The 57,671-nt window shown below is 52.1% G+C and carries 52 protein-coding genes and 1 pseudogene (1 of these 53 running past the window's edge); 40 read left to right on the plus strand and 13 right to left on the minus strand.

Annotation, left to right across the window (positions count from 1 at the left end):
• Both ACJHYO_RS13250 and mnmC read right to left on the minus strand, forming a co-directional pair.
• Positions 1-130: pseudogene (locus ACJHYO_RS13250) on the minus strand (transposase); the annotation flags it as partial.
• A gap of 134 nt (positions 131-264) precedes the next feature.
• Positions 265-2,271, minus strand: a complete 2,007-nt coding sequence (gene mnmC, locus ACJHYO_RS13255) for a bifunctional tRNA (5-methylaminomethyl-2-thiouridine)(34)-methyltransferase MnmD/FAD-dependent 5-carboxymethylaminomethyl-2-thiouridine(34) oxidoreductase MnmC (RefSeq protein ID WP_033555260.1) — start codon at positions 2,269-2,271, stop codon at positions 265-267.
• 158 nt (positions 2,272-2,429) lie between these two features.
• Between mnmC and fabB the strand changes: the two genes are divergently transcribed.
• Entirely contained in the window at positions 2,430-3,650 is a 1,221-nt protein-coding gene (gene fabB, locus ACJHYO_RS13260; protein WP_000817178.1) for a beta-ketoacyl-ACP synthase I, read from the plus strand.
• Positions 3,651-3,914: 264 nt separating this feature from the next.
• The gene (locus tag ACJHYO_RS13265) at positions 3,915-5,093 is read left to right on the plus strand and encodes an MFS transporter (RefSeq protein ID WP_021516322.1); all 1,179 of its coding nucleotides are present in this window, start codon (positions 3,915-3,917) and stop codon (positions 5,091-5,093) included.
• Here ACJHYO_RS13265 and flk read toward each other — a convergent pair.
• On the minus strand, positions 5,090-6,085 hold the full coding sequence (gene flk, locus ACJHYO_RS13270) for a flagella biosynthesis regulator Flk (RefSeq protein ID WP_000615818.1): 996 nt from the start codon (positions 6,083-6,085) through the stop codon (positions 5,090-5,092). The genes ACJHYO_RS13265 and flk overlap by 4 nt on opposite strands.
• Before the next feature lie 98 nt (positions 6,086-6,183).
• On the opposite strand from flk, the gene pdxB reads away from it, so the two are divergent.
• The 16 genes from pdxB (at position 6,184) to rpnB (ending at position 21,658) form a co-directional block, all read left to right on the plus strand.
• A complete protein-coding gene (gene pdxB / locus ACJHYO_RS13275) occupies positions 6,184-7,320 on the plus strand; it encodes a 4-phosphoerythronate dehydrogenase PdxB (RefSeq protein ID WP_000699136.1) in 1,137 nt (378 codons plus the stop codon).
• Positions 7,321-7,385: 65 nt separating this feature from the next.
• Entirely contained in the window at positions 7,386-8,399 is a 1,014-nt protein-coding gene (locus ACJHYO_RS13280; RefSeq protein WP_001289180.1) for an aspartate-semialdehyde dehydrogenase, read from the plus strand.
• Positions 8,399-9,211 carry a tRNA pseudouridine(38-40) synthase TruA gene (gene truA / locus ACJHYO_RS13285; RefSeq protein WP_001283598.1) on the plus strand — a complete coding sequence of 271 codons (813 nt, stop codon included), beginning with the start codon at positions 8,399-8,401 and terminating at the stop codon, positions 9,209-9,211. The genes ACJHYO_RS13280 and truA overlap by 1 nt, the downstream gene beginning before the upstream one ends.
• Before the next feature lie 82 nt (positions 9,212-9,293).
• Positions 9,294-9,953, plus strand: coding sequence for a DedA family protein (locus ACJHYO_RS13290; protein WP_000364337.1), 660 nt, complete (start codon positions 9,294-9,296; stop codon positions 9,951-9,953).
• A gap of 155 nt (positions 9,954-10,108) precedes the next feature.
• Positions 10,109-11,023, plus strand: coding sequence for an acetyl-CoA carboxylase, carboxyltransferase subunit beta (gene accD / locus ACJHYO_RS13295; protein ID WP_000118404.1), 915 nt, complete (start codon positions 10,109-10,111; stop codon positions 11,021-11,023).
• A gap of 69 nt (positions 11,024-11,092) precedes the next feature.
• Positions 11,093-12,361 carry a bifunctional tetrahydrofolate synthase/dihydrofolate synthase gene (folC, locus tag ACJHYO_RS13300; RefSeq protein ID WP_000584582.1) on the plus strand — a complete coding sequence of 423 codons (1,269 nt, stop codon included), beginning with the start codon at positions 11,093-11,095 and terminating at the stop codon, positions 12,359-12,361.
• Positions 12,351-13,001 (plus strand): cell division protein DedD, encoded by a 651-nt coding sequence (gene dedD, locus ACJHYO_RS13305; protein WP_000157006.1) that lies wholly within the window; start codon positions 12,351-12,353, stop codon positions 12,999-13,001. Before folC ends, dedD begins: the two co-directional genes overlap by 11 nt.
• 531 nt (positions 13,002-13,532) lie before the next feature.
• Complete coding sequence (gene cvpA / locus ACJHYO_RS13310; RefSeq protein ID WP_000262113.1) at positions 13,533-14,021, plus strand: colicin V production protein; 489 nt, start codon at positions 13,533-13,535, stop codon at positions 14,019-14,021.
• A 36-nt stretch (positions 14,022-14,057) separates the two neighbouring features.
• Positions 14,058-15,575 carry an amidophosphoribosyltransferase gene (purF, locus tag ACJHYO_RS13315; RefSeq protein WP_000334221.1) on the plus strand — a complete coding sequence of 506 codons (1,518 nt, stop codon included), beginning with the start codon at positions 14,058-14,060 and terminating at the stop codon, positions 15,573-15,575.
• Between the two features lie 94 nt (positions 15,576-15,669).
• Positions 15,670-16,239 carry a flavin prenyltransferase UbiX gene (ubiX, locus tag ACJHYO_RS13320; protein WP_000825700.1) on the plus strand — a complete coding sequence of 190 codons (570 nt, stop codon included), beginning with the start codon at positions 15,670-15,672 and terminating at the stop codon, positions 16,237-16,239.
• Between the two features lie 265 nt (positions 16,240-16,504).
• A complete protein-coding gene (gene argT, locus ACJHYO_RS13325) occupies positions 16,505-17,287 on the plus strand; it encodes a lysine/arginine/ornithine ABC transporter substrate-binding protein ArgT (RefSeq protein WP_000748258.1) in 783 nt (260 codons plus the stop codon).
• 220 nt (positions 17,288-17,507) lie between these two features.
• Positions 17,508-18,290: a histidine ABC transporter substrate-binding protein HisJ gene (hisJ, locus tag ACJHYO_RS13330; RefSeq protein WP_000737618.1), complete on the plus strand. Its 783-nt coding sequence runs from the start codon at positions 17,508-17,510 to the stop codon at positions 18,288-18,290.
• Positions 18,291-18,379: 89 nt separating this feature from the next.
• Entirely contained in the window at positions 18,380-19,066 is a 687-nt protein-coding gene (gene hisQ / locus ACJHYO_RS13335) for a histidine ABC transporter permease HisQ (protein WP_024225221.1), read from the plus strand.
• Complete coding sequence (locus tag ACJHYO_RS13340) at positions 19,063-19,779, plus strand: ABC transporter permease (RefSeq protein ID WP_000569958.1); 717 nt, start codon at positions 19,063-19,065, stop codon at positions 19,777-19,779. The genes hisQ and ACJHYO_RS13340 overlap by 4 nt, the downstream gene beginning before the upstream one ends.
• A gap of 7 nt (positions 19,780-19,786) precedes the next feature.
• Complete coding sequence (gene hisP / locus ACJHYO_RS13345; RefSeq protein WP_001293612.1) at positions 19,787-20,560, plus strand: histidine ABC transporter ATP-binding protein HisP; 774 nt, start codon at positions 19,787-19,789, stop codon at positions 20,558-20,560.
• Positions 20,561-20,755: 195 nt separating this feature from the next.
• A complete protein-coding gene (gene rpnB, locus ACJHYO_RS13350) occupies positions 20,756-21,658 on the plus strand; it encodes a recombination-promoting nuclease RpnB (protein WP_085455455.1) in 903 nt (300 codons plus the stop codon).
• Positions 21,659-21,705: 47 nt separating this feature from the next.
• On the opposite strand, the gene ACJHYO_RS13355 is transcribed toward rpnB, so the two are convergent.
• Genes ACJHYO_RS13355 through yfcG form a run of 3 tightly spaced genes read right to left on the minus strand, consistent with a single transcriptional unit; the run spans position 21,706 to position 23,686 of the window.
• A complete protein-coding gene (locus ACJHYO_RS13355; protein ID WP_085455454.1) occupies positions 21,706-22,599 on the minus strand; it encodes a TIGR01777 family oxidoreductase in 894 nt (297 codons plus the stop codon).
• Between the two features lie 20 nt (positions 22,600-22,619).
• Entirely contained in the window at positions 22,620-22,982 is a 363-nt protein-coding gene (gene folX, locus ACJHYO_RS13360) for a dihydroneopterin triphosphate 2'-epimerase (RefSeq protein WP_000068457.1), read from the minus strand.
• A gap of 56 nt (positions 22,983-23,038) precedes the next feature.
• Positions 23,039-23,686, minus strand: a complete 648-nt coding sequence (gene yfcG, locus ACJHYO_RS13365; protein ID WP_021541166.1) for a GSH-dependent disulfide bond oxidoreductase — start codon at positions 23,684-23,686, stop codon at positions 23,039-23,041.
• 135 nt (positions 23,687-23,821) lie between these two features.
• Here yfcG and yfcF point away from each other — a divergent pair, with 135 nt between their 5' ends.
• From yfcF to yfcD, 3 genes are read left to right on the plus strand one after another with little or no spacing between them, the layout of a single operon-like run.
• Complete coding sequence (gene yfcF, locus ACJHYO_RS13370; protein WP_000042440.1) at positions 23,822-24,466, plus strand: glutathione transferase; 645 nt, start codon at positions 23,822-23,824, stop codon at positions 24,464-24,466.
• Between the two features lie 55 nt (positions 24,467-24,521).
• A complete protein-coding gene (gene yfcE, locus ACJHYO_RS13375; protein WP_001314009.1) occupies positions 24,522-25,073 on the plus strand; it encodes a phosphodiesterase in 552 nt (183 codons plus the stop codon).
• A gap of 57 nt (positions 25,074-25,130) precedes the next feature.
• Positions 25,131-25,673, plus strand: coding sequence for an NUDIX hydrolase YfcD (gene yfcD, locus ACJHYO_RS13380; protein WP_000437935.1), 543 nt, complete (start codon positions 25,131-25,133; stop codon positions 25,671-25,673).
• 33 nt (positions 25,674-25,706) lie between these two features.
• Here yfcD and yfcC read toward each other — a convergent pair whose 3' ends face one another.
• The 3 genes from yfcC to ackA form a co-directional block, all read right to left on the minus strand.
• The gene (gene yfcC / locus ACJHYO_RS13385) at positions 25,707-27,227 is read right to left on the minus strand and encodes a putative basic amino acid antiporter YfcC (RefSeq protein WP_044720746.1); all 1,521 of its coding nucleotides are present in this window, start codon (positions 27,225-27,227) and stop codon (positions 25,707-25,709) included.
• 189 nt (positions 27,228-27,416) lie between these two features.
• Positions 27,417-29,561: a phosphate acetyltransferase gene (gene pta / locus ACJHYO_RS13390; RefSeq protein ID WP_000086709.1), complete on the minus strand. Its 2,145-nt coding sequence runs from the start codon at positions 29,559-29,561 to the stop codon at positions 27,417-27,419.
• 74 nt (positions 29,562-29,635) lie between these two features.
• Positions 29,636-30,838 (minus strand): acetate kinase, encoded by a 1,203-nt coding sequence (gene ackA / locus ACJHYO_RS13395; RefSeq protein WP_000095707.1) that lies wholly within the window; start codon positions 30,836-30,838, stop codon positions 29,636-29,638.
• Between the two features lie 337 nt (positions 30,839-31,175).
• Here ackA and yfbV point away from each other — a divergent pair, with 337 nt between their 5' ends.
• From yfbV to ACJHYO_RS13415, 4 genes are all read left to right on the plus strand, one after another.
• Entirely contained in the window at positions 31,176-31,631 is a 456-nt protein-coding gene (gene yfbV, locus ACJHYO_RS13400; protein WP_000106620.1) for a terminus macrodomain insulation protein YfbV, read from the plus strand.
• Between the two features lie 82 nt (positions 31,632-31,713).
• Entirely contained in the window at positions 31,714-32,208 is a 495-nt protein-coding gene (locus ACJHYO_RS13405) for a YfbU family protein (protein ID WP_000426124.1), read from the plus strand.
• 10 nt (positions 32,209-32,218) lie between these two features.
• Entirely contained in the window at positions 32,219-32,869 is a 651-nt protein-coding gene (gene hxpA, locus ACJHYO_RS13410) for a hexitol phosphatase HxpA (protein ID WP_001203415.1), read from the plus strand.
• An 86-nt stretch (positions 32,870-32,955) separates the two neighbouring features.
• Positions 32,956-34,788, plus strand: a complete 1,833-nt coding sequence (locus tag ACJHYO_RS13415) for an SLC13 family permease (protein ID WP_001012895.1) — start codon at positions 32,956-32,958, stop codon at positions 34,786-34,788.
• Between the two features lie 58 nt (positions 34,789-34,846).
• On the opposite strand, the gene yfbR is transcribed toward ACJHYO_RS13415, so the two are convergent.
• Together yfbR and alaA are read right to left on the minus strand one after the other, a co-directional pair.
• Positions 34,847-35,446 carry a 5'-deoxynucleotidase gene (yfbR, locus tag ACJHYO_RS13420; protein ID WP_000813854.1) on the minus strand — a complete coding sequence of 200 codons (600 nt, stop codon included), beginning with the start codon at positions 35,444-35,446 and terminating at the stop codon, positions 34,847-34,849.
• 83 nt (positions 35,447-35,529) lie between these two features.
• Positions 35,530-36,747 (minus strand): alanine transaminase AlaA, encoded by a 1,218-nt coding sequence (alaA, locus tag ACJHYO_RS13425; RefSeq protein ID WP_000074527.1) that lies wholly within the window; start codon positions 36,745-36,747, stop codon positions 35,530-35,532.
• A gap of 919 nt (positions 36,748-37,666) precedes the next feature.
• Here alaA and lrhA point away from each other — a divergent pair.
• The 14 genes from lrhA to nuoN all read left to right on the plus strand — a co-directional run bounded on the left by lrhA (position 37,667) and on the right by nuoN (position 54,259).
• Positions 37,667-38,605, plus strand: a complete 939-nt coding sequence (gene lrhA, locus ACJHYO_RS13430; protein WP_000622290.1) for a transcriptional regulator LrhA — start codon at positions 37,667-37,669, stop codon at positions 38,603-38,605.
• Positions 38,606-39,234: 629 nt separating this feature from the next.
• Positions 39,235-39,678: an NADH-quinone oxidoreductase subunit NuoA gene (gene nuoA / locus ACJHYO_RS13435; protein ID WP_000062997.1), complete on the plus strand. Its 444-nt coding sequence runs from the start codon at positions 39,235-39,237 to the stop codon at positions 39,676-39,678.
• 15 nt (positions 39,679-39,693) lie between these two features.
• On the plus strand, positions 39,694-40,356 hold the full coding sequence (gene nuoB, locus ACJHYO_RS13440) for an NADH-quinone oxidoreductase subunit NuoB (protein WP_000386733.1): 663 nt from the start codon (positions 39,694-39,696) through the stop codon (positions 40,354-40,356).
• Between the two features lie 93 nt (positions 40,357-40,449).
• Positions 40,450-42,252 carry an NADH-quinone oxidoreductase subunit C/D gene (gene nuoC, locus ACJHYO_RS13445; protein WP_000247881.1) on the plus strand — a complete coding sequence of 601 codons (1,803 nt, stop codon included), beginning with the start codon at positions 40,450-40,452 and terminating at the stop codon, positions 42,250-42,252.
• Between the two features lie 2 nt (positions 42,253-42,254).
• Positions 42,255-42,755, plus strand: a complete 501-nt coding sequence (nuoE, locus tag ACJHYO_RS13450) for an NADH-quinone oxidoreductase subunit NuoE (RefSeq protein WP_000545042.1) — start codon at positions 42,255-42,257, stop codon at positions 42,753-42,755.
• Complete coding sequence (nuoF, locus tag ACJHYO_RS13455) at positions 42,752-44,089, plus strand: NADH-quinone oxidoreductase subunit NuoF (protein ID WP_000789507.1); 1,338 nt, start codon at positions 42,752-42,754, stop codon at positions 44,087-44,089. Before nuoE ends, nuoF begins: the two co-directional genes overlap by 4 nt.
• Before the next feature lie 52 nt (positions 44,090-44,141).
• Positions 44,142-46,868 carry an NADH-quinone oxidoreductase subunit NuoG gene (gene nuoG / locus ACJHYO_RS13460; RefSeq protein ID WP_001442004.1) on the plus strand — a complete coding sequence of 909 codons (2,727 nt, stop codon included), beginning with the start codon at positions 44,142-44,144 and terminating at the stop codon, positions 46,866-46,868.
• A complete protein-coding gene (gene nuoH, locus ACJHYO_RS13465; RefSeq protein ID WP_000118512.1) occupies positions 46,865-47,842 on the plus strand; it encodes an NADH-quinone oxidoreductase subunit NuoH in 978 nt (325 codons plus the stop codon). Before nuoG ends, nuoH begins: the two co-directional genes overlap by 4 nt.
• A gap of 14 nt (positions 47,843-47,856) precedes the next feature.
• Positions 47,857-48,399 carry an NADH-quinone oxidoreductase subunit NuoI gene (nuoI, locus tag ACJHYO_RS13470; protein WP_000172749.1) on the plus strand — a complete coding sequence of 181 codons (543 nt, stop codon included), beginning with the start codon at positions 47,857-47,859 and terminating at the stop codon, positions 48,397-48,399.
• Between the two features lie 11 nt (positions 48,400-48,410).
• Positions 48,411-48,965: an NADH-quinone oxidoreductase subunit J gene (nuoJ, locus tag ACJHYO_RS13475; protein ID WP_000393511.1), complete on the plus strand. Its 555-nt coding sequence runs from the start codon at positions 48,411-48,413 to the stop codon at positions 48,963-48,965.
• Positions 48,962-49,264, plus strand: a complete 303-nt coding sequence (gene nuoK, locus ACJHYO_RS13480; RefSeq protein ID WP_000612644.1) for an NADH-quinone oxidoreductase subunit NuoK — start codon at positions 48,962-48,964, stop codon at positions 49,262-49,264. The genes nuoJ and nuoK overlap by 4 nt, the downstream gene beginning before the upstream one ends.
• Positions 49,261-51,102, plus strand: a complete 1,842-nt coding sequence (gene nuoL / locus ACJHYO_RS13485) for an NADH-quinone oxidoreductase subunit L (RefSeq protein ID WP_410232487.1) — start codon at positions 49,261-49,263, stop codon at positions 51,100-51,102. Before nuoK ends, nuoL begins: the two co-directional genes overlap by 4 nt.
• A gap of 163 nt (positions 51,103-51,265) precedes the next feature.
• On the plus strand, positions 51,266-52,795 hold the full coding sequence (gene nuoM, locus ACJHYO_RS13490; RefSeq protein WP_000926460.1) for an NADH-quinone oxidoreductase subunit M: 1,530 nt from the start codon (positions 51,266-51,268) through the stop codon (positions 52,793-52,795).
• 6 nt (positions 52,796-52,801) lie between these two features.
• On the plus strand, positions 52,802-54,259 hold the full coding sequence (gene nuoN, locus ACJHYO_RS13495; RefSeq protein ID WP_000156712.1) for an NADH-quinone oxidoreductase subunit NuoN: 1,458 nt from the start codon (positions 52,802-52,804) through the stop codon (positions 54,257-54,259).
• 66 nt (positions 54,260-54,325) lie between these two features.
• Here nuoN and ACJHYO_RS13500 read toward each other — a convergent pair whose 3' ends face one another.
• Both ACJHYO_RS13500 and ACJHYO_RS13505 read right to left on the minus strand, forming a co-directional pair.
• A complete protein-coding gene (locus ACJHYO_RS13500) occupies positions 54,326-54,829 on the minus strand; it encodes a YfbM family protein (RefSeq protein WP_000525373.1) in 504 nt (167 codons plus the stop codon).
• A gap of 102 nt (positions 54,830-54,931) precedes the next feature.
• On the minus strand, positions 54,932-55,894 hold the full coding sequence (locus ACJHYO_RS13505) for a M28 family metallopeptidase (RefSeq protein ID WP_032147670.1): 963 nt from the start codon (positions 55,892-55,894) through the stop codon (positions 54,932-54,934).
• A gap of 147 nt (positions 55,895-56,041) precedes the next feature.
• On the opposite strand from ACJHYO_RS13505, the gene ACJHYO_RS13510 reads away from it, so the two are divergent.
• Positions 56,042-57,671 carry the 5' portion of a vWA domain-containing protein gene (locus tag ACJHYO_RS13510; RefSeq protein ID WP_085455453.1) on the plus strand. 116 nt of this gene lie beyond the right edge of the window, so the window shows 1,630 of its 1,746 coding nt (coding positions 1-1,630); its start codon is at positions 56,042-56,044; the stop codon falls past the right edge of the window.

The raw sequence follows: 57,671 nt of genomic DNA on the forward strand, positions 1-57,671 counted from the left end.
GAAAAAGATTAATCCAGTGTGAGAGGCTGGTGTGAGAAAGTTGAAAGAGTTTTGCCGTAGAAATGATGCCTGCATGACCAGCCAGGTAATGATTTACAGCGGCAAGTTTTATTTCAAATGAATGTTTCATAAACTGCACCTTCAGATGTCAGATTATGTCCAACATTTGGGGTGCAGTTCATATCGCGTCTTATCAGGCCTACAGGTAACGCGTAGGTCGGATAAGGCGTTTACGCCGCATCCGACAAACAATGCCAGAGCAGATTACCCCGCCTTAACCGCTTTACCCTTCAACAACTTCCGCACCCATAACCGATTCGGGTTTAACGCCGCCAGCGTGCTGACATCCATCGGAATCGGTTCTTCACTCATCTGTGCCGCCAGAATCTCGGCACACAGCGGGGCAGAACACAAACCGCGCGAACCTAAAGCAGCAAACATAAAGAGATCGTCATAAACCGGCGCGCTTACCGCTTCATCTTTCTTCTCCGCCAGCGACGCATATTCCACGAGTGTAGCGTCATAATCAGGCACGTTGCCTACCATTGGCAGATGATCGCGAGTGGCACAACGCACACCGCAGCGCGCCTCTTTACCACTGACATCAACCTCTTTTGCCCATTGCGCGTGTGGGAAACAATCAATCAACCGCTGGCGATTCTGCTGCTGATCTTCATCACTGTACGCCGTCTCTTCGCTGCCGCGATGATAACTGGCACCAATACAATGGTGCTGATTCGCCGGATTTTGTGGCGTGAGATAACCGTCATAGCACAGCACCTGCTTCAGCTCCGCCAGTTCCGGCGTTGTCGGAATATGGCTGACTTGACCGGCCACCGAATATACTGGCAGAGATGACGTTTGGCTGAAACGGCTGATTTGATGCCCGTTCGCCAGTACCACTACACTGTGTGTTGCTTGCTGATCTCCTGCAAAATTCAACAACCAACCGTCATCCTTACGGGATAAATCCTGTAACTGATGTTGATAACGAATCTGCAAACCTTTCTGTTCCGCCAGTTCCAGCACATTACGGGTCAGTTCTGCCGGACACAGCCAGCCACCTTGCGGATAAGTAATGCCGCTGCAATTTGTTGCAACGCCCGTAATTTGTTCAACCGCATTTGCCTCAACGGCTACAGCCAGTTCTGCGGGTAAATCCATCGACAACATCTGTGCGATTTTATGCTGGCTTTTCTCATCCCAGCCTAACTGCGTGACGCCGCACCAGTCATGATCAAATTTAACGGGCAATAAATCGTAAAACCGACGAGCAAAAGTAAACGCATTAGAGAAAAAACGGTTTAGCGCTTCATCGTGTTTACTTAAAAGCGGATACAGCGCCCCCTGGCGATTGCCGGAAGCACCCAGTGCGGGAGCCTCATCCGCGCAATAAAGCGTTACCTGCCAGCCGCGACGCAATAGCGCCAGTGACAACAACGCGCTGGCAATACCGCCTCCAATAATTGCCGCTTCCTGTTTGTTGCTGCCCGTACGGTTAAACCACGGCGTGGAGCAGGGGAGGGGTAATGTCTGTTCCATCACCCCACAAAGCATTTCCCGTTTGCGCCCAAAGCCCTTACGTTTTTGCATAGTGAATCCGGCTTCCTGCAAACCGCGGCGGACAAAACCGGCAGACGTAAAGGTCGCCAGCGTGCTGCCCGGACGCGCCAGTCGGGCCATGGCGTTAAACAGATTTTGCGTCCACATATCCGGGTTTTTCGCTGGCGCAAAGCCGTCCAGAAACCAGGCATCTACTTTTTGATTTAGCGAATCGTCCAGTTTGCTGGTCAGTTCATTAATATCGCCAAACCATAAATCCAGCGTCACGCGGCCTTCATCGAGCAATAAACGATGGCAACCGGGCAAGGGCAAAGGCCATTGCGCCTGAAGCTGTTCCGCCCACGGGGCCAGCTCCGGCCAGTGTTGATGCGCCAGCGCTAAATCCGCACGGGTGAGGGGAAATTTCTCAAAACTAATGAAATGTAAGCGTTGTAATTGCGCTTGCGGATGTGCTTCGCGAAACTGATCAAATGCCTGCCATAGCGTCAGGAAGTTTAATCCGGTGCCGAAGCCGCTCTCTGCTACCACAAACAGAGGATGTGGATGTTCAGGAAAACGTGCCTCTAGATGGTTACCCCCGAGAAAAACATAACGCGTCTCTTCCAGTCCGTTATCGTTGGAAAAATAGACATCGTCAAAATCTCGGGAAACAGGTGTACCCTCAGCATTAAATTCGAGGTTGGCAGGTTGTATGGAGTAGTGTTTCACGTAAGTTACTCGTCTTACAGGCGGTGGCTCGATCTTAGCGATGTGTGTCAGGCTGCGCAAATTTCTCTATTAATTGGCTGATCGGACTTGTTCGGCGTACAAGTGTACGCTATTGTGCATTCGAAACTTACTCTATGTGCGACTTACAGAGGTATTGAATGAAACGTGCAGTGATTACTGGCCTGGGCATTGTTTCCAGCATCGGTAATAACCAGCAGGAAGTCCTGGCATCTCTGCGTGAAGGACGTTCAGGGATCACTTTCTCTCAGGAGCTGAAGGATTCCGGCATGCGTAGCCACGTCTGGGGCAACGTAAAACTGGATACCACTGGCCTCATTGACCGCAAAGTTGTGCGCTTTATGAGCGACGCATCCATTTATGCATTCCTTTCTATGGAGCAGGCAATTGCAGATGCTGGCCTCTCCCCGGAAGCTTACCAGAATAACCCGCGCGTTGGCCTGATTGCAGGTTCCGGCGGCGGCTCCCCGCGTTTCCAGGTTTTCGGCGCTGACGCAATGCGCGGCCCGCGCGGCCTGAAAGCGGTTGGCCCGTATGTGGTCACCAAAGCGATGGCATCCGGCGTTTCTGCCTGCCTCGCCACGCCGTTTAAAATTCACGGCGTTAACTACTCCATCAGCTCCGCGTGTGCGACTTCCGCACACTGTATCGGTAACGCAGTAGAGCAGATCCAACTGGGCAAACAGGACATCGTGTTTGCTGGCGGCGGCGAAGAGCTGTGCTGGGAAATGGCTTGCGAATTCGACGCGATGGGTGCGCTGTCTACTAAATACAACGACACCCCGGAAAAAGCCTCCCGTACTTACGACGCTCACCGTGACGGTTTCGTTATCGCTGGCGGTGGCGGTATGGTAGTGGTTGAAGAGCTGGAACACGCGCTGGCGCGTGGTGCTCACATCTATGCTGAAATCGTTGGCTACGGCGCAACCTCTGATGGCGCAGACATGGTTGCTCCGTCTGGCGAAGGTGCAGTGCGCTGCATGAAGATGGCGATGCACGGTGTTGATACCCCAATCGACTACCTGAACTCTCATGGTACTTCGACTCCGGTTGGCGACGTGAAAGAACTGGCAGCTATCCGTGAAGTGTTCGGCGATAAGAGCCCGGCGATTTCTGCAACCAAAGCAATGACCGGTCACTCACTGGGCGCTGCTGGCGTACAGGAAGCTATCTACTCTCTGCTGATGCTGGAACACGGTTTTATCGCCCCGAGCATCAACATTGAAGAGCTGGACGAGCAGGCTGCGGGTCTGAACATCGTGACCGAAACGACCGATCGCGAACTGACCACAGTTATGTCTAACAGCTTCGGCTTCGGCGGCACTAACGCCACGCTGGTAATGCGCAAGCTGAAAGATTAATTCGGAGTAGGTCGGATAAGACGCGCCAGCGCCGCATCCGACGTTACGCGCCAATGCGGCCTCCGGCACTAACGCAAAAGGGAACCCGATGGTTCCCTTTTTCACATCATTGACAATCGCCGCCAGTTCCAGGCAAACTTCCCGCTTTGTCGATTTCCTTCAGAAAAGACGTACGCGTTAAATCCTGCCAACGCACCGTAACCCTGAAACCAGAGAGATGAGACGGGGATACTCCTCGCCTTGCGCTGCATTCTGGAGTAATGCATGACTGCTGTAAGCCAAACCGAAACACGATCTTCTGCCAATTTTTCGCTCTTCCGCATCGCTTTTGCGGTTTTTCTCACCTACATGACCGTAGGTTTACCGTTGCCGGTTATCCCGCTGTTTGTTCATCATGAACTGGGCTATGGCAACACTATGGTCGGCATTGCCGTCGGGATTCAGTTTCTGGCTACGGTGCTGACGCGTGGTTACGCCGGGCGACTGGCCGATCAATATGGCGCAAAACGTTCGGCGCTTCAGGGGATGTTAGCTTGTGGTCTGGCGGGGGGCGCGTTACTGCTGGCGGCGATTTTGCCCGTCCCCGCACCGTTCAAATTTGCTCTGTTGGTCGTCGGGCGTTTGATTCTTGGCTTTGGTGAAAGCCAGTTACTGACGGGCGCTCTGACTTGGGGATTAGGCATCGTTGGGCCAAAACATTCCGGCAAAGTGATGTCATGGAACGGAATGGCTATTTACGGTGCCCTCGCTGTTGGTGCGCCGCTTGGCCTGTTGATTCATAGCCATTACGGTTTTGCCGCATTGGCGCTCACCACAATGGCATTACCCTTATTGGCGTGGGCCTGTAACGGCACAGTGCGCAAAGTACCGGCCCTGGCGGGGGAACGTCCATCGCTGTGGAGCGTTGTCGGGCTTATCTGGAAACCAGGGTTAGGTCTGGCACTACAAGGCGTTGGTTTTGCGGTTATCGGGACTTTCGTTTCGCTCTACTTTGCCAGCAAAGGATGGGCGATGGCGGGCTTTACTCTTACCGCGTTTGGCGGCGCATTTGTCGTGATGCGCGTCATGTTTGGCTGGATGCCGGACCGTTTTGGCGGCGTGAAAGTGGCGATCGTCTCTCTGCTTGTAGAAACCGTGGGCTTGTTGCTGCTCTGGCAAGCACCAGGGGCGTGGGTCGCATTAGCGGGCGCGGCGTTAACTGGAGCCGGATGTTCGCTTATCTTTCCTGCGCTGGGCGTGGAGGTGGTTAAACGCGTCCCCTCACAAGTTCGCGGCACCGCACTGGGTGGTTACGCCGCGTTTCAGGATATCGCCCTCGGCGTCTCCGGGCCGCTTGCGGGAATGCTGGCGACCACGTTTGGTTACTCTTCGGTATTTCTTGCCGGGGCGATCTCTGCGGTGCTGGGAATTATTGTCACGATACTGTCGTTTCGTCGGGGTTAACGAACCAGCCAGACCAGCATCAGGATAATCGCGACTAACAGTATCCACAGCGCGGGACGCGTTGCCATATTTTGCAACGTGTCCATCATCGGTGGAAAAGGATTAAGCAGCGGTTGCATATCACGCGGTTCAATCCCTTTAACCCGCCGTTGATAAAGCTGGTTAAGAATATCCTCGGCCTGGGAAGAAGAAAGCGATGATTGCGCAGAAAGGCCATATTTTTGTTGGATATATGTCGATAACGCCGCCAGTTCACTGGCATCTAAAGGTTGTTTTAGCGCCATCTGTAGTGATTCCAGTGTCGGCGTATTTTGCTGGCTTAGCGTCTGACGCGCCTGTAGCCAGGTCACCAGATGGTTAAACAGTTTCGCTGGAATTAACTCGCCATCTTTCACCCCGGAAAGTTCCAGCATCGATTGCCAGATCTGTTTGCTGGGTTCCCCCGTTGCTGCCGCAAGTTTGGTCACCAGCTGTTTGAGCGCATTGTGCTCCGCCGGTAATAAAGGACGGTCGGTCGCCTCGCGCTGCTGTGGTTGCGGAATAACCATCTTCCCTTCCTGCAACAGGGTGAGAATGGTTTTTAATTGCTCCGGTGAGAGCTGATTCAGCGGCGTCTGACCAAAGTTATGACGGATATAATCCGTGACCGCCTGACGATTATTCCCCAGACGTAAATACTCCCCTAATTGCGCTAAAAGCTGGCGGGCAGAATGGCTTTTCTGCGCGGCCAACAGACGTTGCGCCAGATTATGCTCAGCGGCAGGGAAGTGACGCGAAAGCAGCGGTGAATCTCCCGACAGACCAATATCGTGCCTGATACCCGCCCACAGTTCTGCTCTTTGTTGTTGCGTCAGTGAGGTCACTTTCGTCATTAAGCTTTCCAGCGAAGTACGTTGCTGACTGGATAAAGGCTGATTGCCCGCGCCAGACGGCAGGTTATCTCCCTGACCTGGTGGTTGCCCAGGAGGAGGGCCGGAAATAGGTTGTATCATTACGTATCCTTATACCTGAAATCTTCGCAAGTATGCCTGGCCGCGAGATTATGGCACACTTGTCTGGTTAACTCTCGTCTCATACAGGTAACACAAACGTGAAAATCCTTGTTGATGAAAATATGCCTTATGCCCGCGACTTATTTAGCCGTTTGGGTGAGGTGACCGCGGTTCCCGGGCGTCCAATTCCCGTCGCTCAACTGGCAGACGCGGATGCGCTTATGGTGCGTTCGGTCACGAAAGTGAATGAATCTTTGCTGGCAGGAAAACCCATTAAATTTGTTGGCACTGCCACCGCGGGGACCGACCATGTCGATGAAGCATGGTTAAAGCAGGCGGGAATTGGTTTTTCCGCTGCACCTGGCTGTAATGCGATTGCGGTAGTGGAATATGTTTTCTCCTCCCTGCTGATGCTTGCCGAACGCGATGGATTTTCACTGCACGAGCGTACCGTGGGGATCGTTGGCGTTGGTAACGTTGGTCGTCGTTTACAGGCGCGACTGGAAGCTTTAGGGATCAAAACCTTACTTTGCGATCCGCCCCGCGCCGACCGTGGGGATGAGGGTGATTTCCGCTCGCTGGATGAGTTAGTCCAGCATGCGGATATTCTGACTTTCCATACGCCACTCTTTAAAGATGGTCCGTACAAAACGCTGCATCTGGCGGATGAAAAACTGATCCGCAGCCTGAAACCGGGAGCGATCCTGATTAACGCCTGCCGTGGCGCAGTCGTCGATAATACCGCCCTGCTGACCTGCCTGAGCGAAGGCCAGAAGTTAAGCGTAGTGCTGGATGTCTGGGAAGGCGAACCGGAACTTAACGTGGAATTGCTGAAAAAAGTGGATATCGGCACGCCGCATATCGCAGGCTATACCCTGGAAGGTAAAGCACGCGGTACTACGCAAGTGTTTGAAGCTTATAGCAAGTTTATTGGGCATGAACAGCACGTTGCGCTGGATACATTACTGCCCGCGCCAGAGTTTGGTCGCATTACGCTGCATGGCCCGCTCGATCAACCGACGCTGAAAAGGCTGGTGCATTTGGTGTATGATGTGCGCCGCGATGACGCACCGCTGCGTAAAGTCGCCGGGATACCGGGTGAGTTCGATAAACTGCGCAAAAACTATCTTGAGCGCCGTGAATGGTCATCTCTGTATGTGATTTGTGATGACGCCAGTGCGGCATCATTGCTGTGTAAACTGGGTTTTAACGCCGTTCATCATCCGGCACGTTAATCTCTTCTTCATGCTCTCTGCTGTAACATTGGCAGGGAGCTTTGCTATTTCTGGAGTAAACCACCATGTCTGAAGGCTGGAACATTGCCGTCCTGGGCGCAACTGGCGCTGTGGGCGAAGCCCTGCTTGAAACGCTGGCTGAACGTCAGTTCCCGGTTGGGGAAATTTATGCACTGGCACGTAACGAAAGCGCAGGAGAACAACTGCGCTTTGGTGGTAAGACAATCACCGTGCAGGATGCCGCTGAATTCGACTGGACGCAGGCGCAGCTGGCGTTTTTTGTCGCAGGCAAAGAAGCTACCGCTACCTGGGTTGAAGAAGCAACCAACTCAGGTTGTCTGGTGATCGACAGCAGCGGATTGTTTGCTCTCGAACCCGACGTACCGCTGGTGGTGCCGGAAGTAAACCCGTTTGTACTGACCGATTACCGCAACCGGAATGTCATCGCCGTACCAGACAGTCTGACCAGCCAGCTGCTGGCGGCACTGAAACCGCTAATTGATCAGGGCGGTTTATCACGTATCAGCGTTACCAGCCTGATTTCAGCCTCCGCCCAGGGTAAAAAAGCGGTCGATGCGTTAGCGGGGCAGAGTGCTAAATTACTCAATGGCATTCCGATTGACGAAGAAGATTTCTTCGGGCGTCAGCTGGCGTTCAACATGCTGCCGTTACTGCCGGATAGCGAAGGTAGCGTGCGTGAAGAACGTCGTATCGTTGACGAAGTACGCAAAATCCTGCAGGACGAAGGGCTGATGATTTCGGCAAGCGTCGTCCAGGCACCGGTATTCTACGGTCATGCCCAGATGGTCAACTTTGAAGCACTGCGTCCGCTGGCGGCAGAAGAAGCGCGTGATGCGTTTGCTCAGGGCGAAGATATTGTGCTCTCTGAAGAGAACGAATTCCCGACTCAGGTAGGGGATGCTTCTGGTACGCCGCATCTTTCTGTTGGCTGCGTACGTAATGACTACGGTATGCCGGAGCAAGTCCAGTTCTGGTCGGTGGCCGATAACGTTCGCTTTGGCGGCGCGCTGATGGCAGTAAAAATCGCCGAGAAACTGGTGCAGGAGTATCTGTACTAATGTCCGACCAGCAACAACCGCCAGTTTATAAAATTGCGCTGGGCATTGAGTACGACGGCAGTAGGTATTACGGCTGGCAACGGCAGAATGAAGTACGCAGTGTGCAGGAGAAGCTGGAAAAGGCGCTCTCCCAGGTGGCGAACGAACCCATCACCGTCTTCTGCGCCGGGCGTACTGACGCCGGTGTACACGGTACCGGGCAGGTGGTGCATTTCGAAACGACCGCGCAGCGCAAAGACGCTGCGTGGACGTTAGGCGTAAATGCGAATTTACCTGGTGACATCGCTGTGCGTTGGGTTAAAGCTGTACCTGATGATTTTCATGCCCGATTTAGCGCCACGGCTCGCCGTTATCGCTACATCATCTACAATCATCGGCTGCGCCCGGCGGTATTGAGTAAAGGGGTAACCCATTTTTACGAACCGCTGGACGCTGAACGGATGCATCGGGCTGCGCAATGCTTGCTGGGCGAGAATGATTTCACCTCGTTCCGTGCGGTGCAGTGCCAGTCCCGGACCCCGTGGCGCAACGTTATGCATATTAATGTCACGCGTCACGGTCCTTATGTGGTGGTAGATATCAAAGCGAATGCCTTTGTACATCATATGGTCAGGAATATTGTCGGCAGCCTGATGGAAGTCGGTGCCCACAACCAGCCGGAGAGCTGGATAGCAGAGTTGCTGGCGGCAAAGGACAGAACGCTGGCGGCAGCAACGGCAAAAGCGGAAGGGCTATATCTGGTCGCGGTGGATTACCCTGACCGATATGATCTTCCAAAACCGCCAATGGGCCCGCTATTTCTGGCGGACTAACGAGAATAATGCTCGGAACATTTCAGGCTGTAGCCAACGTAGTTACAGCCTGATAGATGACGAGTACAAGGCATAGGCAAATATGGACCTGATTTATTTCCTCATCGATTTTATCCTGCACATTGACGTGCATCTGGCAGAGCTGGTCGCGGAGTACGGCGTCTGGGTTTATGCCATTTTGTTCTTAATTTTGTTCTGTGAAACCGGTCTGGTGGTAACGCCGTTTTTACCGGGTGATTCATTGCTGTTTGTTGCCGGAGCGTTGGCATCACTGGAGACCAACGATCTCAACGTCCATATGATGGTGGTGCTGATGCTGATCGCCGCGATTGTGGGTGACGCGGTCAATTACACTATCGGGCGGTTGTTCGGTGAAAAGTTATTCAGTAATCCCAATTCGAAAATTTTCCGTCGCAGTTATCTCGACAAAACCCATCAGTTTTATGAGAAACATGGCGGCAAAACGATTATTCTCGCCCGTTTTGTGCCGATCGTCAGAACGTTCGCCCCGTTTGTTGCGGGAATGGGCCACATGTCGTACCGTCATTTCGCCGCTTATAACGTGATTGGCGCACTGTTGTGGGTACTGCTTTTTACCTACGCAGGCTATTTCTTCGGCACGCTCCCCTTCATTCAGAGCAACCTTAAACTGATGATTGTTGGCATTATTTTTGTTTCAATATTGCCAGGTGTTTTCGAATTTATTCGCCACAAACGCGCAGCGGCACGCGCCGCAAAATAAAAAGTAACTCTGCGGTTCGACCACTTTTTTATCCAAAGTTTCGGGCTGTTATGTTTTAATGTGCAACATTCATGGTCTGTTGGGGGCAAAAATGGCATTATGCGTCCCCAAAGATAAAACTGGCATCGAACCAGGTTCAGACAGAAAGGTCCCTAATGAGCTGGATTGAACGAATTAAAAGCAACATTACTCCCACCCGCAAGGCGAGCATTCCTGAAGGGGTGTGGACTAAGTGTGATAGCTGCGGTCAGGTTTTATACCGCGCTGAGCTGGAACGTAATCTTGAGGTCTGTCCGAAGTGTGACCATCACATGCGTATGACAGCGCGTAATCGCCTGCATAGCCTGTTAGATGAAGGAAGCCTTGTGGAGCTGGGTAGCGAGCTTGAGCCGAAAGATGTGCTGAAGTTTCGTGACTCCAAGAAGTATAAAGACCGTCTGGCATCTGCGCAGAAAGAAACCGGCGAAAAAGATGCGCTGGTGGTGATGAAAGGCACTCTGTATGGAATGCCGGTTGTCGCTGCGGCATTCGAGTTCGCCTTTATGGGCGGTTCCATGGGATCTGTGGTAGGTGCGCGTTTCGTGCGTGCCGTTGAGCAGGCGCTGGAAGATAACTGCCCACTGATCTGCTTCTCCGCCTCTGGTGGCGCACGTATGCAGGAAGCACTGATGTCGCTGATGCAGATGGCGAAAACCTCTGCGGCACTGGCAAAAATGCAGGAGCGCGGCTTGCCGTACATCTCCGTGCTGACCGACCCGACCATGGGCGGTGTTTCTGCAAGTTTCGCCATGCTGGGCGATCTCAACATCGCTGAACCGAAAGCGTTAATTGGCTTTGCCGGTCCGCGAGTTATCGAACAGACCGTTCGCGAAAAACTGCCGCCAGGATTCCAGCGCAGTGAATTCCTGATCGAGAAGGGCGCGATCGACATGATCGTCCGTCGTCCGGAAATGCGCCTGAAACTGGCGAGCATTCTGGCGAAGTTGATGAATCTGCCAGCGCCGAATCCTGAAGCGCCGCGTGAAGGCGTAGTGGTGCCACCGGTACCGGATCAGGAACCTGAGGCCTGATAACTGATAAGGGCAGGGCCACTGGCTCTGCCCTTTTGCTATTCTCACCGTAACGAATCAGCGGATACCATGATTATCAAACGCACTCCTCAAGCCGCGTCGCCTCTGGCTTCGTGGCTTTCTTATCTGGAAAACCTGCACAGTAAAACTATCGATCTCGGCCTTGAGCGCGTGAGCCAGGTCGCGGCGCGTCTTGGCGTTCTGAAACCAGCGCCATTTGTGTTTACCGTTGCGGGTACTAATGGCAAAGGCACCACCTGCCGTACGCTGGAGTCGATTCTGATGGCGGCAGGGTACAAAGTGGGCGTCTACAGTTCGCCGCATCTGGTGCGTTATACCGAGCGCGTACGTGTGCAGGGTCAGGAATTGCCGGAATCGGCCCACACCGCTTCTTTTGCGGAGATTGAATCGGCACGCGGTGATATTTCCCTGACCTATTTCGAGTACGGTACGCTCTCGGCGTTGTGGCTGTTCAAGCAGGCACAACTTGACGTAGTGATTCTGGAAGTAGGGCTGGGCGGTCGTCTGGACGCAACCAATATTGTCGATGCCGATGTCGCGGTAGTAACCAGTATTGCGCTGGATCATACCGACTGGCTGGGGCCAGATCGTGAAAGCATTGGTCGCGAGAAAGCAGGTATCTTTCGCAGCGAAAAACCGGCAATTGTCGGTGAGCCGGAGATGCCTTCTACCATTGCTGATGTGGCGCAGGAAAAAGGTGCACTGCTACAACGTCGGGGCGTTGAGTGGAACTATTCCGTCACCGATCATGACTGGACGTTTAGCGATGCTCACGGCACGCTGGAAAATCTGCCGTTGCCGCTTGTCCCGCAACCGAATGCCGCAACGGCGCTGGCGGCACTGCGTGCCAGCGGGCTGGAGGTCAGTGAAAATGCCATTCGCGACGGGATTGCCAGCGCAATTTTGCCGGGACGTTTCCAGATTGTGAGCGAGTCGCCACGCGTTATTTTTGATGTCGCGCATAATCCACATGCGGCGGAATATCTCACCGGGCGTATGAAAGCGCTACCGAAAAACGGGCGCGTGCTGGCGGTTATCGGTATGCTACATGATAAAGATATTGCCGGAACTCTGGCCTGGTTGAAAAGCGTGGTTGATGACTGGTATTGTGCGCCACTGGAAGGGCCGCGCGGTGCCACGGCAGAACAACTGCTTGAGCATTTGGGTAACGGCAAATCATTTGATAGCGTTGCGCAGGCATGGGATGCCGCAATGGCGGACGCTAAAGCGGAAGACACCGTGCTGGTGTGTGGTTCGTTCCACACGGTCGCACATGTCATGGAAGTGATTGACGCGAGGAGAAGCGGTGGCAAGTAAGTTTCAGAATCGGTTAGTGGGCACGATCGTGCTGGTAGCGCTGGGGGTGATTGTACTTCCAGGGCTGCTGGACGGGCAGAAAAAACATTATCAGGATGAGTTCGCGGCTATCCCGCTGGTGCCAAAAGCGGGCGATCGCGATGAACCTGATATGATGCCAGCCGCCACCCAGGCGTTGCCGACGCAGCCGCCGGAAGGCGCAGCGGAAGAGGTGCGGGCAGGTGATGCCGCAGCACCGTCGCTCGATCCGGCCACTATTGCAGCCAATAACACCGAGTTTGAACCGGAACCTGCACCGGTCGTCCCACCGAAGCCGAAACCAGTGGAGCCGCCTAAGCCGAAGGTTGAAGCACCACCTGCGCCGAAGCCGGTCGTGGAAGAAAAAGCAGCGCCAACGGGTAAAGCCTATGTTGTGCAACTGGGCGCGCTGAAAAATGCCGATAAAGTGAATGAGATTGTCGGTAAGCTGCGCGGTGCCGGTTATCGGGTTTATACGTCGCCATCCACGCCAGTGCAGGGTAAAATTACCCGTATTCTGGTTGGGCCGGATGCTTCCAAAGAGAAGCTGAAAGGATCGCTGGGTGAGCTCAAGCAGCTTTCTGGCTTAAGTGGCGTGGTAATGGGCTATACACCGAATTAATACGGTCTTGCCTGATGCGACGCTGGCGCATCTTATCAGGCCTGTGCAGGGGTAGAACCGTAGGTCGGATAAGGCGTTCACGCCGCATCCGACAGCCGTTGCCTGATGCGACGCCAGCGCGTCTTATCAGGCCTACGCAGGGGTAGAACAGTAGGTCGGATAAGGCGTTCACGCCGCATCCGACAGCCGTTGCCTGATGCGACGCCAGCGCGTCTTATCAGGCCTACGCAGGAGTAGAACAGTAGGTCGGATAAGGCGTTCACGCTGCATCCGACAGCCGTTGCCTGATGTGACGCCAGCGCGTCTTATCAGGCCTGTGCTGGAGCAGAACTGTAGGTCGGATAAGGCGTTCATGCGGCATCCGACACGCATTGCCCGATGCCGCAAAGGCATAAAAAGTCGATGGCGTTGAATATTTTTTCAGCGCCATTTTTATTGATGCGCGGGAAGGAAATCCCTACGCAAACGTTTTCTTTTTCTGTTAGAATGCGCCCCGAACAGGATGACAGGGCGTAAAATCGTGGGACACATATGGTCTGGATTGATTACGCCATAATCGCGGTGATTGCTTTTTCCTCTCTGGTTAGCCTGATCCGCGGCTTTGTTCGTGAAGCGTTATCGCTGGTGACATGGGGTTGTGCTTTCTTTGTTGCCAGTCATTACTACACTTACCTGTCAGTCTGGTTTACGGGCTTTGAAGACGAACTGGTTCGAAATGGGATTGCCATCGCGGTACTGTTTATCGCTACCCTGATCGTTGGTGCTATCGTGAACTTCGTGATAGGCCAGTTGGTGGAGAAAACGGGGTTGTCAGGCACCGATCGGGTGTTGGGCGTCTGTTTCGGTGCGTTGCGCGGTGTGTTGATTGTTGCTGCCATTCTCTTCTTTCTCGACTCCTTTACCGGGGTGTCGAAAAGCGAAGACTGGAGCAAATCACAGCTGATCCCGCAGTTCAGTTTTATCATCAGATGGTTTTTTGATTATCTGCAAAGCTCGTCAAGTTTCTTGCCCAGAGCGTAAGTGCTCTGAGATGTGGCTTAACGAGGAAAAAGACGTATGTGCGGTATTGTCGGTATCGCCGGTGTTATGCCGGTTAACCAGTCGATTTATGATGCCTTAACGGTGCTTCAGCATCGCGGTCAGGATGCCGCCGGCATCATCACCATAGATGCCAATAACTGCTTCCGTTTGCGTAAAGCGAACGGGCTGGTGAGCGATGTATTTGAAGCTCGCCATATGCAGCGTTTGCAGGGCAATATGGGCATTGGTCATGTGCGTTACCCTACGGCTGGCAGCTCCAGCGCCTCTGAAGCGCAGCCGTTTTACGTTAACTCTCCGTATGGCATTACGCTTGCCCACAACGGCAATCTGACCAACGCTCACGAGTTGCGTAAAAAACTGTTTGAAGAAAAACGCCGCCACATCAACACCACTTCCGACTCGGAAATTCTGCTTAATATCTTTGCCAGCGAACTGGACAACTTCCGCCACTACCCGCTGGAAGCCGACAACATTTTCGCCGCCATCGCTGCTACAAACCGCTTAATCCGCGGCGCGTATGCCTGTGTGGCGATGATTATCGGCCACGGTATGGTTGCTTTCCGCGATCCAAACGGGATTCGTCCGCTGGTACTGGGGAAACGTGATATTGACGAGAACCGTACAGAATATATGGTCGCTTCCGAAAGCGTTGCGCTCGATACGCTGGGCTTTGATTTCCTGCGTGACGTCGCGCCGGGCGAAGCGATTTACATCACTGAAGAAGGGCAGTTGTTTACCCGTCAATGTGCTGACAATCCGGTCAGCAATCCCTGCCTGTTTGAGTATGTATACTTTGCTCGCCCGGACTCGTTCATCGACAAAATTTCCGTTTACAGCGCGCGTGTGAATATGGGCACGAAACTGGGCGAGAAAATTGCCCGCGAATGGGAAGATCTGGATATCGACGTGGTGATCCCGATCCCGGAAACCTCGTGTGATATCGCGCTGGAAATTGCGCGTATTCTGGGCAAACCGTACCGCCAGGGCTTCGTTAAAAACCGCTATGTTGGCCGCACCTTCATCATGCCGGGCCAGCAACTGCGTCGTAAGTCCGTGCGCCGTAAACTGAACGCCAACCGCGCCGAGTTCCGCGATAAAAACGTCCTGCTGGTCGACGACTCCATCGTCCGTGGCACCACTTCTGAGCAGATTATCGAGATGGCACGCGAAGCCGGCGCGAAGAAAGTGTACCTCGCCTCGGCGGCACCGGAAATTCGCTTCCCGAACGTTTACGGTATCGATATGCCGAGCGCTACGGAACTGATCGCTCACGGTCGCGAAGTAGATGAAATTCGCCAGATCATCGGTGCTGACGGGTTGATTTTCCAGGATCTGAACGATCTGATCGAAGCCGTTCGCGCTGAAAACCCGGATATCCAGCAGTTTGAATGCTCGGTGTTCAACGGCGTCTACGTCACCAAAGATGTTGATCAGGGCTACCTCGATTTCCTCGATACTTTACGTAATGACGACGCCAAAGCAGTGCAACGTCAGAACGAAGTGGAAAATCTCGAAATGCATAACGAAGGATGATGCCTTCGCTCAGGGTGCCGGTCTGGCACCCTGACTTGCAACTCCCGCCGAAATCCTGCAAAGTCTGCCTGCAAGTCTGACAGGGCAACTATTTATGAAACGACTTATTGTGGGCATCAGCGGTGCCAGCGGCGCGATTTATGGCGTGCGCTTATTACAGGTTCTGCGCGATGTCACAGATATCGAAACGCATCTGGTAATGAGCCAGGCGGCGCGCCAGACCTTATCCCTCGAAACGGATTTTTCCCTGCGCGAAGTGCAGGCGTTAGCCGATGTCACGCACGATGCGCGCGATATTGCCGCCAGCATCTCTTCCGGTTCTTTCCAGACGCTGGGGATGGTGATTTTACCCTGTTCAATCAAAACCCTTTCCGGCATTGTCCATAGCTATACTGATGGCTTACTGACCCGTGCGGCAGATGTTGTGCTGAAAGAGCGTCGCCCGTTGGTGCTCTGCGTGCGTGAAACACCATTGCACTTAGGCCATCTGCGTTTAATGACTCAGGCGGCAGAAATCGGTGCGGTGATTATGCCTCCCGTTCCGGCGTTTTATCATCGCCCACAATCCCTTGATGATGTGATAAATCAGACGGTTAATCGTGTTCTTGACCAGTTTGCGATAACCCTTCCTGAAGATCTCTTTGCCCGCTGGCAGGGCGCATAACTCCGCTGTTGCCCTGTTTCAGGGCAATTTTGCAACCGCGATCAAATCCTCGACATTTTGTTTCTGCCATTCAATCGAAACGCTGCGATTCAACCGCTATACCTGCTATCTTCAACTTCAGGACAATAATGCAACGTCTTATTAACATATTTAACGTTGAATGTTACTGTTGTCGTCAAGATGGCATAAGACCTGCATGAAAGAGCCTGCAAACACACAACACAATACACAACATAAAAAAGCCATTTTCACTTGAGGGTTATGTATGAAGAAGTCGATTCTCGCTCTGTCTTTGTTAGTCGGTCTCTCCGCAGCGGCTTCCAGCTATGCGGCGCTACCGGAGACGGTACGTATCGGAACCGATACCACCTACGCACCGTTCTCATCGAAAGATGCCAAAGGTGACTTTGTTGGCTTTGATATCGATCTCGGTAACGAGATGTGCAAACGGATGCAGGTGAAATGTACCTGGGTTGCCAGTGACTTTGACGCGCTGATCCCCTCACTGAAAGCGAAAAAAATCGACGCCATTATTTCGTCGCTCTCCATTACCGATAAACGTCAGCAGGAGATAGCCTTCTCTGACAAGCTGTACGCCGCAGATTCTCGTTTGATTGCCGCCAAAGGTTCACCGATTCAGCCTACGCTGGATTCACTGAAAGGTAAACATGTTGGTGTGCTGCAGGGATCAACCCAGGAAGCATACGCTAACGAGACCTGGCGTAGCAAAGGCGTGGATGTGGTGGCCTATGCCAACCAGGATTTAGTCTATTCCGATCTGGCTGCAGGACGTCTGGATGCTGCGTTACAAGATGAAGTTGCTGCCAGCGAAGGTTTCCTTAAGCAACCTGCCGGTAAAGATTTCGCCTTTGCAGGCCCATCAGTGAAAGACAAAAAATACTTCGGTGACGGCACCGGTGTAGGGCTGCGTAAAGATGATGCTGAACTGACGGCTGCGTTTAATAAGGCGCTTGGCGAGCTGCGTCAGGACGGTACCTACGACAAGATGGCGAAAAAGTATTTCGACTTTAATGTCTACGGTGACTGATACGTCGCAGGGAAGCTGTACCTGATGGAATGATCATCATGGTGCACGCCAGGTTTGTTGCACTATCGTGGTGCATTGAAATGCATACTTAAGCATTTTTAATGAAAAATAATACGTCTAGCGGGGCGGGATATTTTGCCTTGATGGTCAATTTTATGGCACGATAAGTGTAACAAACCTGTAAATATTCCCGATAAAAAGACTGTCAGTTGAGGACATTATGAAAAAACTGGTGCTATCGCTCTCTCTGGTTCTGGCCTTCTCCAGCGCAACTGCGGCATTTGCTGCGATTCCGCAAAACATCCGCATCGGTACCGATCCGACCTATGCGCCATTTGAATCAAAAAATTCACAAGGTGAACTGGTTGGCTTCGATATCGATCTGGCGAAGGAGTTGTGCAAACGCATCAATACGCAATGTACGTTTGTCGAAAACCCACTGGATGCGTTAATCCCGTCCTTAAAAGCGAAGAAGATTGACGCCATCATGTCATCGCTTTCCATTACGGAAAAACGTCAGCAAGAAATAGCCTTCACCGACAAACTGTACGCTGCCGATTCTCGTTTGGTGGTGGCGAAAAATTCCGACATTCAGCCGACAGTCGAATCGCTGAAAGGCAAACGGATAGGCGTATTGCAGGGCACCACCCAGGAGACGTTCGGTAACGAACACTGGGCACCAAAAGGCATTGAAATCGTTTCTTATCAGGGGCAGGACAATATTTATTCTGACCTGACTGCCGGACGTATTGATGCCGCGTTCCAGGATGAGGTCGCAGCCAGCGAAGGTTTCCTCAAACAACCCGTCGGTAAAGATTACAAATTCGGTGGCCCGTCTGTTAAAGATGAAAAACTGTTTGGCGTAGGGACCGGCATGGGCCTGCGTAAAGAAGATAACGAACTGCGCGAGGCACTGAACAAAGCCTTTGCCGAAATGCGCGCTGACGGTACTTACGAGAAATTAGCGAAAAAGTACTTCGATTTTGATGTTTATGGTGGTTAATCGCCATCGGTGAAAGAAAGCCCGCTCCCTTCGGGTATCCGGAGGGAGACAAGAGGCGGTAATTCACCACACACGACAGGACAGGCAGCATGTTGTATGGGTTTTCAGGTGTTATTTTACAGGGTGCGCTCGTCACGCTGGAGCTGGCTATCAGCTCTGTAGTGCTCGCTGTAATCATCGGTTTAATTGGCGCTGGCGGTAAGCTCTCACAAAATCGGCTTTCGGGCCTTATTTTCGAAGGGTACACCACGCTGATTCGAGGCGTGCCGGATTTAGTATTGATGCTGCTGATTTTCTACGGTTTGCAGATTGCGCTAAACACGGTGACGGAGGCGATGGGCGTCGGGCAGATTGATATTGATCCGATGGTCGCAGGTATTATCACTCTCGGTTTTATCTACGGTGCTTATTTTACCGAAACGTTTCGTGGCGCGTTTATGGCAGTGCCGAAAGGACATATAGAGGCGGCGACGGCGTTCGGTTTTACTCGTGGGCAAGTGTTTCGGCGGATCATGTTTCCGGCGATGATGCGTTACGCCCTGCCAGGCATTGGCAACAACTGGCAGGTGATCCTCAAATCTACCGCACTGGTTTCGTTACTCGGCCTGGAAGATGTGGTCAAAGCCACGCAGCTGGCAGGCAAAAGTACCTGGGAACCGTTCTATTTCGCTATCGTCTGCGGCGTGATTTATCTTGTTTTCACCACCGTTTCCAATGGTGTGCTGCTGTTCCTTGAGCGCCGCTACTCCGTGGGTGTGAAGAGGGCTGAGCTGTGATCGAAATCTTACATGAATACTGGAAACCACTGCTGTGGACTGACGGTTATCGCTTTACTGGCGTGGCGATCACCCTGTGGCTGCTGATTTTGTCGGTAGTGATAGGCGGAGTTCTGGCGCTGTTTCTGGCGATTGGTCGCGTCTCAAGTAATAAATACATCCAGTTTCCAATCTGGTTATTTACCTATATTTTTCGCGGTACGCCGCTGTATGTTCAGTTGCTGGTGTTCTATTCCGGCATGTACACGCTGGAGATTGTTAAGGGAACCGAGTTCCTTAACGCCTTTTTTCGCAGTGGTCTGAACTGTACCGTGCTGGCGCTGACGCTTAACACCTGCGCTTACACTACCGAGATTTTTGCCGGGGCAATCCGTTCAGTGCCGCATGGGGAAATTGAAGCCGCCAGAGCCTATGGCTTCTCGACCTTTAAAATGTATCGCTGCATTATTTTGCCTTCTGCGCTGCGTATTGCGTTACCGGCGTACAGCAACGAAGTGATCCTGATGCTGCACTCTACTGCGCTGGCATTTACTGCCACGGTGCCGGATCTGCTGAAAATTGCCCGCGATATTAACGCCGCCACATATCAACCTTTTACCGCTTTCGGCATTGCCGCGGTGCTCTATTTAATCATCTCTTATGTCCTGATCAGCCTCTTTCGTAGAGCTGAAAAACGCTGGTTGCAGCATGTGAAACCTTCTTCAACGCACTGAGAATACGATGTCCGAGAATAAATTAAACGTTATCGATTTGCACAAACGCTACGGCGAACACGAAGTGCTGAAAGGGGTCTCATTGCAAGCGAATGCCGGAGATGTCATAAGCATCATCGGATCGTCGGGATCGGGTAAAAGTACCTTTCTGCGCTGCATTAACTTCCTCGAAAAACCGAGCGAAGGATCGATCGTGGTCAATGGCCAGACGATCAATCTGGTGCGCGATAAAGACGGTCAACTCAAAGTCGCCGATAAAAATCAGCTGCGCTTATTGCGCACACGCCTGACGATGGTATTCCAGCACTTCAATCTCTGGAGCCATATGACGGTGCTGGAAAACGTCATGGAAGCGCCGATTCAGGTGTTGGGCCTGAGCAAGCAGGAAGCGCGCGAGCGGGCGGTGAAATATCTGGCAAAAGTCGGGATAGACGAACGTGCGCAGGGGAAATACCCGGTACACCTGTCCGGTGGTCAGCAACAGCGTGTTTCTATCGCGCGGGCGCTAGCGATGGAACCGGAAGTTTTACTGTTTGATGAACCTACTTCAGCGCTCGATCCTGAACTGGTAGGCGAAGTGTTGCGTATTATGCAGCAACTGGCAGAAGAGGGGAAAACCATGGTGGTAGTGACTCACGAAATGGGCTTTGCTCGTCATGTTTCTACTCACGTCATTTTCCTCCATCAGGGGAAAATAGAAGAAGAAGGGGCGCCGGAGCAGTTATTCGGTAACCCGCAAAGCCCTCGTCTGCAACAGTTCCTTAAAGGTTCGCTGAAATAATTTCCTCTCCGGTGGTTAACGCTGCCGGAGTATTTCATGGGGAATTTGCGAGTCCGCTTCCGCTGAAATGTAAAAGTTGCAGTCCGCTAAAAATAGTTCTGAATTCGCTGTCCAAAGATAAAAACTGCCTGCTGCATTGGGTGTAAATCGTGGTTATTGTCGCGTCATCTTAAATTTGAGGGGTGACGGAACGCCATGACAATATCGACAACTTCCACGCCGCATGATGCGGTATTTAAATCTTTTTTACGCCATCCAGACACCGCGCGGGATTTTATTGATATTCATCTTCCCGCGCCGCTGCGCAAACTGTGTGATTTAACAACGCTTAAACTGGAACCAAACAGTTTTATTGATGAAGACCTGCGGCAATATTATTCCGACCTCTTGTGGTCTGTGAAAACGCAGGAGGGAGCGGGTTATATTTATGTAGTGATAGAGCACCAAAGTAAGCCGGAAGAATTAATGGCTTTTCGCATGATGCGCTATTCCATTGCGGCGATGCAAAACCATCTTGATGCAGGCTATAAAGAGCTTCCATTGGTGATCCCGATGCTGTTTTATCATGGTTGCAGAAGTCCTTATCCTTATTCACTTTGCTGGCTTGATGAATTTGCCGAGCCTGCTATAGCCCGTAAAATTTATTCATCGGCTTTTCCGCTTGTGGATATTACCGTGGTGCCGGATGACGAGATTATGCAACATCGCAAAATGGCGCTGTTGGAGTTAATTCAGAAACATATTCGTCAGCGCGATCTGTTGGGATTAGTCGACCAAATTGTTTCGCTGCTAGTTACAGGAAACACTAATGACAGGCAGCTAAAAGCCCTGTTTAATTATGTATTACAAACGGGAGATGCCCAGCGTTTCCGTGCATTTATTGGTGAGATAGCGGAACGCGCACCACAAGAAAAGGAGAAACTGATGACTATTGCTGACAGATTACGTGAAGAAGGGCTGAATGATGGATTAATTCTGGGCAAACGCGAAGAAGCCCTGCGTATTGCTCAGGAGATGCTGGAGAGAGGTTTAGACCGAGAGTTAGTTCTGATGGTGACCCGACTTTCGCCAGACGATCTTATCGCGCAAAACCACTAATCCTGTAACACCGGGAATTAACTGGCGGATGTTTGCAGTAGACCACATCAGCGAACAACATCCGCCAGCGCCTCTTCTAAATCGTACCAGCGAAACGCAAAACCCGCTTCTTCCAGCCGTTTAGGCAAGGCGCGTTGACCGCCTAATACCAGTACTGAAGATTCGCCCATTAACAGCCGAATGGCGGTTGCAGGGACGCGCAAAATAGCCGGGCGATGCAGCGCATGACCGAGCGCATGGGCAAATTGTTCATTGCGTACCGGGTAGGGCGAAACCATATTAAATGGCCCGCGCAGCTCGTTATCCAGCAGCCAGAGAATACCGTTGACCATATCATCAATATGAATCCAGGCCAGATACTGCCGACCAGAGCCAATCGGCCCGCCCAGGCCAAAACGAAATGGCGGCAGCATTTTACCGAGGATACCACCGTCTGGTGCCAGCACTACGCCGGTACGCAGCAGGCACACTCGCGTTTTGTCACTTTGCGCCCGACAGGCAATCTCTTCCCAGCGGGCGCAGAGTTTATGGGTAAATTCGTTATGCGGCGGTTCCTCTTCGGTAACCACCACTTCACCTAAGTCGCCATAATAGCCCGTTGCCGAGCCGGAAATGAGTACCGACGGTGGCGTGTCGCTGGCATTAATCAAATCGACCAGTTTTTGCGTGATATTCCAGCGGCTTTGGCAGAGACGCTCTTTTTGCTCGTGAGTCCAGCGTTTATCAGCAATCGGTTCTCCGGCCAGGTTGATTACCGCATCAACGCCGTTGAGGTTGCTTTGTTCGGCAAGCCCTTGCCATAGTGTCACCCGAGGGCCGAGAACGGAACTGGCTTTCTGCGGGTTACGCGTCACTACCGTGATTTGATGGCCCAGGTCCAGCAAACGTGGAATCAAATGGCGACCAATTAATCCCGTCCCTCCGGTGATCACTATGTTCATGCAGCCTCCCGATATGGCGGTTAACGCTGCCAGCTTAAGGTCATGGATACCGAATCGGCGTAGCGCAGCGCGTGCAGTTTATCGATCTCCACTTCAGCATACGTCACCCAGTGATGTTCACGTGCGATATCGAGCACATCCTGAGTTAATTTTTCCAGCAAAGAGAAACGGTTATTCTCTACATGCTGAATAATGTTTTTCGTTACGGTGCGATAATTCAGCGCATCGTTGATATCTTCGCTAGTGCGCGCTTTATCGGCGGGGTAGTGGATCGTCACATTGATAACAATATCCTGACGGTTGTTAATTTCTTCTTCCTTAATTCCGATAAACGTACGTAAACGAAGGTTCTTTATACGAATAATAGCGGCAGGTTGTGCCATTGCAGGTTCTCCGTTGTTTTACTTAGAATGAAATAATACACGAGAACCTGTTTCTGTTAACTATCCGAGCGCTCATCACCGTGTTGTGCTTTTAGCAGTGCCTGCCCGGTGGCAGGGCGCGAACGGATCCGCTCATGCCAGTTCTTGACTGCCGGATACATTGCGAGGTCAATTCGCTGGCGAGTCCAGGCATTAACCCACGGCCAGCAGGCAATATCCGCAATGCTGTAGTTCCCGCCTCCCAGCCAGGGCGAATTTTCCAGCCGCTTGTTCAGTACATGGTACAGACGCTGAGTTTCAACCTGATAACGTTCAATAGCGTAAGGAATGGTTTGGGGGGCTGCGTGATTAAAATGATGATTTTGCCCAAGCATCGGCCCCAGTCCGCCTACCTGCCAGAATAACCACTGTAATGTGACGGCGCGTTCACGCGTTTCATGACTCAAAAAGAGTCCCGTTTTCTCAGCCAGATACAACAAAATGGCACCAGACTCAAAGAGGCTTAGCGGTTCGCCGCCATCGGCTGGAGAATGATCAACAATTGCCGGAATTTTGTTGTTAGGCAAAATGCGCAAAAATTCCGGGCGAAACTGACCTCCTTTCCCCAGGTCTACCTTTATCAAGCGATAATCCAGCCCTGCTTCTTCGAGAAACAGCGTAATTTTGTGACCATTGGGTGTCGGGGCGAAATAGAGATCGATCATTGCAGCTCCGGTTGTCTAATCATCTGAACACCACAAGTATAGAAAGCGCGGCGACTTGCGTGAGTATTCGTCACGTGACAGTGACAAAAAGGCTCTATAGTTTGATAGCAAGCCCCCTTTATTGCCGAGGACATAATGAGTAAACCCGCTATCACGCTTTGGTCAGATGCCCATTTTTTCTCCCCTTATGTGTTATCCGCCTGGGTGGCGTTGCAGGAGAAAGGCCTGTCGTTTCATATCAAGACCATCGACCTCGACAGCGGTGAACATTTGCAGCCGACGTGGCAAGGTTACGGTCAGACACGCCGTGTGCCGTTATTACAAATCGATGATTTTGAGTTGAGTGAATCTTCTGCCATTGCGGAGTATCTGGAAGATCGATTTGCGCCACCGACCTGGGAACGTATTTATCCGCTTGATTTAGAAAATCGTGCGCGAGCACGACAGATTCAGGCCTGGCTGCGCAGCGATCTGATGCCCATTCGCGAAGAACGCCCGACGGATGTTGTCTTTGCGGGGGCGAAAAAAGCGCCACTAACGGCCGAGGGAAAAGCCAGTGCAGAGAAACTGTTCGCGATGGCAGAACATTTGTTAGCACTGGGTCAGCCGAATTTATTTGGTGAATGGTGCATTGCTGATACTGATCTGGCGCTAATGATTAACCGCCTGGTACTACATGGCGATGAGGTGCCGGAACGCCTGGTGGATTATGCGACATTCCAGTGGCAGCGAGCGTCTGTCCAGCGTTTTATTGCACTTTCGGCGAAGCAATCTGGCTGATAGCAACGACAGAATCCAGTATCATAGCTTACGTTTTTTCGACGAGGAGTGAGTGATGAAACTGATGTTTGCATCGGACATTCATGGGTCGTTACCGGCGACGGAACGTGTTCTGGAGTTGTTTGTCCAAAGCGGTGCCCAGTGGCTGGTGATCCTTGGCGACGTGTTGAATCATGGCCCGCGTAATGCTTTACCGGAGGGTTACGCGCCAGCCAAAGTCGCTGAACGGCTTAATGAAGTGGCACATAAGGTTATCGCTGTGCGCGGCAACTGCGACAGCGAAGTGGATCAAATGCTGCTGCATTTCCCGATAACCGCGCCGTGGCAACAGGTATTACTGGAAAAACAACGTCTGTTTTTGACGCATGGTCATCTTTTTGGCCCGGAAAATCTACCTGCTTTAAACCAGAACGATGTGCTGGTGTACGGTCATACCCATCTGCCAGTGGCAGAACAGCGGGGGGAGATTTTCCACTTCAACCCCGGCTCGGTGAGTATTCCGAAAGGCGGTAATCCGGCGAGTTATGGCATGCTGGATAATGACGTACTTAGTGTAATCGCACTCAATGATCAAAGTATCATTGCGCAGGTCGCGATTAATCCGTAATTTACCCACAACTCAAAATGCGCCGTAAGAGCGCCAGAAAAAGAAGGTTTCCTGATAATGGAACAGCGTCGTTTGGCAAGTACTGAATGGGTGGATATTGTCAATGAAGAGAACGAAGTCATTGCACAAGCCAGCCGGGAACAAATGCGGGCACAGTGTCTGCGTCATCGTGCAACTTATATCGTCGTGCATGATGGCATGGGCAAAATTCTGGTCCAGCGTCGTACCGAGACAAAAGACTTTTTACCCGGCATGTTAGATGCGACCGCAGGCGGTGTAGTCCAGGCCGATGAGCAGCTGCTGGAATCCGCGCGTCGCGAAGCGGAAGAAGAGTTGGGCATTGCCGGTGTCCCCTTTGCCGAGCACGGGCAGTTCTATTTCGAAGATAAAAATTGCCGTGTCTGGGGCGCGTTGTTCAGCTGCGTCTCTCACGGTCCCTTCGCTCTACAGGAAGATGAAGTCAGTGAAGTTTGCTGGCTGACGCCGGAAGAAATCACCGCACGCTGCGATGAGTTCACTCCAGACTCGCTGAAAGCGCTGGCGTTGTGGATGAAGCGCAATGCCAAAAATGAAGCCGTAGAGACTGAAACGGCAGAATGAAAAAAAGAGCCGCAATTGCGGCTCTTAACATTTTTAGTGGTAGCCCATCAACTGAGCGCCGATCACCACGACGCTGGACATAATAAACAGCAGTCCAAGCAGGGTCGCACCCACCTTCAGCCAGTTACGGAAGTCCACCCGGCAAACACCGAGCGTTGCCATTAACGAAGCTGAGGTTGGGTAAATGATGTGGCTGAAGCCATCGCCAAACTGGAAAGCCAGCACGGTAACCTGACGGTTAACACTGACCAGATCGCCAAGCGGTGCCAGTAACGGCATGGTTAACGCCGCCTGACCAGAACCGGACGTCACGAAGAAATTAAATACCGCCTGGAAGAGCAACATAAACCAGGCCGCGACTGCGTTATCCAGACCGCTAATGGCATTGGCAATGCTGTTGAGGATGGTATTTAACACGCTGGCATCACCCGCTTCACCATTACCGACCAGCAGCAAAATCCCTTTGGCGAAACCCACCAGCAGGGCAGGGGCGATCATCATTCGCGCCCCTTCGGTAAAGGATGAAGCCATGGTATTAACCGTCATGCCGTTAAGGCGGAAAACAACGCCGATGATGCCAATCACCAGACCCATGGTGAAGAACTGGCTGGCAATTTCAGGAATAAACCAGGCATTAACGATCACGCCCCAAATAACCCAGACCATTACGGCGGTCAGGACAATCAATACCAGCCAGTCACCAAAGGTAAACGGACGTTGTTCAACATCAGCCTGCTTTTCACGAAAGAAGCGGTCGGACTCATGCACGCGTGACAGAAGAGGATTCTTTTTCACTCGTGAGGCGTACACCATGGTAAAGATCAGGCCAATCAGAGTGGCGATAACCCACACCACGATGCGCAACCCGGAGCCAGAAAGCACCGGAACGCCGGCAATACCCTGAGCAACAACCACACAAAACGGGTTCATCCACGAACTGGCAAAACCGATTTGCGTGGCAATATAGGTCACAAGGACGGTGGTAATACTGTCATAGCCCAGCCGGACCATTAGCGGTGCGATGATAATGGCAAAGGCGACGGCCTCTTCTCCCATACCAAATATTGCGCCGCCAAGTGAAAACAGAATAAACAGCGCAGGAATAAAGAGAATTTCATTTCCGCGGGTATGGCGAATAAGCGCCAGGATACCGTTATCAATGGTTCCTGTACGCATCACAATGCCAAACGCGCCGCCAATCACCAGCATAAACATGATGATGCCAACGGCTGTCCCGTATTTCGATCCTGAGGTTAACCCTTCAAACGGGAAGTTCATCAGACCCGGGCGTTCATCGCCCGTCGTGAACAGCTGTACGCGGTGATACTCAGGTTCGCCTGCTTCGTTAGTCAGAATGCGAAATGAGTGTGGATCTACGACTTTGCGTGTTTTTGTTTGACCATCAACCTGATACTGCACTTCCTGACTGTCAAACATGCCCACCGGAACTACCCAGGTGGCAAGGCTGGTTAAAATGGCAACAAAAAAGATAATCACCAACGTATCGGGCATTGCCCATCTTCTTGTTGGTTTAGATTCAGTGATTGCGGACATAGCGCAAATATTCCCTTGCACAAAACAAAGTGGTAAGTATGCAAAGTGAGATGGCGCAATTCATTGATGCAGCGCAGTTAAGCAAGATAATCAGAAAGGATTAATGCAAATTAAGAGAATAAAAAACCGGAAATAGTGACTATTTCCGGTTCAGATATCCGCAGCGCAAAGCTGCGGATGATGACGAGATTACTGCTGCTGTGCAGACTGAATCGCAGTCAGCGCGATGGTGTAGACGATATCATCAACCAGTGCGCCACGGGACAGGTCGTTAACCGGCTTGCGCATACCCTGCAGCATCGGTCCGATAGAGATCAGGTCAGCAGAACGCTGTACCGCTTTGTAGGTGGTGTTACCGGTGTTCAGATCCGGGAAGATGAACACGGTAGCGCGACCTGCAACCGGAGAGTTCGGTGCTTTGGATTTCGCAACGTCAGCCATTACCGCAGCGTCGTACTGCAGCGGACCGTCGATCATCAGATCAGGACGTTTTTCCTGCGCCAGACGAGTTGCTTCGCGAACTTTTTCTACGTCGCTACCAGCACCAGAAGTACCGGTGGAGTAGGAGAGCATAGCAACGCGCGGTTCGATACCGAAGGCCGCAGCGGAATCAGCGGACTGAATCGCGATTTCTGCCAGCTGTTCTGCGGTCGGATCCGGGTTGATCGCACAGTCACCGTAAACGTAAACCTGTTCCGGCAACAGCATGAAGAACACGGAAGATACCAAGGAGCTGCCCGGTGCAGTTTTGATCAGCTGCAGCGGCGGACGGATGGTGTTTGCGGTGGTGTGAACAGCACCGGAAACCAGACCATCAACTTCATCTTGTTCCAGCATCAGCGTACCGAGAACCACGTTGTCTTCCAGCTGTTCGCGGGCAACGGTTTCGGTCATGCCTTTGTTCTTACGCAGTTCGACCAGACGACCAACATAGTTTTCGCGAACCACTTCTGGATCAACGATTTCAATGCCTGCACCCAGTTCTACACCCTGAGAGGCTGCAACACGGTTGATCTCTGCCGGATTACCCAGCAGTACGCAAGTTGCGATACCACGTTCAGCACAGATAGCGGCTGCTTTAACGGTACGCGGTTCGTCACCTTCCGGCAGAACGATACGTTTGCCCGCTTTGCGCGCAAGTTCAGTCAGCTGATAACGGAACGCTGGCGGAGACAGACGACGGCTGCGCTCAGAAGTGGCAGTCAGAGAATCGATCCAGTCAGCGTTGATGTAGTTAGCCACGTATTCCTGAACTTTCTCGATACGCTCGTGATCGTCAACCGGAACTTCCAGGTTGAAGCTCTGCAGGCTCAGAGAAGTCTGCCAGGTGTTGGTGTTCACCATAAATACCGGCAGGCCGGTAGCGAAAGCACGTTCGCACAGTTTAGAAATGCGCGCGTCCATTTCGTAGCCGCCAGTCAGCAGCAGGGCACCGATTTCTACGCCGTTCATGGCAGCCAGGCAAGCGGCAACCAGCACGTCAGGGCGGTCTGCGGAAGTCACCAGCAGAGAACCGGCACGGAAGTGCTCCAGCATGTGCGGAATGCTGCGTGCGCAGAAAGTGACGGATTTAACGCGGCGAGTATTGATGTCGCCTTCGTTGATGATGGTCGCATTCAGGTGGCGAGCCATATCGATCGCACGAGTCGCGATCAGGTCAAAGCTCCACGGCACAGCGCCGAGAACCGGCAGAGGGCTGGATTCTTGCAGCTTCGCCGGATCAACGTTGTTCACTTTTGCTTTGGTGGAGTCGTCAAAAATCTCGGACAGATCCGGGCGAGTACGACCCTGTTCATCAACCGGAGCGTTCAGTTTGTTAACGATAACGCCGGTAATATTGGTGTTTTTTGCACCGCCGAAGCTGTTGCGGGTCAGTTCGATACGCTCTTTCAGCTGTTCCGGGGTGTCAGTGCCCTGAGACATAACGAAGACGATTTCCGCATTCAGCGTTTTAGCGATTTCGTAGTTCAGAGACTGGGCAAACTGGTGTTTACGTGTCGGGACCAGACCTTCCACCAGAACGACTTCAGCGTCTTTGGTGTTAGCGTGGTAGTTCGCGATGATCTCTTCCATCAGCACATCTTTCTGATTGCTGGAAAGCAGACCTTCAACGTAGCTCATTTTCAGCGGTTCAGCGGCCGTCGTGGTGGAAGAGTTCGCACGCACGATAGTCGTAGTCTGATCGGGCGCATCGCCACCGGTACGCGGCTGAGCGATAGGTTTGAAAACGCTCAGACGAACGCCTTTGCGTTCCATTGCACGGATCACGCCAAGGCTGACGCTGGTCAGACCGACGCTGGTTCCGGTAGGGATCAGCATAATAATACGGGACACGGTTTATCCTCTTTCGTTACCGCCGATTTGGCGGGTTACAAAACAGCACCGCCAGCTGAGCTGGCGGTGTGAAATCAGGCAGTCAGGCGGCTCGCGTCTTGCGCGATAACCAGTTCTTCGTTGGTTGGGATAACCACCGCAGGACGGGTACCTTCTTTGTTGATGAAACCAGATTTGCCGAAACGTGCAGCCAGGTTGCGTTCATGATCAACTTCAAAGCCCAGCACGCCCAGTTTGCCCAGAGACAGTTCACGAACCATCGCGGCATTTTCACCGATACCACCGGTGAATACAACAGCGTCCAGACGACCATCCATCAGCGCAGTGTAGGCACCGATGTATTTGGCCAGGCGGTGGCAGTAAACGTCCATTGCGCGCTTCGCGTCTTCTTTCGTCGCGTAGTTGTCTTCAACATAGCGGCAGTCGCTGGTCACTTCGGTCAGACCCAGCAGGCCAGACTCTTTGGTTAGCAGTTTGTTGATTGCGTCAACGCTCATGCCCAGGGTGTCGTGCAGGTGGAAGATGATCGCCGGATCGATATCACCAGAACGGGTACCCATGACCAGACCTTCCAGCGGGGTCAGGCCCATAGAGGTGTCAACGCATTTACCGTTGCGGATAGCAGAAACGGAACCACCGTTGCCCAGGTGGCAGGTGATGATGTTCAGTTCTTCTACCGGTTTGTTCAGCATTTTTGCCGCTTCCTGGGTTACATAGAAGTGGCTGGTGCCGTGCGCGCCGTAACGACGGATGCCGTGCTCTTTGTACAGGTTGTACGGCAGGGCGTAGAGGTAAGACTCTTCCGGCATAGTCTGGTGGAACGCGGTGTCAAATACAGCAACGTTTTTGTCTTTCAGCTGTGGGAAAGATTTCAGAGCTTCTTCGATACCGATCAGGTGAGCCGGGTTGTGCAGCGGTGCAAAAGAAGCTGCATCTTTGATACCCTGAATAACAGACTCATCGATCACTACGGAGCTGGTATACTTTTCGCCGCCGTGTACGATACGGTGACCGATAGCAGTCAGCTGCGCAGACAGTTCTGGTTTTTGTGCCAGAATAGTATTAACGATAAAGTTGAGCGCTTCGCTGTGAGCGGCGCCTGCACCTAAAGCCGCTTCCTGTTTATTGCCGTCCATTTTCCATTTGATACGTGCTTCGGGCAGGTGGAAACATTCGGCTAAACCAGAAAGGTACTCTTCACCATTTACTGCATCGATGATGGCAAATTTCAGTGAAGAACTACCGCAGTTCAGAACCAGTACTAACTTACTCGACATGGAAGTACCTATAATTGATACGTGGCTAAAAAAACGTCAGGGAGCCATAGAGCGTAGCGCATGATGACACCGACATTTATGATTAACATCATGCACTGCAAATTTTTTTTGCATGATGGAAGAAATATCTTGAGTCTATGCCATTTTGCGTAATTTTCAGCCAATGGCATAATGTATATGAATTTGACGACTCAATGAATATGTACTACTTAGGCCTTCAGGCTGCTAAAGGATACCTGATAGTGGGTATGGAAGACAAAATGTTTTGAACGTTGTCCCGCTGAGTTGTGAATTTGCACAAATTTTTGAATCTTTATATGTGAAGTTGAGGTGAAGCATGTCAACGCCGGATAATCGTTCTGTTAATTTTTTTAGCTTGTTTCGCCGGGGACAGCATTACTCAAAGACGTGGCCGCTGGAAAAACGCCTTGCCCCAGTCTTTGTCGAAAATCGCGTTATCAAGATGACGTGTTATGCGATCCGTTTTATGCCGCCGATCGCCGTATTTACTCTCTGCTGGCAGATTGCCCTGGGCGGTCAGCTTGGGCCGGCAGTTGCCACTGCGCTGTTCGCCTTAAGTTTACCCATGCAGGGATTGTGGTGGCTGGGCAAGCGTTCTGTAACGCCATTACCTCCTGCAATCCTCAACTGGTTTTATGACGTTCGCGGTAAATTGCAGGAGTCTGGACAGGTGTTGGCACCCGTTGAAGGCAAGCCTGATTACCAGGCATTAGCTGACACGCTTAAGCGTGCCTTCAAACAACTGGATAAAACTTTCCTTGATGATTTGTAATTGACCCCTGATTACGCATATAAAAGAAGGCATACTCAGCCTTCTTTTTTTTCACCGTAGTAGAGTGATACAGGAGTCAATAATGGAAATGACCAACGCGCAACGTCTTATTTTGTCTAACCAGTACAAGATGATGACTATGCTCGATCCGGCAAATGCTGAACGTTACCGTCGCCTGCAAACAATCATTGAGCGTGGTTATGGATTACAGATGCGTGAACTGGATCGCGAGTTTGGCGAGCTGAAAGAAGAAACCTGCCGCACTATCATCGACATTATGGAGATGTATCATGCGTTGCATGTTTCCTGGTCTAATTTGCAGGACCAGCAATCCATCGATGAACGTCGTGTCACCTTCCTCGGCTTTGACGCCGCCACTGAAGCACGTTACCTCGGTTATGTCCGCTTTATGGTTAATGTGGAAGGGCGCTATACCCATTTTGACGCTGGAACTCACGGTTTTAACGCCCAAACGCCAATGTGGGAAAAATATCAGCGCATGCTTAATGTGTGGCATGCCTGCCCGCGTCAGTACCATTTGAGCGCCAACGAAATTAATCAAATTATTAACGCCTGAGGAGGCCCGCGTGCGGTGCAAAGGTTTTCTGTTTGATCTTGATGGAACGCTGGTGGATTCCCTGCCTGCGGTAGAACGGGCGTGGAGCAACTGGGCCAGACGTCATGGGTTATCGCCGGAAGAGGTGCTGGCTTTCATTCACGGTAAACAGGCGATCACCTCTCTGCGCCATTTTATGGCGGGCAAATCCGAGGCAGACATTGCCGCCGAGTTTACGCGTCTGGAGCACATCGAGGCCACGGAAACCGAAGGTATTACCGCGCTTCCGGGGGCAATCGCCTTACTCAATCATTTGAATAAAGCAGGTATTCCGTGGGCTATTGTGACTTCTGGCTCCATGCCGGTAGCGCGAGCGCGTCATAAAATAGCGGGGCTTCCCGCGCCAGAGGTGTTTGTAACCGCTGAGCGGGTGAAGCGCGGAAAACCAGAACCTGATGCGTATCTGTTAGGCGCGCAGCTGCTGGGGCTTGCGCCGCAGGAGTGTGTTGTGGTGGAAGATGCTCCCGCTGGCGTGCTTTCAGGTCTGGCGGCGGGTTGCCATGTTATTGCGGTTAATGCCCCGGCAGATACCCCGCGCCTGAATGAAGTCGATTTAGTCCTCCACAGTCTGGAGCAAATTACTGTGACCAAACAGCCAAATGGCGATGTTATTATTCAGTGAAACACCTGATCATGATTTAGCCCCGTCTCGTCGGGGCTTTTTTATGGCAGAATCAAGTTATCCCCCTCAATTAACAAGGATAAGTTGTGAACGGTGAATTGATTTGGGTTCTTTCATTACTGGCCGTTGCCATCGTCTTGTTTGCGACGGGCAGAGTGCGTATGGATGCGGTCGCTTTGTTTGTTATTGTCGCGTTTGCATTAAGCGGAACGCTGACGGTCCCCGAAGTATTTTCCGGCTTTTCCGATCCTAACGTTGTCCTGATTGCCGCCTTGTTTATTATTGGCGATGGTTTGGTCCGTACCGGTGTTGCCACTGTAATGGGGACATGGCTGGTCAAAGTGGCGGGCAACAGTGAAATCAAAATGTTGGTTTTGTTGATGCTGACCGTCGCGGGGCTTGGCGCGTTTATGAGTTCAACCGGCGTTGTCGCTATCTTTATTCCCGTGGTGTTAAGCGTTGCCATGCGTATGCAAACGTCGCCGTCGCGCCTGATGATGCCGTTAAGTTTTGCCGGGCTGATAAGCGGCATGATGACGCTGGTGGCGACGCCGCCGAACCTGGTAGTCAACAGTGAATTGCTGCGTGAAGGCTATCATGGTTTTAGTTTCTTTAGCGTAACACCTATTGGCCTGGTCGTGCTGGTGCTGGGTATTTTGTATATGTTAGTGATGCGTTTCATGCTGAAAGGGGATACCCAGACCCCGCAGCGCGAAGGCTGGACGCGCCGAACCTTTCGCGATCTTATCCGTGAATATCGACTGACCGGGCGTGCGCGACGTCTGGCTATTCGCCCCGGATCGCCAATGATTGGTCAACGGCTGGACGATCTCAAATTACGTGAACGTTATGGTGCTAACGTCATCGGTGTTGAACGCTGGCGGCGTTTTCGTCGCGTTATCGTGAACGTTAATGGGGTTTCTGAATTTCGCGCGCGTGACGTTTTGCTTATTGATATGTCTGCGGCTGATGTCGATCTCCGGCAATTTTGTAGTGAGCAATTGCTGGAGCCGATGGTACTGCGCGGCGAGTATTTTTCTGACCAGGCCCTTGATGTGGGCATGGCAGAGATTTCATTAATTCCTGAGTCAGAACTTATTGGTAAATCGGTGCGCGAAATTGGTTTTCGTACCCGCTACGGATTGAATGTAGTGGGGCTAAAGCGCAATGGCGTGGCGCTGGAAGGTTCGCTGGCGGATGAGCCTCTGCTGCTGGGCGATATCATCCTGGTTGTGGGTAACTGGAAACTGATCGGTATGCTGGCCAAACAGGGCCGCGACTTCGTAGCGCTGAACTTACCGGAAGAGGTGAGTGAAGCATCGCCCGCGCACAGCCAGGCACCCCATGCGATTTTCTGTCTGGTGCTAATGGTGGCGTTAATGCTGACCGATGAAATTCCTAATCCTGTTGCCGCTATTATCGCCTGCCTGCTGATGGGGAAATTCCGCTGTATAGATGCTGAAAGCGCCTATAAATCCATTCACTGGCCGAGCATTATTTTGATCGTTGGGATGATGCCATTTGCTGTGGCATTACAGAAAACGGGAGGTGTCGCGCTGGCGGTGAAAGGGCTGATGGACATTGGCGGCGGTTACGGGCCACATATGATGCTGGGTTGTTTGTTTGTCTTGTCGGCGGTTATTGGGCTATTTATTTCTAATACCGCGACGGCGGTGTTGATGGCTCCGATTGCGCTGGCTGCTGCCAAAACGATGGGGGTGTCGCCTTATCCATTTGCGATGGTCGTGGCGATGGCAGCATCCGCCGCCTTTATGACACCGATATCTTCACCTGTTAACACACTGGTTTTAGGTCCGGGGAATTACAGCTTCAGTGACTTTGTTAAGTTGGGGGTACCGTTCACCATTATCGTGATGGCGGTTTGTGTGGTGATGATCCCGATGCTGTTTCCGTTTTGACAAGAGCCTGATGTCGCATCCGGTGCTTATTGCCTGATGCGACGCAGACTCCGGCTGCTTACAGCGGTGAATCCTGGCTAATCTCATCGAGCGAAAGATGGAAGCTGGGAACAAATACTTCCATGAAGTAGTCCATCTCCTGGCTGCGGCGCGCTTCAAGCGTCGCTTCCAGTCGCGTTTTTGCCAGCAAGAATTCATTATTTCCGGCCGCAAGTTCTTCCAGGCATTTCAGATATGCACACAGTGCATCTGCCTGTTTCACCAGCGATTTTTCTTCATCGCTATATGCATGCTCGTCAATTAACGGCGCAAAGATATCCTGCAGCTCTTCCGGAACCATATCGACCAGTTTTTGCTGAGCGATTTTTTCAATAGCCTTGTATTCCTGAGCGATTTGCGAATTGAAGTATTTCACCGGAGTAGGGAGATCTCCGGTGAGCACTTCTGAAGCATCGTGGTACATCGCCAGTAAAGCGATACGTTCGGCGTTGACATTACCGCCAAATTTACGATTTTTGATAGCTGCCAGCGCATGGGCGACCATCGCTACCTGCAAACTGTGTTCGGACACATTTTCCGTCCGCACGTTGCGCATTAGCGGCCAGCGGTTAATGAGTTTCAGGCGGGAGAGATGGGCAAAAAAATGGCTCTGTTTCATAGTGACCTTACGTATGATGACATCATCAGGTCATTGTGGCGGGATAACACTGCCGGATGCAATCTCCGGCAGTGAAATTAAGATTACAGCTGATGATAACCAGAAAGGAAACGCGCGAACTTGCTCAAAGACAGCTCGATATCATCGACACGCGGTAGCGTGACAATGCGGAAGTGATCCGGCCACGGCCAGTTGAATGCCGTCCCTTGCACCAACAGGACTTTTTCCTGCAACAGGAAATCCAGCACCATTTTCTGATCGTCGTGAATGTTAAAGCGTTTGGCGTCGATTTTCGGGAACATATACAGCGCACCACGAGGTTTCACGCAGGAAACGCCCGGAATATCATTGATCAATTCCCACGCGCGGTTACGCTGCTCATAAAGACGACCGCCAGGGGTAATAAATTCACTGATGCTCTGATAACCACCCAGTGCGGTCTGAATGGCGTGTTGCGCAGGAACGTTAGCACACAGGCGCATTGAAGCCAGCATTTCCAGACCTTCGATGTAACCTTTGGCGTGTTTTTTCGGCCCGTTCAACACCATCCACCCCTGACGGAAGCCTGCAACGCGGTACGTTTTCGACAGTCCGTTAAAGGTAATGGTCAGCAGGTCAGGTGCCAGCGGCGCAATGGAGTGATGCTCAGCGTCGTCGTAGAGAATTTTGTCATAAATTTCATCGGCGAAGATAATGAGATTATGCTGACGTGCAATCTCCACAATCTCCATTAAAAGCTCTTTGGAATATACCGCGCCGGTTGGGTTATTTGGGTTGATAATAACGATCCCACGCGTACGAGGCGTAATTTTAGCGCGAATATCATCGAGGTCTGGGAACCAGTCAGAGGATTCATCGCAAAGATAATGCACCGCTTTACCGCTGGAGAGCGAAACCGCTGCGGTCCATAGTGGGTAATCAGGTGCAGGAACCAACATTTCGTCCCCGCTGTTCAGCAATGCCTGCATTGCCTGAACGATAAGCTCCGATACACCATTGCCGATGTAAATATCTTCCACGGTAACATCACGCATGCCACGAGCCTGGTAGTGCTGCATGATGGCTTTACGCGCGGAGTAAAGACCTTTGGAATCGCAATACCCTTGAGCGGTAGGCAGGTTGCGTATCACGTCAACGAGAATTTCATCTGGCGCGTCAAAACCGAACGGGGCAGGGTTGCCGATGTTCAGTTTCAGTACCTTGTTACCTTCTTCTTCCAGGCGTTTTGCTTCTTTCAGCACCGGACCACGGATGTCATAACAGACATTCTCTAATTTGCTGGATTTTTCAATGGGGGACATGAATCTTGACCTTTTTTGCTGTTATCGCCACTCCCTGCCGTGGAAGTCAGCTTAGAACAATGTACTCCCCCAGGACGGTGTTTTGAAGGTCTGCAGAATAAGATTTTGCCAGAGGGGAAGGCTCGATTGTGCTGTTAATAACTTAATAATGGCAAAATAATGAGGTGCATATGCTTAATAAGTAATGTTATGTAGTGAATTGTTCTGATTCTTAATTGTAAGTGTGGTTTTTTTATCTGTAAGATAATTGTGTGAAAATGCCTCGTTTAAGAATTCACTACTGAATCGCGATGATGATATTTCCGCATTACGGAGAGTTTAACAGCGTGATGATTTCCGAGGTGTCACAATGGGGGCAAGGCGTGAAACTATTGTTAAGCGGAATTAATGAATGGGGATGATGCTAATTAATTATTATTTAATATTCAAAAAGGTTTTGTTGTGCTTATTAATAATAGAAGATTACTTTGCCTAACATAACATAACTTTGCATCAGATAATTCGCAATGACCCTTATAAATAAAAGGTTTTTGGGGTAAAATGCTTGCATAAATGACGGATCCCTGCTCTTGATGCCGCCTCACCATTGCTGTTTGTACGTGTTCGCGTATGACCAGCGATGCTGTACGAGAGTGGAACAAGGACTCACATTTACATTTATACAAACACGCGCATGTCATAAATAGAAAAGAGTGAGTAACTTAATAGATATGCGATCCCTGAAGATATATTCTGTGATCTACTTCAGGCATTATAACGGAACAATGTGAGTCACTTTTTTAGTGCAACTCATATGCATTTTTACTTTCGTCCGGGTTCCGGATGAAACTGCCAGGGAGGCACATTACAAATGGAATTGCTTGTTTGTGTGTGCACAGCATTAACCAGCTCAGTATGAGCCGCCAGTAAGTGATAATATATGATAAGTGCAAATCGTCCGATAATTAACCTCGACCTCGATCTGCTGAGAACATTTGTTGCTGTTGCCGATCTGAACACTTTTGCTGCCGCAGCTGCCGCTGTGTGTCGTACTCAGTCCGCCGTAAGTCAGCAAATGCAGCGTCTGGAACAACTCGTTGGGAAAGAACTGTTCGCTCGTCACGGTCGCAACAAACTGTTAACTGAACATGGCATTCAACTTCTTGGTTACGCCAGGAAAATCCTGCGTTTTAATGATGAGGCCTGCTCATCATTAATGTTCAGTAATCTTCAGGGCGTGTTAACTATCGGTGCTTCAGATGAATCTGCCGATACGATCTTACCTTTCCTGTTAAATCGCGTGAGTTCGGTTTATCCGAAACTAGCGCTGGATGTCCGCGTTAAACGTAATGCCTACATGGCAGAAATGCTGGAATCCCAGGAAGTGGATTTGATGGTAACCACCCATCGTCCTTCTACCTTTAAGGCATTGAACCTGCGTACCTCGCCAACACACTGGTACTGCGCAGCGGAATACGTATTGCAAAAAGGTGAGCCGATCCCTCTTGTGTTGCTGGATGATCCAAGTCCGTTTCGCGATATGGTGCTGGCGACGCTTAATAAAGCAGATATTCCCTGGCGACTGGCTTATGTCGCATCGACGCTTCCGGCCGTTCGTGCGGCAGTGAAAGCCGGTCTTGGCGTGACGGCAAGGCCGGTCGAGATGATGAGTCCGGACCTGCGTGTGCTGAGTGGAGTAGATGGCTTACCGCCGCTACCTGATACCGAATATTTGCTGTGTTATGACCCGTCCAGTAATAATGAGCTGGCCCAGGTGATCTATCAGGCGATGGAGAGCTACCATAATCCGTGGCAATACAGCCCAATGTCTGCTCCGGAAGGAGATGACTCATTGTTGATTGAAAGGGATATCGAGTAATCGACGGACGATAGATAATTCCTGAGACAATAGTGTAAAAACGAACCGCTGGGTTTATTTTAAACCCCAGCGGCTTTTTTTTAGTAAAAAGCCTTCCTCGTATCGTGCAGAACGTACAAAACTGTTCATTTTTCAATCACCAGAGATACACGCCCCGTACGCACAAATAATCACCTGAAAAAAATCTCCTGCTACAATAATGTTAAAAAATACGTGAATTTGTTGCTGCATTTTTGTTATAGAATGACAAAAGCGTGTCACAGATCAAGAAAATACTCTCTTTTGGGGGGAGGAATCGACACAAATTCCTGTCAAAATAGACCCGTATTTTTTCCATTGCTTCACAACGGACACGATTCAACAACATCTAATTTTCCTGGAGTCGTCAATGATCTGGGGAGAAAGGGCGCCAAATGCAAATGTTGTTGTCATTGTGTAAATCAGTGTGAAGAAACCTTTGTTAAAGTTGACAAAAGGTTATAGAAAGGAGTAAAAGACCACATCAATTAGCTGTATAAAATAGTTTCTGCAGTTATTGTAAGGTTTTTTTTATTCCTCCCCATGAATCGATGTGGCGTCCATCTGCCGTAAAGAGCAGAGAATCAGGCGCTACTTTTGATGAGTAAGCAATGAGTATGTCAACATCCACTGAAGTCATCGCTCATCACTGGGCATTCGCTATCTTTCTTATCGTTGCCATTGGCCTGTGTTGCCTGATGCTGGTAGGCGGTTGGTTTTTAGGCGGTCGCGCACGCGCGAGGTCAAAAAACGTTCCGTTTGAATCCGGTATCGACTCGGTCGGCTCCGCCCGCTTACGCCTGTCCGCCAAGTTTTATCTGGTGGCCATGTTCTTCGTTATCTTCGACGTTGAAGCGCTGTATCTGTTCGCATGGTCAACCTCTATCCGCGAAAGCGGCTGGGTAGGCTTTGTGGAAGCTGCAATTTTTATTTTTGTGTTACTGGCAGGTCTGGTTTATCTGGTGCGTATTGGCGCGCTGGACTGGACGCCCGCGCGTTCACGCCGCGAGCGTATGAACCCGGAAACGAACAGTATCGCTAATCGTCAACGCTAACCGCGAGGCATTAAGATGGATTATACGCTCACCCGCATAGATCCCAACGGTGAGAATGACCGTTACCCCCTGCAAAAGCAGGAGATCGTAACCGACCCTCTGGAGCAAGAAGTTAACAAAAACGTGTTTATGGGCAAGCTCAATGACATGGTTAACTGGGGTCGTAAAAACTCAATTTGGCCGTATAACTTCGGTCTTTCCTGCTGTTACGTTGAGATGGTGACTTCGTTTACCGCGGTGCATGACGTGGCGCGTTTTGGCGCTGAAGTATTGCGTGCTTCGCCGCGTCAGGCTGACCTGATGGTGGTTGCAGGAACCTGCTTTACCAAAATGGCACCGGTTATTCAGCGTTTGTATGACCAGATGCTGGAACCAAAATGGGTTATCTCAATGGGTGCCTGTGCCAACTCCGGCGGTATGTACGATATTTATTCCGTTGTGCAGGGCGTTGATAAATTCATCCCGGTTGATGTGTATATCCCGGGCTGTCCGCCGCGTCCTGAAGCGTACATGCAGGCACTGATGCTGTTGCAGGAATCTATCGGTAAAGAACGTCGTCCGCTCTCCTGGGTGGTTGGCGATCAGGGCGTTTATCGCGCCAATATGCAATCAGAGCGCGAACGCAAGCGCGGTGAACGCATTGCCGTTACCAACCTGCGTACACCTGACGAGATTTAATTTGCGCCTGTCGGCAAAGGGAATTTTCTTCGCTTATTCCTAAATCTATTTCGCGAAGCTTACTGCGCCGACAGTCACCACGGACCATTTGCAATGGTGAACAATATGACCGACTTAACCGCGCAAGAACCCGCCTGGCAGACCCGCGATCATCTTGATGATCCGGTGATTGGCGAACTGCGCAACCGTTTTGGGCCGGATGCCTTTACTGTTCAGGCGACTCGCACCGGGGTTCCCGTTGTGTGGATCAAGCGTGAACAATTACTGGAAGTGGGCGATTTCTTAAAGAAACTGCCGAAACCTTACGTCATGCTGTTTGACTTACACGGCATGGACGAACGTCTGCGCACACACCGCGAAGGGTTACCTGCCGCGGATTTTTCCGTTTTCTACCATCTGATTTCTATCGATCGTAACCGCGACATCATGCTGAAGGTGGCGCTGGCAGAAAACGACCTGCACGTACCGACCTTTACCAAATTATTCCCGAACGCTAACTGGTATGAGCGTGAAACCTGGGATCTATTTGGCATTACATTCGACGGTCACCCGAACCTGCGCCGCATCATGATGCCGCAAACCTGGAAAGGTCACCCGCTGCGTAAAGATTACCCGGCGCGCGCTACCGAATTCTCGCCGTTTGAGCTGACCAAAGCCAAACAGGATCTGGAGATGGAAGCCCTGACCTTCAAACCGGAAGAGTGGGGGATGAAGCGCGGCACCGAAAATGAGGACTTCATGTTCCTCAACCTCGGTCCGAACCACCCGTCTGCGCACGGTGCTTTCCGTATCGTTTTGCAGCTTGATGGCGAAGAGATTGTCGACTGCGTACCAGACATCGGTTACCACCACCGTGGCGCAGAGAAAATGGGCGAACGCCAGTCTTGGCACAGCTACATTCCGTATACCGACCGTATCGAATACCTCGGCGGCTGCGTTAACGAAATGCCTTATGTGCTGGCGGTAGAGAAACTGGCTGGGATCACCGTGCCGGATCGCGTTAACGTCATTCGCGTAATGCTCTCCGAACTGTTTCGCATCAACAGTCACCTGCTGTATATCTCCACCTTTATTCAGGACGTCGGCGCGATGACGCCAGTGTTCTTCGCCTTTACCGATCGTCAGAAAATTTACGATCTGGTGGAAGCAATCACTGGTTTCCGTATGCACCCGGCGTGGTTCCGTATTGGCGGCGTAGCGCACGACCTGCCGCGCGGCTGGGATCGCCTGCTGCGTGAGTTCCTCGACTGGATGCCGAAACGTCTGGCGTCTTACGAGAAAGCGGCGCTGCAAAACACCATTCTGAAAGGTCGTTCCCAGGGCGTTGCCGCTTACGGCGCGAAAGAGGCGCTGGAGTGGGGCACCACCGGCGCGGGTCTGCGTGCCACCGGGATCGACTTCGACGTGCGTAAGGCGCGTCCTTATTCTGGCTATGAAAACTTCGACTTCGAAATTCCGGTGGGCGGTGGTGTTTCTGACTGCTACACCCGCGTAATGCTGAAAGTAGAAGAGTTGCGCCAGAGTCTGCGCATTCTTGAGCAGTGCCTCAACAACATGCCGGAAGGCCCGTTCAAAGCGGATCACCCGCTGACCACGCCGCCGCCGAAAGAGCGCACGCTGCAACATATCGAAACCCTGATCACCCACTTCCTGCAAGTGTCGTGGGGTCCGGTGATGCCTGCCAATGAATCCTTCCAGATGGTTGAGGCGACCAAGGGGATCAACAGTTACTACCTGACCAGCGACGGTAGCACCATGAGTTATCGCACCCGTATCCGTACGCCGAGTTATGCGCATTTGCAGCAAATTCCGGCGGCGATCCGCGGCAGCCTGGTGTCTGACCTGATTGTTTATCTGGGCAGTATCGATTTTGTTATGTCAGATGTGGACCGCTAATTATGCACGAGAATCAACAACCACAAACCGAGGCTTTTGAGCTGAGTGCGGCAGAGCGTGAAGCGATTGAGCACGAGATGCACCACTACGAAGACCCGCGTGCGGCGTCCATTGAAGCGCTGAAAATCGTTCAGAAGCAGCGTGGCTGGGTGCCGGATGGCGCGATCCACGCGATCGCCGATGTGCTGGGTATTCCGGCGAGCGACGTCGAAGGCGTGGCAACGTTTTATAGCCAGATCTTCCGTCAGCCAGTAGGCCGCCATGTGATCCGTTATTGCGACAGCGTGGTCTGTCATATCAACGGTTACCAGGGTATTCAGGCGGCGCTGGAGAAAAAACTGAACATCAAACCAGGGCAAACGACATTTGATGGCCGCTTTACGCTGCTGCCAACTTGCTGCCTGGGGAACTGTGATAAAGGGCCAAACATGATGATCGATGAGGACACTCACGCGCATCTGACCCCGGAAGCGATCCCTGAACTGCTGGAGCGGTATAAATGAAAAACATTATCCGTACTCCCGAAACGCATCCGCTGACCTGGCGTCTGCGCGATGACAAACAGCCAGTGTGGCTGGACGAATATCGCAGCAAAAACGGTTACGAAGGCGCGCGCAAGGCGCTGACCGGGCTGTCTCCGGACGAAATCGTTAATCAGGTAAAAGACTCTGGTCTGAAAGGGCGCGGCGGTGCGGGCTTTTCGACTGGTCTGAAGTGGAGCCTGATGCCGAAAGACGAATCCATGAATATCCGTTACCTACTGTGTAACGCCGATGAAATGGAGCCGGGCACCTATAAAGACCGTCTGCTGATGGAGCAACTGCCGCACCTGCTGGTGGAAGGCATGCTCATCTCCGCGTTTGCGCTGAAAGCTTACCGTGGCTATATCTTCCTGCGCGGCGAATATATCGAAGCGGCAGTGAATCTACGCCGTGCCATTGCCGAAGCCACCGAAGCGGGTCTGCTTGGCAAAAACATTATGGGAACAGGTTTTGATTTCGAACTGTTCGTCCATACCGGGGCAGGGCGCTACATCTGCGGTGAAGAAACAGCGTTAATCAACTCCCTGGAAGGGCGTCGCGCTAACCCACGCTCGAAACCGCCCTTCCCGGCAACCTCCGGTGCATGGGGTAAACCAACCTGCGTTAACAACGTCGAAACCCTGTGTAACGTTCCGGCGATCCTCGCTAACGGCGTGGAGTGGTATCAGAACATCTCGAAAAGTAAAGATGCTGGCACCAAGCTGATGGGCTTCTCTGGTCGGGTGAAAAATCCGGGTCTGTGGGAACTGCCGTTCGGCACCACCGCACGCGAGATCCTCGAAGACTACGCCGGTGGTATGCGTGATGGTCTGAAATTCAAAGCCTGGCAGCCAGGCGGCGCGGGGACTGACTTTCTGACCGAAGCGCACCTTGACCTGCCGATGGAATTCGAAAGTATCGGTAAAGCGGGAAGCCGTCTGGGTACGGCGCTGGCGATGGCGGTTGACCACGAGATCAACATGGTGTCGCTGGTGCGTAACCTGGAAGAGTTTTTCGCCCGTGAGTCCTGCGGCTGGTGTACGCCATGCCGCGACGGTCTGCCGTGGAGCGTGAAAATTCTGCGTGCGCTGGAGCGTGGCGAAGGCCAGCCGGGCGATATCGAAACACTTGAGCAACTGTGTCGATTCTTAGGCCCGGGTAAAACTTTCTGTGCCCACGCACCTGGTGCAGTGGAGCCGTTACAGAGCGCCATCAAATATTTCCGCGAAGAATTTGAGGCGGGAATCAAACAGCCGTTCAGCAATACCCATTTGATTAATGGGATTCAGCCAAACCTGCTGAAAGAGCGCTGGTAACCGAATTTCGATTAACGCTCAGTCTCTGACTGAGAAAACTGGAAGCATGCTAATGGCTACAATTCATGTAGACGGCAAAGAATACGAGGTCAACGGAGCGGACAACCTGCTGGAAGCTTGTCTGTCTCTGGGCCTTGATATTCCTTACTTTTGCTGGCATCCGGCGCTGGGAAGCGTCGGTGCTTGCCGCCAGTGTGCGGTGAAGCAATATCAAAACGCGGAAGACACGCGTGGTCGCCTGGTGATGTCCTGTATGACACCGGCTTCCGATGGCACCTTTATTTCCATTGACGACGAAGAAGCGAAACAGTTCCGTGAAAGTGTGGTCGAGTGGTTGATGACCAACCACCCGCACGACTGTCCGGTATGTGAAGAGGGCGGTAACTGCCATCTTCAGGATATGACTGTGATGACCGGACACAGCTTCCGTCGCTACCGTTTCACTAAACGTACCCACCGTAATCAGGATTTGGGGCCATTCATCTCTCACGAAATGAACCGCTGCATCGCCTGCTACCGCTGTGTGCGTTACTACAAAGATTACGCTGACGGTACGGACCTGGGCGTTTACGGTGCGCACGACAACGTCTACTTCGGTCGCCCGGAAGACGGCACGCTGGAAAGCGAATTTTCCGGTAACCTGGTCGAAATTTGCCCGACCGGCGTATTCACCGACAAAACGCACTCCGAGCGTTACAACCGTAAATGGGATATGCAGTTTGCGCCGAGCATCTGCCAGCAATGTTCCATCGGCTGTAACATCAGCCCCGGCGAGCGTTATGGCGAACTGCGTCGTATCGAAAACCGTTACAACGGTACGGTAAACCACTACTTCCTCTGCGACCGTGGTCGTTTCGGTTACGGTTACGTCAACCTGAAAGATCGTCCGCGTCAGCCAGTACAGCGTCGTGGCGATGATTTCATTACCCTCAACGCCGAACAGGCAATGCAGGGTGCAGCAGATATTCTGCGTCAGTCGAAGAAAGTGATCGGTATTGGTTCTCCGCGTGCCAGCGTGGAAAGCAACTTTGCGCTGCGTGAGCTGGTGGGCGAAGAAAACTTCTATACCGGTATCGCTCACGGTGAGCAGGAACGTCTGCAACTGGCGCTGAAAGTTCTGCGTGAAGGCGGCATTTATACTCCGGCTCTGCGCGAAATCGAATCTTACGATGCGGTACTGGTGCTGGGCGAAGACGTTACCCAGACCGGCGCGCGCGTCGCGCTGGCAGTGCGTCAGGCGGTGAAAGGTAAAGCGCGCGAAATGGCGGCAGCACAGAAAGTGGCTGACTGGCAGATTGCGGCAATCCTCAACATTGGTCAACGTGCGAAGCATCCGCTGTTTGTTACCAACGTTGATGACACCCGTCTGGATGATATCGCGGCGTGGACTTACCGCGCACCGGTTGAAGATCAGGCGCGTTTAGGTTTTGCCATCGCCCATGCGCTGGACAACTCCGCACCGGCAGTTGACGGCATAGAGCCTGAGCTGCAAAGCAAAATCGACGTCATCGTGCAGGCACTGGCTGGTGCGAAGAAACCGTTGATTATCTCCGGGACGAACGCTGGTAGCGCTGAAGTGATTCAGGCTGCGGCTAACGTGGCGAAAGCCCTGAAAGGTCGCGGCGCTGACGTCGGTATCACCATGATTGCCCGTTCCGTCAACAGCATGGGGCTGGGCATTATGGGCGGTGGATCGCTTGAAGAAGCGTTAACCGAACTGGAAACCGGACGCGCCGACGCGGTGGTGGTGCTGGAAAACGATCTGCATCGTCACGCTTCCGCTACCCGCGTGAATGCTGCGCTGGCTAAAGCGCCGCTGGTGATGGTGGTTGACCATCAACGCACAGCGATTATGGAAAACGCTCATCTGGTACTTTCCGCCGCCAGCTTTGCTGAAAGCGACGGTACGGTGATCAACAACGAAGGCCGCGCCCAACGTTTCTTCCAGGTTTACGATCCGGCTTATTACGACAGCCAAACTGTCATGCTGGAAAGCTGGCGCTGGCTGCACTCGCTGCATAGCACCCTGCTGAGCCGTGAAGTGGACTGGACGCAGCTCGACCACGTGATTGACGCTGTTGTGGCGAAAATCCCGGAACTGGCAGGTATCAAAGATGCTGCGCCGGATGCGACATTCCGTATTCGTGGGCAGAAACTGGCCCGTGAACCGCATCGCTATAGCGGTCGTACCGCCATGCGCGCCAATATCAGCGTTCATGAGCCGCGTCAGCCGCAGGATATTGACACCATGTTCACCTTCTCGATGGAAGGTAACAACCAGCCGACCGCGCACCGTTCGCAAGTGCCGTTTGCCTGGGCGCCAGGCTGGAACTCCCCGCAGGCGTGGAACAAATTCCAGGACGAAGTGGGCGGCAAACTGCGCTTTGGCGATCCGGGCGTGCGTCTGTTTGAAACCAGCGAAAATGGTCTGGATTACTTCACCAGCGTACCGGCACGCTTCCAGCCGCAGGACGGGAAATGGCGTATCGCGCCGTATTACCACCTGTTTGGCAGCGATGAATTGTCACAGCGTGCTCCGGTCTTCCAGAGCCGTATGCCGCAGCCGTACATCAAACTCAACCCAGCGGATGCCGCGAAGTTGGGTGTGAACGCAGGTACACGCGTTTCCTTTAGTTACGATGGCAACACGGTCACGCTGCCGGTTGAAATCGCCGAAGGGCTAACAGCAGGGCAGGTGGGCTTGCCGATGGGTATGTCCGGCATTGCTCCGGTGCTGGCTGGCGCGCATCTTGAGGATCTCAAGGAGGCACAACAATGAGTTGGATATCACCGGAACTGATTGAGATCCTGCTGACCGTCCTTAAAGCGGTGGTGATCCTGCTGGTGGTAGTCACCTGTGGGGCATTCATGAGCTTTGGCGAACGTCGCCTGCTGGGTCTGTTCCAGAACCGTTATGGACCTAACCGTGTTGGCTGGGGCGGTTCGCTCCAGCTGGTTGCGGACATGATCAAAATGTTCTTTAAAGAAGACTGGATCCCGAAATTCTCGGATCGCGTCATCTTTACCCTGGCACCGATGATTGCCTTTACCTCGCTGCTGCTGGCCTTTGCAATTGTGCCAGTCAGTCCGGGTTGGGTGGTTGCCGACCTGAACATCGGGATTTTGTTCTTCCTGATGATGGCAGGTCTGGCGGTTTACGCGGTGCTGTTTGCGGGCTGGTCAAGTAACAACAAATACTCGCTGCTGGGTGCGATGCGTGCTTCTGCGCAGACCCTGAGCTACGAAGTGTTCCTCGGGCTTTCCCTGATGGGCGTGGTGGCGCAGGCCGGTTCATTCAACATGACCGACATCGTCAACAGCCAGGCGCATGTGTGGAACGTCATCCCGCAATTCTTTGGTTTTATTACCTTTGCCATCGCGGGCGTGGCGGTGTGTCACCGTCACCCGTTTGACCAGCCGGAAGCCGAGCAGGAACTGGCGGATGGTTACCACATTGAATATTCCGGTATGAAGTTCGGTCTGTTCTTCGTGGGCGAATACATCGGGATTGTGACCATCTCTGCACTGATGGTGACGCTGTTCTTCGGTGGCTGGCAAGGCCCGTTGTTACCGCCATTCATCTGGTTCGCGCTGAAAACCGCGTTCTTTATGATGATGTTCATTTTGATTCGTGCGTCGTTACCGCGTCCGCGTTATGACCAGGTAATGTCCTTCGGCTGGAAAATCTGCCTGCCGCTGACGCTGATCAACTTGCTGGTAACGGCGGCTGTCATTCTCTGGCAGGCGCAATAAGGGGCAATAAGACCATGACCTTAAAAGAATTGTTAGTAGGTTTCGGTACCCAGGTTCGTAGTATCTGGATGATCGGCCTGCACGCGTTCGCCAAACGCGAAACGCGAATGTACCCGGAAGAGCCGGTCTATCTGCCGCCCCGTTATCGTGGTCGTATCGTTCTGACCCGCGATCCGGACGGCGAAGAGCGTTGCGTAGCCTGTAACCTCTGCGCGGTAGCCTGCCCGGTCGGCTGTATCTCGCTGCAAAAAGCAGAAACCAAAGACGGTCGCTGGTATCCGGAATTTTTCCGCATCAACTTCTCACGCTGCATTTTCTGTGGTCTGTGCGAAGAAGCCTGTCCGACCACGGCGATTCAGTTAACCCCGGATTTCGAAATGGGGGAATACAAGCGCCAGGATCTGGTTTACGAGAAAGAGGATCTGCTGATCTCCGGTCCGGGCAAATACCCGGAATATAACTTCTACCGGATGGCAGGTATGGCAATCGACGGCAAAGATAAGGGCGAAGCAGAGAACGAAGCCAAGCCTATCGACGTCAAGAGCCTGTTACCGTAAGGAGAGGGGCAATGGAGTTCGCTTTTTATATCTGTGGCCTGATAGCCATACTTGCGACCTTGCGAGTGATCACCCATACCAATCCGGTACACGCGCTGCTGTACCTGATTATTTCGCTGCTGGCGATCTCTGGGGTGTTCTTCTCACTGGGCGCTTACTTCGCCGGTGCGCTGGAAATTATCGTCTATGCGGGTGCCATTATGGTGCTGTTCGTGTTCGTGGTGATGATGCTCAACCTGGGCGGTTCAGAAATCGAACAGGAACGCCAGTGGCTGAAACCGCAGGTGTGGATTGGTCCGGCAATTTTGTCAGCCATCATGCTGGTGGTGATTGTTTACGCCATTCTCGGTGTTAACGATCAAGGTATCGACGGTACGCCAATCAGTGCTAAAGCAGTGGGTATTACGCTGTTCGGGCCTTACGTACTGGCGGTGGAACTGGCTTCTATGCTGCTGCTCGCGGGTCTGGTTGTGGCCTTCCACGTCGGTCGTGAAGAGCGTGCGGGTGAAGTGCTGAGCAATCGTAAAGACGACAGCGCGAAAAGAAAAACGGAGGAGCACGCATGATCCCCTTACAACATGGACTGATCCTCGCGGCAATCTTATTCGTTCTTGGCTTAACCGGTCTGGTTATCCGTCGCAATCTGCTGTTTATGCTGATTGGTCTGGAAATCATGATTAACGCCTCCGCGCTGGCCTTTGTGGTCGCCGGAAGCTACTGGGGCCAGACCGACGGTCAGGTGATGTACATTCTCGCCATCAGCCTCGCGGCGGCGGAAGCGAGTATCGGCCTTGCGCTGCTGCTGCAACTTCACCGTCGTCGCCAGAACCTGAACATCGATTCAGTAAGTGAGATGCGCGGATGAACATGCTTGCCTTAACCATTATTTTGCCATTGATTGGCTTCGTCCTGCTGGCGTTCTCCCGTGGGCGCTGGTCTGAAAACGTCTCGGCGATCGTCGGCGTTGGCTCTGTGGGCCTGGCGGCGCTGGTAACTGCCTTTATCGGCGTTGACTTCTTCGCTAACGGTGAGCAGGCATACAGCCAGCCGCTGTGGACGTGGATGTCGGTAGGCGACTTTAACATCGGTTTTAACCTGGTGCTGGACGGCCTGTCGCTGACCATGCTCTCGGTGGTCACTGGTGTGGGTTTCCTTATTCACATGTACGCCTCCTGGTATATGCGCGGTGAAGAGGGCTACTCTCGCTTCTTCGCTTACACCAACCTGTTCATCGCCAGCATGGTAGTTCTGGTGCTTGCCGACAACCTGCTGCTGATGTACCTCGGCTGGGAAGGCGTGGGCCTGTGCTCCTATCTGCTGATCGGTTTCTATTACACCGATCCGAAGAATGGCGCAGCGGCAATGAAAGCGTTCGTCGTGACCCGTGTGGGTGACGTCTTCCTCGCTTTCGCGCTGTTCATTCTTTACAACGAACTGGGCACCCTGAACTTCCGCGAAATGGTGGAACTGGCACCAGTGCACTTTGCTGACGGCAATAACATGCTGATGTGGGCGACGCTGATGCTGCTGGGCGGTGCGGTCGGTAAATCTGCTCAGTTGCCGTTGCAGACATGGCTTGCCGACGCAATGGCGGGCCCGACGCCTGTCTCCGCGCTGATCCACGCTGCAACAATGGTAACCGCGGGTGTCTACCTGATCGCCCGTACCCACGGCCTGTTCCTGATGACGCCGGAAGTTCTGCATCTGGTGGGCATTGTTGGGGCGGTTACGCTGCTGCTGGCCGGTTTTGCGGCGCTGGTACAGACCGACATCAAACGTGTTCTCGCTTACTCTACCATGAGCCAGATTGGCTACATGTTCCTCGCGCTTGGCGTGCAGGCATGGGATGCGGCGATTTTCCACTTGATGACCCACGCGTTCTTTAAAGCGCTGCTGTTCCTGGCATCCGGTTCCGTCATTCTGGCCTGCCATCACGAACAGAACATCTTTAAGATGGGTGGTCTGCGTAAATCTATTCCGCTGGTTTATCTCTGCTTCCTGGTGGGCGGCGCAGCACTGTCGGCACTGCCGCTGGTCACTGCGGGCTTCTTCAGTAAGGATGAGATCCTCGCGGGTGCGATGGCGAATGGACATATCAATCTGATGGTGGCAGGTCTGGTCGGTGCATTTATGACCTCGCTTTACACCTTCCGTATGATTTTCATCGTCTTCCACGGAAAAGAACAAATTCACGCTCACGCCGTGAAAGGGGTAACTCACAGCCTGCCGCTGATTGTGCTGCTGATCCTTTCCACCTTCGTTGGCGCACTGATTGTACCGCCGCTGCAGGGCGTGCTTCCGCAAACGACGGAGCTGGCGCACGGCAGCATGTTGACCCTGGAAATTACCTCTGGCGTGGTCGCGGTGGTCGGCATTCTGCTGGCTGCCTGGCTATGGCTGGGTAAACGTACTCTGGTGACCTCCATCGCCAACAGTGCGCCGGGCCGTCTGCTGGGTACCTGGTGGTACAACGCCTGGGGCTTTGACTGGCTGTACGACAAAGTGTTCGTCAAGCCGTTCCTGGGTATTGCCTGGTTGCTGAAACGCGATCCGCTGAACTCAATGATGAACATCCCGGCTGTCCTTTCCCGCTTTGCAGGTAAAGGTCTGCTGTTAAGCGAGAACGGTTATCTGCGCTGGTATGTGGCATCCATGAGCATCGGTGCGGTCGTGGTGCTGGCACTGTTGATGGTACTGCGTTGAGTTAAGGATTGTGGGATTGCCCCTGGGCATATAAGAACGTAGGTCGGATAAGCCGTCTTCGCGGCGCATCCGACACTACCCCCAGTCCGAAGAGAATTTTCTGTCGTGAGAATTCGTTGAAAATCCGGTCCTGACGGGACTTTTACAAGGAATAAAGATCGCCATGTTACTACCCTGGCTAATATTAATTCCCTTTATCGGCGGCTTCCTGTGCTGGCAGACCGAACGCTTTGGCGTCAAGGTGCCGCGCTGGATCGCGCTGGTAACCATGGGATTGACGCTGGCGCTGTCGCTGCAACTGTGGTTGCAGGGCGGTTATTCACTGACGCAATCCGCCGGAATTCCGCAGTGGCAGTCTGAATTCGACATGCCGTGGATCCCGCGTTTTGGTATCTCTATTCATCTCGCCATTGACGGTCTGTCGTTGCTGATGGTCGTGCTGACCGGTCTGCTCGGTGTGCTGGCGGTACTCTGTTCGTGGAAAGAGATCGAAAAATATCAGGGCTTCTTCCACCTCAACCTGATGTGGATCCTGGGCGGCGTTATCGGCGTGTTCCTTGCCATCGACATGTTCCTGTTCTTCTTCTTCTGGGAAATGATGCTGGTGCCGATGTACTTCCTGATCGCACTGTGGGGGCATAAAGCCTCTGACGGTAAAACGCGTATCACGGCGGCAACCAAGTTCTTCATTTACACCCAGGCGAGTGGTCTGGTGATGTTGATCGCCATCCTGGCGCTGGTTTTCGTTCACTACAATGCGACCGGCGTCTGGACCTTCAACTATGAAGAGCTGCTGAATACGCCGATGTCTAACGGCGTGGAATACCTGTTGATGCTGGGCTTCTTCATCGCCTTCGCAGTGAAAATGCCGGTGGTTCCGCTGCATGGCTGGTTACCGGATGCGCACTCCCAGGCACCGACCGCCGGTTCCGTTGACCTCGCGGGGATCTTGCTGAAAACCGCCGCTTACGGTCTGTTGCGTTTCTCCTTGCCGCTGTTCCCGAACGCGTCGGCAGAGTTTGCGCCAATCGCCATGTGGCTGGGTGTTATCGGCATCTTCTATGGTGCGTGGATGGCCTTCGCCCAGACCGATATCAAACGTCTGATCGCTTACACCTCGGTTTCCCACATGGGCTTCGTGCTGATTGCTATCTACACCGGCAGCCAGTTGGCCTACCAGGGCGCGGTAATCCAGATGATTGCGCACGGCTTGTCGGCGGCGGGTCTGTTTATTCTTTGTGGTCAGCTTTATGAACGTATTCACACCCGCGACATGCGCATGATGGGCGGTCTGTGGAGCAAGATGAAATGGCTGCCAGCACTGTCGCTGTTCTTTGCGGTGGCAACGCTTGGGATGCCTGGCACCGGTAACTTCGTCGGCGAATTTATGATTCTGTTCGGCAGCTTCCAGGTTGTCCCGGTGATTACCGTTATCTCTACCTTTGGGCTGGTCTTTGCTTCTGTTTATTCGCTGGCGATGCTGCATCGCGCTTATTTCGGTAAAGCGAAAAGCCAGATTGCCAGCCAGGAACTGCCAGGGATGTCGCTGCGTGAGCTGTTTATGATCCTGTTGCTGGTGGTGCTGCTGGTACTGCTGGGCTTCTATCCGCAGCCGATTCTGGATACCTCGCACTCCGCGATTGGCAATATCCAGCAGTGGTTTGTTAATTCCGTTACTACTACAAGGCCGTAAATCGCCATGACAATAACTCCACAAAACCTGATCGCACTGCTACCGTTGCTGATCGTCGGCTTGACGGTGGTGGTTGTGATGCTCTCCATTGCGTGGCGACGCAATCATTTCCTCAACGCTACGCTCTCGGTTATTGGGCTTAACGCGGCGCTGGTTTCGCTCTGGTTTGTCGGCCAGGCGGGCGCTATGGACGTTACGCCGCTGATGCGCGTTGATGGTTTCGCCATGCTTTACACCGGGCTGGTATTGTTGGCGAGCCTCGCCACCTGTACTTTCGCCTACCCGTGGCTTGAAGGCTATAACGACAACAAGGACGAGTTCTACCTGTTGGTGTTAATTGCCGCGCTGGGCGGGATCCTGCTGGCGAATGCCAACCATCTGGCGTCTCTGTTCCTCGGTATCGAACTGATCTCTTTGCCGCTGTTTGGCCTGGTCGGTTACGCTTTCCGCCAGAAACGTTCGCTGGAAGCCAGTATCAAATACACCATCCTTTCTGCCGCAGCGTCTTCTTTCCTGCTGTTCGGTATGGCGCTGGTGTATGCGCAGTCTGGCGACCTGTCGTTTGTCGCACTGGGTAAAAACCTCGGCGACGGTATGCTCAACGAGCCGCTGTTGCTGGCAGGTTTTGGCCTGATGATTGTTGGCCTCGGTTTCAAACTCTCTCTGGTGCCGTTCCACCTGTGGACGCCAGACGTATACCAGGGCGCGCCTGCGCCGGTTTCCACTTTCCTGGCGACGGCGAGCAAAATCGCTATCTTCGGCGTGGTGATGCGTTTGTTCCTTTACGCACCGGTGGGTGACAGTGAAGCGATTCGCGTAGTGCTGGCGATTATCGCCTTTGCCTCCATCATCTTCGGTAACCTGATGGCGTTGAGCCAGACCAATATCAAACGTCTGCTCGGTTACTCATCTATCTCTCACCTCGGCTATCTGCTGGTGGCGCTGATTGCGCTGCAAACCGGCGAGATGTCGATGGAAGCGGTAGGGGTTTACCTGGTCGGTTATCTGTTCAGCAGCCTCGGCGCGTTCGGCGTGGTCAGCCTGATGTCCAGCCCGTATCGTGGCCCGGATGCTGATTCCCTGTTCTCTTACCGCGGTCTGTTCTGGCATCGTCCGATCCTCGCGGCAGTGATGACGGTGATGATGCTTTCACTGGCTGGTATCCCAATGACGCTGGGCTTTATCGGTAAGTTCTACGTGCTGGCGGTCGGTGTCCAGGCACACTTGTGGTGGCTGGTGGGTGCCGTGGTTGTTGGTTCGGCAATCGGCCTTTACTACTACCTGCGCGTGGCGGTGAGCTTATACCTGCACGCTCCGGAACAACCGGGTCGCGATGCACCATCAAACTGGCAGTACAGCGCAGGCGGTATCGTGGTGCTGATCTCTGCACTGTTGGTACTGGTGCTGGGTGTATGGCCACAACCGCTGATTAGCATTGTGCGGTTAGCAATGCCGCTGATGTAAACAGTCAGTTTGTAAGTCAGAAAGCCGCCGACATGTTCGGCGGTTTTTTTGGGTGCCCTGACACCATCACCCAACAATAACCGTCAGCGCATGATTCCCTTGTCGCAGCATACGTCGATACGCGCTAATCAGCTTTTCCATATCAAGCATGATCGAAGCAAAGAGTTGCCCCTCTAACTCTTCTGAAAAGGTTACTCCCGGATAAATCTCCATTTCATTGAGTCGCTTAATGGAAAACTGTTTACGCAGCTCACTTCGATCCAGTGATTCCAGTCGGTCGATTGTCGCGGCTAACTCCTGATTCCAGGTCAATCCCAGGAAGCCATCTATGCCATCTTCTAGGCTGTGTTCACCAAGCACGGCGCGACTCAGCGGGTCATTCTTCGCGGGATCAAAAGCAGAGGTGCCTGTCAGCCCAAAGTGTAAAAAATCCCAGCGTTTATCAATATCCAGTCGGCGTAATCCTGAAAGCGTGTCATGTATATTATCCATCAAAGGTTTTTTAGTAGACTCAAGCAGTTGGTTAATCTTTTCTGAGTCAATTTCTGCAAAATAGCCAATCATTCCCATTTATTTTTCCTCCGTTGAATTTCATGTTTCGCATCTTAAAACAGACGAAAGAAAATAAAATGCGCATGTTGCTTTTTCTGGATCCGCCTCGAGAAATTTTTATTATTTACTGTTGTATAACAAGGTTGTAACTCCATCCACTACCTGAGCCATTTTCTGATAATTTAATCTGTCTGCGATATCACCGGGCAAGTGGTATTGTTTATTACGATAAAAAGCGGTGTCAGTAATCATTACGGCGGGAATATCGTGTTGCCAATAATTAAGGTGATCAGAGAAATCAATACCGGGAATAAAACCTGGGGCATTCATAGAATAAACAGATAAATCCCGGGATGACAACAATGCCGCTTTTACCTGACGAACGGCGTTGATATCCTGCATTCTGCCGACCACGGCAATAAAGTCTCCCCGATCGGGATAAAGCCAGGACATTGCCGGGGATGGGTAATCCTGGCTACCAGGCGTTGAGTCGTAATAACCAATCATCTCCAGCGCTATCATTAATTTCACTGGACGCTCAAGCGAAGCTGCATGTACCGCGCTCCCCATTTCATCGCTACGAAAGAAGGGCGGTTCTTCCGACGCATAGGCGACCAGTTGGACGCCAATCCCTGGAGTCTGCTGCTGTAACAAACGTGCCAGTTCGAGTAATCCTGCCACGCCGCTGGCGTTATCATCCGCGCCCGGCGTATAGGTCAATTGATCGTTTTCATAACTACTGACAGAGTCATAGTGCGCACCAATAATAATCAGCGGTCCATCGGCAGGACCATAATTAGCAACAATGTTTTTGTAGGGGCCACCCGTAATGGGGACATCCTGCGCGGTAACTCTGGCACCGTTACTGATAAAGACCTCTTTTATATACTCTGCGGACCTATTCAGATTATCAATATTGTCGGCGCTACGTGGATGCACTGTTTGTGTAAGATAACGAACTGTTTTTTCTAATTGCTCAGGACTTGCGTGTCGGGGCGTTGGCGGTAATGCATTCACCCAGGGTTGGTAAAAAATAATCAGAGGGAGTGAAAACAGAAATAATATAATAAAAGCAAAATTTATTTTTTTTCATATGCAAATTATTAATGGGTTGCGTTGTCGAATCATTATTTGTTATGAATTTCGAGATTGTATTTTATTAAGATTAGCAGGATTATACAAAGAGTATATTTTATGTATGGGCCCTGAGTTTATTTAAAAGGATTTTATATGCGAAATAAAAATATAATCATGTTACTTATAAGTAGTTTGATTTTGTCAGGATGTGGGCCGGAACCTGAGGATAAGGAAAGTCAGCAACAACAACCCAGTACCCCCTCAGACCAACAAGTGCTTGTCGCGCAACAAGCTGCAATAAAAGAGGTAGAGCAAAGCGCCGCCGCCGCTAAAGCTGCTGCAGACGCGAAAACCTTAGCCCAGCAAGAAGTGCAACAATATTCAGACAAACAGACTTTGCAGGGGAGATTGCAGGAAGCGCCAACATTTGCACGAGCGGCTAAAGCAAACGCTACACATATCGCAAATCCAGGAACCGCTCGCTACCAGCAGTTCGATGATAATCCGGTTAAGCAGGTAGCGCAAAACCCACTCGTGACGTTTAGCCTTGACGTCGATACCGGCAGTTATGCGAATGTGCGGCGTTTCCTTAATCAAGGGCTGTTACCTCCGCCAGACGCTGTGCGGGTGGAGGAGATAGTCAATTATTTCCCGTCTGACTGGGATATCAAAGACAAACAATCTATTCCGGCCTCTAAGCCAATACCTTTCGCTATGCGCTACGAATTGGCACCTGCACCCTGGAATGAACAGCGAACATTGCTGAAAGTTGATATCCTGGCGAAAGATCGCAAAAGTGAAGAGTTACCCGCTTCTAATCTGGTCTTTCTTATCGACACGTCTGGTTCAATGATTTCTGATGAACGTTTGCCACTTATCCAGTCTTCGTTGAAATTATTGGTCAAAGAACTTCGTGAGCAGGATAACATTGCCATCGTGACCTACGCTGGCGACTCTCGTATTGCGTTGCCTTCTATCTCCGGTAGTCACAAGGCGGAAATTAATGCTGCAATTGATTCGCTGGATGCAGAAGGCAGTACCAATGGCGGTGCCGGGCTGGAGATGGCTTATCAGCAGGCAGCGAAGGGGTTTATTAAAGGTGGTATCAATCGCATTTTATTGGCCACTGACGGTGACTTTAACGTTGGCATTGACGATCCAAAATCGATTGAATCAATGGTCAAAAAACAGCGTGAGTCCGGTGTTACTCTGTCGACGCTTGGCGTGGGGGATAGCAATTATAACGAGGCAATGATGGTAAGAATTGCCGATGTTGGTAACGGCAACTATAGCTACATTGATACCCTCTCAGAGGCGCAGAAAGTGTTGAACAGTGAAATGCGGCAGACGTTGATTACCGTAGCAAAAGATGTCAAAGCGCAAATTGAGTTTAACCCCGCGTGGGTAACGGAATACCGTCAGATAGGTTATGAAAAGCGCCAACTTAGGGCAGAGGATTTTAATAACGACAACGTTGATGCGGGTGATATTGGCGCAGGTAAACATATAACATTTTTATTTGAATTAACGCTGAAAGGGCAAAAAGCATCAATTGATAAGTTACGCTATGCCCCGGATAACAAATCAGCGAAATCGGACAAAACAAAAGAACTTGCCTGGTTAAAGATTCGTTGGAAATCCCCACAGGGAAAAGAAAGTCAGTTAGTTGAATTCCCGTTGGCATTCGCAATAAAGGCACCTTCAGAAGATATGCGTTTTCGCGCAGCAGTGGCTGCATATGGGCAAAAGTTACGCGGTTCTGAATACCTGAATAATACCTCCT

The organism is Escherichia sp. WS1118, assembly GCF_046487695.1.
GTDB lineage: Bacteria > Pseudomonadota > Gammaproteobacteria > Enterobacterales > Enterobacteriaceae > Escherichia > Escherichia coli.

Coding starts and splice junctions, on each gene's coding strand:
- fabB (WP_000817178.1), top strand. CDS start 2,430: ATGAAACGTGCAGTGATTACTGGCCTGGGCATTGTTTCCAGCATCGGT.
- ACJHYO_RS13265 (WP_021516322.1), top strand. CDS start 3,915: ATGACTGCTGTAAGCCAAACCGAAACACGATCTTCTGCCAATTTTTCG.
- flk (WP_000615818.1), bottom strand. CDS start 6,085: ATGATACAACCTATTTCCGGCCCTCCTCCTGGGCAACCACCAGGTCAG.
- ACJHYO_RS13280 (WP_001289180.1), top strand. CDS start 7,386: ATGTCTGAAGGCTGGAACATTGCCGTCCTGGGCGCAACTGGCGCTGTG.
- truA (WP_001283598.1), top strand. CDS start 8,399: ATGTCCGACCAGCAACAACCGCCAGTTTATAAAATTGCGCTGGGCATT.
- ACJHYO_RS13290 (WP_000364337.1), top strand. CDS start 9,294: ATGGACCTGATTTATTTCCTCATCGATTTTATCCTGCACATTGACGTG.
- accD (WP_000118404.1), top strand. CDS start 10,109: ATGAGCTGGATTGAACGAATTAAAAGCAACATTACTCCCACCCGCAAG.
- folC (WP_000584582.1), top strand. CDS start 11,093: ATGATTATCAAACGCACTCCTCAAGCCGCGTCGCCTCTGGCTTCGTGG.
- cvpA (WP_000262113.1), top strand. CDS start 13,533: ATGGTCTGGATTGATTACGCCATAATCGCGGTGATTGCTTTTTCCTCT.
- purF (WP_000334221.1), top strand. CDS start 14,058: ATGTGCGGTATTGTCGGTATCGCCGGTGTTATGCCGGTTAACCAGTCG.
- ubiX (WP_000825700.1), top strand. CDS start 15,670: ATGAAACGACTTATTGTGGGCATCAGCGGTGCCAGCGGCGCGATTTAT.
- argT (WP_000748258.1), top strand. CDS start 16,505: ATGAAGAAGTCGATTCTCGCTCTGTCTTTGTTAGTCGGTCTCTCCGCA.
- hisJ (WP_000737618.1), top strand. CDS start 17,508: ATGAAAAAACTGGTGCTATCGCTCTCTCTGGTTCTGGCCTTCTCCAGC.
- hisQ (WP_024225221.1), top strand. CDS start 18,380: ATGTTGTATGGGTTTTCAGGTGTTATTTTACAGGGTGCGCTCGTCACG.
- hisP (WP_001293612.1), top strand. CDS start 19,787: ATGTCCGAGAATAAATTAAACGTTATCGATTTGCACAAACGCTACGGC.
- rpnB (WP_085455455.1), top strand. CDS start 20,756: ATGACAATATCGACAACTTCCACGCCGCATGATGCGGTATTTAAATCT.
- ACJHYO_RS13355 (WP_085455454.1), bottom strand. CDS start 22,599: ATGAACATAGTGATCACCGGAGGGACGGGATTAATTGGTCGCCATTTG.
- folX (WP_000068457.1), bottom strand. CDS start 22,982: ATGGCACAACCTGCCGCTATTATTCGTATAAAGAACCTTCGTTTACGT.
- yfcG (WP_021541166.1), bottom strand. CDS start 23,686: ATGATCGATCTCTATTTCGCCCCGACACCCAATGGTCACAAAATTACG.
- yfcF (WP_000042440.1), top strand. CDS start 23,822: ATGAGTAAACCCGCTATCACGCTTTGGTCAGATGCCCATTTTTTCTCC.
- yfcE (WP_001314009.1), top strand. CDS start 24,522: ATGAAACTGATGTTTGCATCGGACATTCATGGGTCGTTACCGGCGACG.
- yfcD (WP_000437935.1), top strand. CDS start 25,131: ATGGAACAGCGTCGTTTGGCAAGTACTGAATGGGTGGATATTGTCAAT.
- yfcC (WP_044720746.1), bottom strand. CDS start 27,227: ATGTCCGCAATCACTGAATCTAAACCAACAAGAAGATGGGCAATGCCC.
- ackA (WP_000095707.1), bottom strand. CDS start 30,838: ATGTCGAGTAAGTTAGTACTGGTTCTGAACTGCGGTAGTTCTTCACTG.
- yfbV (WP_000106620.1), top strand. CDS start 31,176: ATGTCAACGCCGGATAATCGTTCTGTTAATTTTTTTAGCTTGTTTCGC.
- ACJHYO_RS13405 (WP_000426124.1), top strand. CDS start 31,714: ATGGAAATGACCAACGCGCAACGTCTTATTTTGTCTAACCAGTACAAG.
- yfbR (WP_000813854.1), bottom strand. CDS start 35,446: ATGAAACAGAGCCATTTTTTTGCCCATCTCTCCCGCCTGAAACTCATT.
- alaA (WP_000074527.1), bottom strand. CDS start 36,747: ATGTCCCCCATTGAAAAATCCAGCAAATTAGAGAATGTCTGTTATGAC.
- lrhA (WP_000622290.1), top strand. CDS start 37,667: ATGATAAGTGCAAATCGTCCGATAATTAACCTCGACCTCGATCTGCTG.
- nuoA (WP_000062997.1), top strand. CDS start 39,235: ATGAGTATGTCAACATCCACTGAAGTCATCGCTCATCACTGGGCATTC.
- nuoB (WP_000386733.1), top strand. CDS start 39,694: ATGGATTATACGCTCACCCGCATAGATCCCAACGGTGAGAATGACCGT.
- nuoC (WP_000247881.1), top strand. CDS start 40,450: ATGGTGAACAATATGACCGACTTAACCGCGCAAGAACCCGCCTGGCAG.
- nuoE (WP_000545042.1), top strand. CDS start 42,255: ATGCACGAGAATCAACAACCACAAACCGAGGCTTTTGAGCTGAGTGCG.
- nuoF (WP_000789507.1), top strand. CDS start 42,752: ATGAAAAACATTATCCGTACTCCCGAAACGCATCCGCTGACCTGGCGT.
- nuoG (WP_001442004.1), top strand. CDS start 44,142: ATGGCTACAATTCATGTAGACGGCAAAGAATACGAGGTCAACGGAGCG.
- nuoH (WP_000118512.1), top strand. CDS start 46,865: ATGAGTTGGATATCACCGGAACTGATTGAGATCCTGCTGACCGTCCTT.
- nuoI (WP_000172749.1), top strand. CDS start 47,857: ATGACCTTAAAAGAATTGTTAGTAGGTTTCGGTACCCAGGTTCGTAGT.
- nuoJ (WP_000393511.1), top strand. CDS start 48,411: ATGGAGTTCGCTTTTTATATCTGTGGCCTGATAGCCATACTTGCGACC.
- nuoK (WP_000612644.1), top strand. CDS start 48,962: ATGATCCCCTTACAACATGGACTGATCCTCGCGGCAATCTTATTCGTT.
- nuoL (WP_410232487.1), top strand. CDS start 49,261: ATGAACATGCTTGCCTTAACCATTATTTTGCCATTGATTGGCTTCGTC.
- nuoM (WP_000926460.1), top strand. CDS start 51,266: ATGTTACTACCCTGGCTAATATTAATTCCCTTTATCGGCGGCTTCCTG.
- nuoN (WP_000156712.1), top strand. CDS start 52,802: ATGACAATAACTCCACAAAACCTGATCGCACTGCTACCGTTGCTGATC.
- ACJHYO_RS13500 (WP_000525373.1), bottom strand. CDS start 54,829: ATGGGAATGATTGGCTATTTTGCAGAAATTGACTCAGAAAAGATTAAC.